This window comes from Streptomyces shaanxiensis (assembly GCF_039537145.1).
Lineage (GTDB): Bacteria > Actinomycetota > Actinomycetes > Streptomycetales > Streptomycetaceae > Streptomyces > Streptomyces shaanxiensis.
Genome location: NZ_BAAAZY010000005.1, coordinates 352,735 through 399,784, shown reverse-complemented (window position 1 = coordinate 399,784; position 47,050 = coordinate 352,735). Strand labels below are relative to the sequence as shown.

Below are 47,050 nucleotides of genomic sequence, written 5' to 3'. Positions count from 1 at the left end.
CAGCGCCGATGGTACTGCAGGGGGGACCCTGTGGGAGAGTAGGACGCCGCCGAACAAAATTTGAAAAAGGCCCACACCTTCCGGTGTGGGCCTTTTTGTTTTTCCGTTAGCTTGAGGCGTATGAACTACGTCATCCGATCCATCCGTGCGGACGAGTGGCCCGCGGCGAAAGAGCTGCGGCTCGCGGCGCTTCAGGACCCGGTCGCGCATCTCGCCTTTCTGGAGACGTACGAGGACGCTCTGGCCCAGCCTGACTCCTTCTGGGCGGGGCGGGCCGCTCGGGCCTGTGAAGGGGCCGACGGTGCTCAGCAGATCATCGTGGAGGCGCCGGACAGGCGGTGGGTCGGGACGTTGACCGTGCTGATCGAGGAGCCGGGGACGACCGACTGGGCCGGGTATTCGGTCGAGCGGCGGCAAGGGCATGTGGTCGGTGTGTTCGTGCGGCCCGAGGAGCGGGGCGGTGGGCTGACCGAGGTGCTGTTCGACGCCGGCCTGGAGTGGGCTTGGGGGCGGGGCGCCGAGCGGGTGCGGCTCATCGTGCACGAGGAGAACGGGCGGGCCCAGCGGTTCTACCGGAGGGTGGGGTTCGTGCCCAGTGGCCTTGTCGTGCCGTTGTCCGGGAAGCCGGAGGAGAAGGAACTGGAGTTCGTCCTCGAGCGGCCGTAGGAGTCCGTTGTCCGTCGGGAGTCCGATCGGAACAACCGGTGCTGCTACACCGGGAGTTCGTCGTGCGGCCAGCGGGAGCGGGCCTGTTCCCGAGACCGGAGCAGGGCCAGGGTCGGCATACCCCGGTCCGCTCCGGTGGCCAGCAGCTCCGGGAGCTGGGGAAGCGGAGCCACGGCGGCGACGTCGTCCAGGACGAGCGTCATTGGTGGGTCGAGGCGACCGGAGGATGACCGTTCGGCCATGCGCCGGCCGCGCTCGACCACGCTTGCGGCGAGGGCCGTCAGGAGTGGCATGGCGCCCGGGTTGGCTCGGGGGTCCTCGATGGATTCACCCACCAGATAAAGCGTGCCCCCTTCATGGACGAAGGAATCCAAGGTGAGGGCATCAGTTCGGTTTGGAGTGCAGGCTTCTCGGATGTTGACGGTGTGGAGGGCGGAGAGGGCCCGGGTCGTCAACTCCTGTGCCATGTCCCGGCGTTCGGGGTGGGCTGTGAGGGCGGCTTCGAGTTCGCCTGCCGCGCCGGGTGCTGCCTTCGGGTTCGTGCGGAGGGTTCGTACGGCGTCCTGGACCTGGGTGCCCTGGGACCAGCGGTGGACGTGGCGGATGGTGCGGCCGTCGATGGCCGCGGCGTGCAGGTAGCTGCGCAGGAGCGTTTCGGCCACCGCCGCGAGAGCCTGGTCCAGTTTGGCGGTGGGGCGGACCGGTGCGAGGAGGGCGGCGGCTCTCTCCGTTGCCGTTTGTCTGTCCTCGCAGCCCGTGGTGGGGGACCAGTGGAGGCGGGACGGGGTGTCGCAGAGGTGGGTGGGGTCGTAGAGGAGGACCGGGCCCAGTTTGGATCTGGCGTCCTTGGTTGCTTGCCAGAGGGTTGGGTTCGAGGTGACTACAAGGGCCGGGCCCTCCGCGTCGCGGACTGCCTGGGTTGCGGTTGCTTGGCGGCTCTCTCTCGGGGCCACGAGGATCTTTTCCCGACCGCTCATCCGTTCGCCCAGCAGAAGGCCGTGGGGTTCCGGCTCGGGCTCCGCCTGCGGCCGCATGGGCTCCGCCTCCGTGCGCGGCGCGGGCACCTCGGCCTGGACCGGCGTAGGAGCCGTCCCAGAGCCCGAGAACCCCTCTCCTGAGCCCGATACGCCCGCCCCCGCGCCCGCGCCCGAGAGAGCCTGCTCGCCCGCACTCCCTGTCTTCGCCGCGCGCCGGCCCGCCCTGACGGCCCGCCACCTGGCCACCGTTCCCAGCACGAACACGGTCAGTACGACGAGGACCATCAACTGGCCGATGAACAGGCCCCAGAACAGCCCGTACCCCGACAGCTGTTCCGCCGGTGTGGCCGGCCAGGCGCCGGGGATGTCGTGCGGTTCCTCGATCAGGTAGCGCATGGCCAGCGGGGTGCGGGTGAAGGTGACTCCGGACGGCCAGGCGCCGTGGGCGAACAGGGCCGCCAGACCCGTCGCCGTCCACACCAGCAGCGTCATGCCGAGGAGGAAGGCGAGTACGCCGATGAGCAGGCCGTCGGGGATGCCCCCTTGGCCGTCCCGGCTGCCGCGGCCGTCCCGGTGTTCCCGGCGGTCGTCCGGTCTCACGCTGCCCCCTACGCCACCGTCGATTCGGAGTCGCCCAGGTGTTGCTCCACGAAGGCCGCCGCCCGCTCCTCCGCTTCCAGCTCGGCGGCGCGCAGGGCGTCGTCGGTCAGGTCGGTGGACGACTCGGTCATGGCGCGGTCGGTGAAGACCAGGGGGCGTTCGGTCTCGGTGACCAGGTGTTTGACGACCTGGACGTTGCCGTTGACGTCCCACACCGCGATGCCGGGAGTGAGGGTGGGGATGATCTCCACGGCCCAGCGCGGGAGGCCCAGTACCCGGCCCGTCGCCCTGGCCTCGTCGGCCTTCTGGGCGTAGATCGTCCTGGTGGACGCCATCTTCAGGATCGCGGCCGCCTCCTTCGCCGCCGCGCCGTCGACGACGTCCGAGAGATGGTGGACGACGGCGACGAAGGACAGACCCAGGCGTCGGCCGAACTTCAGCAGGCGCTGGAAGAGTTGGGCCACGAACGGGCTGGCGATGATGTGCCAGGCCTCCTCGACCAGGAAGATGCGCTTCTTGCGGTCGGGGCGGATCCAGGTGTGCTCCAGCCAAACGCCGACGATCGCCATCAGGATCGGCATGGCGATGGAGTTGCGGTCGATGTGGGACAAATCGAACACAATGAGCGGCGCGTCCAGGTCGATGCCCACCGTGGTGGGGCCGTCGAACATGCCCCTCAGGTCACCGTCGACCAGACGGTCCAGCACCAGCGCCACGTCCAGGCCCCAGGCCCGTACGTCGTCTATGGCGACGTTCATCGCCTCGGCCGACTCCGGCTCGGGGTGCCGTAGCTGCTCGACGATGTCGGTCAGGACCGGCTGGCGTTCGATGATCGTTTCGTTGACGTAGGCGTGCGCGACCTTCAGGGCGAAGCCGGAGCGTTCGTCCAGGCCGTGACCCATCGCGACCTCGATGATCGTGCGCAGCAGGGCCAGCTGGCCCGTCGTCGTGATCGACGGGTCGAGGGGGTTGAGGCGGATGCCGTGGTCCAGGGCGGCCATCGGGTCCAGGCGGATGGGAGTTATCCCCAGCTCCTGCGCGATGAGGTTCCACTCACCGACCCCGTCCTCGCCCTGGGCGTCCAGGACGACGACCTGGCGGTCGCGGAAGCGGAGCTGGCGCAGGACGTAAGTCTTCTCCAGGGCCGACTTGCCGTTGCCGGACTCGCCGAGGACCAGCCAGTGGGGGGCGGGGAGCTGCTGGCCGTACAGCTGGAAGGGGTCGTAGATGTAGCCCTTTCCGGAGTACACCTCGCGGCCGATGATGACGCCCGAGTCGCCGAGGCCGGGGGCGGCGGTCGGGAGGTAGACCGCCTGGGCCTGGCCCGTCGACGTGCGCACCGGCAGCCGGGTCGTCTCGACCTTCCCGAAGAGGAAGGACGTGAAGGCGTCGGTGAGGACGGACAGCGGGTCCCGCATCAGGTCCTACCTCCGAATGCCGGTGGCGAAGGGGAGTGTGTTGACGAATGCCCGGTGGTGCTCCCGGTCGCACCATTCCAGCTTCAGATACGACTTTCCGGCTGACGCCCGGATGGTCCGCTTGTCGCGCGCGAGGGCCTCGGGGGTACGGGAGGAGACGGTGATGTAGCCGACCAGGTTGACGCCGGCGGCGCCGCTCGCGAGGTCCTCGCCGCGCTGGTCGAGGCGGGTGTGGGCGGCGACGTCGCGGGGGTCGACGGTGCGGTTCATCTTGGCGGCGCGGCTCGCCTCCGCCTCGTCGTTGGTCTTCTCGGTCAGCATGCGCTCGATGGCGACCTCGGTGGGTTCGAGGTCCATCGTGACGGCGACCGTGCGGATGACGTCGGGGGTGTGGACGAGGAGCGGCGCCAGGAAGTTGACGCCGACCGGGGTCATCGGCCACTCCTTCACCCAGGCCGTGGCGTGGCACCAGGGGGCGCGGGTGGAGGACTCCCGGGTCTTCGCCTGGAGGAACGTCGGCTCCATGGCGTCCAGCTCGGCCGGCCAGGCGTTGCGCTTCGTCATCGCCTGGATGTGGTCGATCGGGTGGTCCGGGTCGTACATGGAGTGGATGAGGGAGGCGAGCCGGCCCTGGCCGAGGGGCTGGCGGACGCGGATGTCCGCCTCCTGGAGGCGGGAGCAGATGTCGGTCAGCTCGCGTGCCATGACGACGGCCAGACCCGCGTCGCGGTCGACCTTGCCGCCGTGCGGGCGGGCCGCGCGGGCCATCGCCATCGCCTCGGCGGCCAGTTCGCGGGTGTAGTGCATGCAGGCGACGAGGTACGCGCGGTGCTGCTCGCTGCTCGTCGACACCATCGACTGGAGTTGGTCGTACGACTGCTGCAGCCATCCGGGGGCCCGCTCGTCGCCGCGTACGGCGACGTCCTTGGCGTGGGCGTCCGGGTCGGCGGGGAGGGTGCGGGCGAGCATCTGAAGGCGCGTCACGAAGCCGTCGCCGTTGGCCACGTGCTTGAGGAGGGTGCCGAAGCGGTCGACGAGGGCTTCCTGGTCCTCGGAGTCGCGCAGGCCGACGCCGGGTCCCTCGATCTCGATCACGGCCGTGACGGTGCGGCGGTCGGCGTGCAGCAGTACGGCGATCTCGTCGGGCCCGAACGGGGCGGCCAGCCAGGTGACGCGGCCGATGCCGGGGGGCGGGCCGACCTCGACCTCGCGTCCGTCGACATGGGTGCCGGCCTCCATGACGCCGGAGCGGTAGGTGGTGCCCTGGCGGAGGGTGCGCTTGTAGCTGCGGTTGATCTCGAACCACTTGTAGATGGTCCGGTGCTTGTACGGCACGTAGACCGCGGCCAGCGCGAGCATCGGGAAGCCCATGAGCAGCACGATGCGCAGGGACAGGACGGGGACGAGGAGCCCGCACATCATGCCGAGGAACGCGCCGCCGATGATCAACGCGATCTCGCCGGTCTCACGGTTCCGGCCGACGACGGCGTTCGGCCGGGCGCGGCCGATCAGATATGTACGGCGGGGCGTGACCGGATGGGACACGTGGGACTGCGTCGTCAACGCCCGTCACCTCCTGAACGATTGCTGTTGCGGGTGTTGCTGGCGTGGGGGGTGTTCACCGGGCTGCCCGAGCGGGGTGCGGGTGCGGCGGAGGGGACAGATCCGCCGCCTCCGTTCGAGGAGCGCGAACTGTGCGCGGCGACGCCGCCGGAGGCGGGGTTCGAGGGGCGGGCGCCGCCCGACTGGCCTCCGCCGCCCTGGTTGTCCGCGCGGGAGCTGTGCGTCTTGATGCCCTGGGCGACGAGGGTCGCGGGAGAGCTTATGACGGCGGCGGCCTTGCCTTCGGCGCCGCGCATGATGCGGTTGTTGCGGGAGCCGGCGAGCTCGTCGCCGAAGCCCGGGACGAAGCGGTAGATCATCGCGCTGGCGAAGATGGCGAGCAGGATGATGGCCAGGCCGGAGACGACGGCGGAGAAGGCGTTCGGGCCGTCGTCGGCGGACAGGGCGCCGGCCAGGCCGAGCACTATGACGATGACCGGCTTCACCAGGATGACGGCGATCATGATGCCCGCCCAGCGGCGGACGTGGCCCCACAGGTTCTTGTCGACCAGGCCCGCGTAGACGACGGTGCCGAGGAGGGCGCCGACGTAGAGCAGGGCGGCGCGGATGACGAGCTCCAGCCAGAGGATGCCGGCGGCGAGGATGCTGACCAGGGAGACGACGATCAGCATGATCGGGCCGCCGCCGATGTCCTCGCCCTTCTCCAGGGCGCCGGAGAAGGTGCCGAAGAAGGTGTCCGTCTGGTCGCCTGTCGTCTTCGCCAGGACGTCCGTGATGCCGTCGGTCGCCGATACGACCGTGTAGAGGATCAGCGGCGTGAACGCGGACGCGAGGACCGTGAGCCAGAGGAAGCCGATCGCCTCGGAGATGGCGGTGGTGAGGGGGACTCCGCGGACGGCTCGCTTGGCCACGGCCAGGAGCCAGAGGAGGAGCGTGAGGATCGTCGACGCCGCGAAGACGACCGCGTACTGCTGGAGGAACTTGGGGTTCGTGAAGTCGACGTTCGCCGTGTCCTTCACGGCCTCGCTGAGCTTGTCGACGGTCCAGGCGGCGGCTTCGGCGCAGCCCTTGGCGAGGGAGGAGAGGGGGTCGAGGGTGGAGGTGGGGTCGGTCAGGGAGCGGCCGCCGGTGCCGGTGCCGGAGCCGCCGTTGTCTTGTTCGCAGTAGTCCTTGGCGGGGCCGACGATGAGGTCGCAGTTGTCACCTGACGGGGTCGGTGAGGGCGTGGGCGCGGCGACGGCCCGCGTGGCCAGCAGCACGACCGTGGTCTGTACGGCGGTGAAGGCGGCGGCGACCTTGAGTACGCGGCGCGGGTTAGCGGGCATACGTGAAGCCTCCGTACTCCTCGACGGCCTTGGCCATCTCGTCGGCGCTGGACGCCCGGTTGTCCCCGGGGACGGGTGCGGGGCCGTTCTTCTGGGAGAAGCTGTCGACTTTCCAGTCACTGTTTGCCCAGCGGAGCTGGAGCGTCATGGTGAACCAGTCGCTGCTGGCCGGATTGGTCGAGCTCTCCCCCGCCATGCCGAACACGCCGGTGCACCACACCTCGACGGTGGCTGCGGAGGCCGAGTAGCTCGTGACCTTGGTCCCGACCGGCACGGTGCGCGAGACGTAGGTGTTGCCCTCCGTCGCGTCGCCGTTCTCGTCAAGGCCGATGCTGCTCAGGAACTCCTTGGAATACGCCTGGTCGAGCTTGGCCGCGAGCTCGACCTGCTTGTCGGAGACGAAGACCTGCTGGACGATCTCGGCCCTGCGGGCCGGCTTGAGGATGTCGGCGGACACCAGCGTCACCGCGTAGTTGGCCGCAGCACTCTGCACGCCTTGCGCATCCTGAGCGAACCCCGCCGGAATCCCCCCGGACGCCCCCTCCACCGGCCGCGCCCCACTCGCCGCCGTAGCCGAGGATTTCGGCTGGTTTTCGTCCCCGGCCGCGGAATCGGAGTCGTCGCCTCCACGGTTCGCGAAGGCGATCGCTGCGATGAGGAGGACCACCACGCCGACCACGGTGACCAGGCTTCGGGACGACGAGCGGCCGCCTCTCCGCGCGCCCCCGTACACGTCACCGCCGCTCTCGGGCAGTCGTGTGCGGGTCTGGCCCGTTCCTCCGTAACCGCCGGAGGACTCCCGCTCGTCTCCGAGACTCATGCCGCGTACGCCCCCTCGGCGTCGGACGAAAACACGTAGGAGTACGACGGTAGCCGTGCTGGTTCCCGCGTGGGCGCGGTGTGGTGACTCGACATCAGGGAAACGCAACCTCAGCCGGTGAGCACGACGGGTGGGTGGGGGACTCGGGGAGGGACCGGGCGTGCCCGGAGCGGACGGAGGGAGCGGAGGAGACCGCCGGGGCTAGACCGCCATGCCGTACACGATGGTGAACAGCGTGCCCAGTGAGCCGATGATGAAGACGCCCGTCAGACCGGCGATGATCAGCCCCTTGCCCTGCTCGGCGCTGAACGTGTCACGTAGGGCCGTGGCGCCGATGCGCTGTTTGGCCGCGCCCCAGATGGCGATGCCGAGGCAGATCAGGATGGCCACCGCCATCACGACCTCGATCATCACCTTCGCCTCGTTGCCCAGGCTGCCGAAGGGGCCCCAGTCCGGAGCGATTCCACCGATGATGGTGTTGATGTCGCCCTTATCGGCCGCAAAGAGCATGTAAGTCACCGCCCCTGTTGGGTAGTTCCGCAGTCCCCTGCGCCGCGCAGAGGTCAGGCCTCATTCTCGCCGACATTGTCGCCGTCGTATGTCGACTTGGCGTCATTGATGGGCGGGATTCGTACGAATGGCTCGTACGGTCACTCTGTGTATCACGGCAGGTCACGCCGGGCAATGAGGCCTGAGCGGAACCTGTCGTGTGGTTCCGTCGTTAGCCCTCTTCACGCCGGGTGCCGTTTCTGGCGGCCGGTCGGGTGAGTGATCGCGCCCGTGTTCTGCGGGTGAAGGCTATCCCGGCAGCGCGAACGGGCCACGGCGGGGTGCCGTGGCCCGTTGCCGTCAGGGATGGTGACGGAGTGTCAGCGGGGTGTCAGCCGGTGAAGGCGTCCAGGCCCTGCGGGGTGCCCCAGCCGGTGGGGCCGTCGTAGCCGGTGCGGGCGGTGCAGAAGTACGACGTGGAGCAGGTGCCGTTGCTGCCCGACGTGACGTCGTTGAGCGCGGACGTGCCCGCGGCGGCGTACGGGAACCGCGCCGGGTAGGAGCCGCTGGACGGCGTGCCCGCGAGCGCGTACACGCCCGCGATGATCGGTGCGGAGGCGCTTGTGCCGCCGAAGGTGTACCAGCCGGCGGTGACGCCGTAGGAGTCGTAGACCGAGACGCCGGTCGCCGGGTCCGCGACGGCCGAGACGTCCGCGATCATGCGCTTGGCGCAGCCGCTGTCGGTCTGCCAGCTCGGCTTCGCGTCGTACGAGGAGCAGCCCGAGCCGGTGCCTTCGGTGCTGCTCGTCTTCCACACGGTCTCCGTCCAGCCGCGGGAGGTGGAGGAGGTGGAGAGTTTCGTGCCGCCTACGGCGGTGACGTAGCGGGACGCGGCCGGGTATTCGGCGCCGTAGCCCGAGTCGCCGGCGCTGACGGTGATGGCGACGCCCGGGTGGTCGAAGTACGCCGAGTCGTAGGACGGGTCCGACGACTCCTCCGAGCCGCCGTAGCTGTTGGAGACGAACTTGGCGCCCAGCGCGACCGCCTCGTTGACCGCCGTGCCCAGGTCCTCCATGGATGCCGAGGACGCCTCGACCAAGAGGATGTCGCAGTTCGGGCAGGTCGCGCTCGCCATGTCGACGTCGAGGGAGATCTCCTGGGCCCAGCCGCTGTCGGCGGTGGGGAGGGACGTCGTGGAGCCGGTCTGGCCGACCTTCTTGAAGCAGCCGTTGGCCGTGGTGCAGGCGGGGAGGTCGTACTGCGAGCGGTACTTGGCGAGGTCGGCCTCGGCGTTCGGGTCGTCGTAGGCGTCGACGATGGCGATGGTCTCGCCGGTGCCGTTGGAGGCGGCGGCAGAGGTCAGGCCGTAGGCGTCCTGGAGGTCGGACGGGCCGTAGCCGGAGGGGGTGGTGGCGTCGGCGGCCTTGGGGGTGACGTCGTTCCGTGCCGCCTGCTGCTTCTCGAAGGCGGTGATGCCGCCCGTGACGCGGAGGGAGTTGCAGGCCAGGTCGCCCTTGTGTTTGGGCGTGGCGCAGGGGGTGGCCGCCCAGGTGACCTTGGCGGGGGAGGCGGTCTGGGTCTGGGGGGTGGCGCTCGCGGCGGTCGCGGTGCCTGCGGTGCCGAGTCCGGTGAGGACGAGCGCGGCGGCGGTTGCGGCCGCGGTGCCGGCGGCGGAGGTGATGCGGCGCCATCTGCCGCGGGTTGTGGGGGAGTCGGGGGTCGTCGTGCGCAACGTAGAGCCTCCTGTGAGTGGGTGAAGAGGCCTGCGGGTGGGGGGTCCGCCGGTGCGGTTCCCGGCGGGGGCGGCGGCCCGCCGACGACTGTCGCTTGTTGGGTACGCGACAACAAGGTGGGTTTCGGAATCCTGACTTCCCTATTGCTCAGGGGCGTTGAGGATTGCCGATCAATGGCGCGGGTATGGCCGGGGAATGGCCTCGGCTTGACCCGGGGATCAGCTCTCGGCGACGTTCGTCGTGATCAGGCGGAGCAACTGCTTGGCGAGCGCGTCCTGTTCGGGGGACAGGCCCATCGCGTCGCCGATGGCGAGCGGGACGGTGATCGCGCGGTCGCGGAGCCGGGCGCCGGTGTCGGTGAGACGGATGGCGACCGAGCGCTCGTCGTCGGGTCGGCGCTCACGGCGCAGTAGGCCAGCTGCTTCGAGGCGCTTGAGCAGCGGGGAAAGGGTGCTGGACTCCAGCTGGAGGGCCGCGCCCAGGTCGCGTACGGAAATGGAGTCCTGTTCCCAGAGGACGAGCATGACCAGGTACTGCGGGTAGGTCAGGCCGAGTTCGTCGAGGAGGGGGCGGTAGCGCGCGGTGACGGCGCGGGAGGCGGCGTACAGGGCGAAGCAGAGCTGGTCGTCCAGGAGGAGGGAGCCGTCCGGGGCTGGTCGTCGGCCGGGTTCGGTGGCTGGGTTCATGGGGGCTCCTCGTTGCTGGGCCCTGGGTCCTGGGTCCTGGGTTCTGGGTTCTGGGTTCTGGTGGTGTGCGTCTGGGGTGGTCGGCAGGCCGGCACAGCCTATCTTCGGGCCCCTCGATTCTATCGACAGCGAACCAATCGTGTGCGAATCAGTTGCGCACGACTTAATAGCGCGCTACTTTCGGGATGTGCCGCCGAACCCGGCGAATCCAGCCGGGCGGGGACTGCCCGTGTGTGTGGGGTGTGCGGCACCCGATCCGAGGAGATCGCCATGACCGAGTCCAACCGCCCCGTCCTGGAGCCCGCCGCCCAGGCCTTCGCCGACGCCACCGCGAACCCGCCGTACCTGTTCGATCTCGGGCCCGCGGAGGGTCGTAAGGCCGTCGACGAGGTGCAGTCCGGTGAGATCGCCAAGCCCGCCGTCGACGAGGAGTGGGTCACCGTGTCCGGTGGGCCGACCGGCGAGGTCAGGGCCCGTATAGTCCGTCCGGCCGGGGCCACCGGGGTGCTGCCGGTGATCATCTACATCCACGGTGCGGGCTGGGTCTTCGGCAACGCCCACACCCACGACCGCCTTGTGCGCGAGCTGGCCGTTGGCACCGGTGCCGCGGTCGTCTTCCCCGAGTACGACCTCTCGCCCGAGGCGCGTTATCCGGTCGCCATCGAGCAGAACTACGCCGTCGCGCGGTGGGTCGTCGGTGAGGGGGCGGGCAAGAGCCTGGACGCGAGCCGTATCGCCGTGGCCGGTGACTCCGTGGGCGGCAACATGAGCGCGGCGCTGACGCTGATGGCCAAGCAGCGGGGGGATGTTCCGCTGGTTCAGCAGGTGCTCTTCTATCCGGTCACCGACGCCGCGTTCGACACCGGGTCCTATCGGCAGTTCGCCGAGGGGTACTTCCTGCGCCGGGACGCGATGCAGTGGTTCTGGGACCAGTACACGACCGATGAGGCCGAGCGGGCGCAGATCACCGCGTCGCCGCTGCGCGCTGACCTCGACCAGCTTCAGGGGTTGCCGCCGGCGCTCGTCATCACTGCCGAGGCCGATGTCCTGCGGGATGAGGGGGAGGCGTATGCGAACAAGCTGCGGGAGGCTGGGGTGCCGGTCACTGCCGTGCGGTATCAGGGGGTCATTCACGACTTCGTGATGCTGAACGCGCTGCGGGAGACGCGGGCGGCGGAGGCTGCTGTCGGGCAGGCGGTCAGTGTCCTGCGGGGGGCGTTCGGCGTCGGCTGAGGGTGGTGCCGGAGCGCCATCGCCGTAGGGGTGCGGTTGTCGGGCTGGTGCGGGTTGGTGCGGGCTGGTGCGGGCTCGTTGTGGCTGGTCGCGCCCCCGCGGCGGAGCCGGCTATCGATGCAGCCCCGCGCCTCTTTCAGGGCGTTGCAGGCCCCAGTGTCAAGTCGAACCGTCAGCGGGGCTTCAAGCCGTGGAGCAGGTGGTGGACCAAGCCCTCTACGGAGGTCAGGGCCGCCTCCGGGGTCAGCCAGCCGGCGGCGATGAAGCCGGCCACGCCGTGGAGGGCCGCGCCTGTGACGAGGTTGAGCTCTTCGGGGTCGCCCGCGATGATCTCGCCGCGCTTCTGGGCGTCCGCGAGGACCCGTTCGAGGCTCCCGACCGTCTCCTGGACAGCGGTGGCCATCTGCTCGGAGGCGTCCGGGTCGTGCTTGCGGGCGTACATGAGCTCCAGGAGCTCGGCGTTGTCGATGGCGAAGGTGAGGTAGGCCCGGGCCAGGGCGGTGAGGCGGGGCTCAAGGGGGAGCGCGGGGTCGTCGGCCGTGTTCAGCGCCTGGGCGAGCCGCTCGTACCCGGCCAGGGCCAGGGCGTTCAGCAGGGCCTGCTTGTCCTTGAAGTGGCGGCCGGGAGCGGCGTGGCTGACGCCGACCTCGCGGGCCAGTTCGCGTAGCGAGAGGGAGGCGACGCCCTTCTCGCGCAGGGTGTTTTCCGCGGCGGCGAGCAGGGCGGCGCGCAGGTCTCCGTGGTGGTAGGGGCGGCTCTCGGGCATGCGCACCATCGTAGCTTGATGTTGGCGCTGCCATCTTTGTTGACGCCGTCAGCATTGTTGTCATTGACAGCATTGTTGGCGGCGCCTACATTCGAAGCATGGCTGAGAAGAAGACGACCAAGCAGACATGGGACGCGACGAGCCTCCCCGACCTCGCCGGCCGCACCGCCGTCGTCACCGGCGCCAACAGCGGGATCGGTCTCAGGGCGGCGGACGCGCTGGCGCGAGCGGGTGCGCACGTCGTGTTCGCCGTACGGGATCCGGAGCGGGGCCGGACGGCGGCCGCGACGGTGAACGGCAGCACGGAGGTGCGGCGCCTGGACCTGGCGGACCTGTCCTCCGTGCGGGAGTTCGCGGATGCGTGGCAGGGGCGCCCCCTGGACCTGCTGATCAACAACGCCGGCGTGATGATGCTGCCGCAGCAGCGGACAGCGGACGGCTTCGAGATGCAGTTCGGCACGAACCATCTGGGCCACTTCGCGCTGACGAACCTGCTCCTGCCGTACGTCACCGACCGGGTCGTGACGCTGTCGTCCGGCGCCCACCGCTGGTTCGGCGCGAGGATCCGCTTCGAGGACCTGAACTGGGCGTCCGGCTACGACCCGAACCGCGCGTACGCCCAGTCGAAGTTGGCGAACCTCCTGTTCACGCTGGAACTCCAGCGCCGTCTGACGGAGTCCGGCTCCCAGGTCCGTGCCCTGGCCGCCCACCCCGGCTATGCCGCCACCAACCTGCAGAGCCACGCGGGGAGTCCGGTGATGCGCGGGTTCATGAAGATCGGCAACAGGCTCTTCGCCCAGGACGACAGGGCCGGTGCGCTGCCGACCTTGTACGCCGCCACGCAGGACCTCCCCGGTGCGAGCTACGTCGGCCCCGACGGGCTGGGCGAGATGCGGGGTGCGCCGACGTTGGTGGGGCGGACGGCGGCGGCGAGTGACGCGGGGGTGGCGCGGCGGTTGTGGACGGTGTCGGAGGAGCTGACCGGGGTGAGCTGGCCGTCGGAGGAGTCGGGGCCGGCCGGGCTGACCGGGGTGGCTGGGGGGATTGGGGCTGGTGGGGCCGGGACAGCCGGGTGAGGTGGAGTAGCTGGATGGGGTGGCGGCCGGGTGTCGATCGTGCCTCGTTCCGGGGGCCGCGAGCGCTGGGGCGCCGTGCCAGGGGGCGGCCCGGCCCGCCCGGCGTCGGCGTGCCGTCCCGAGGACCGGCCCGTCTGCCCGCAGGCCACAGGCCACAGGCCGCCTGAGCCTGCGCGCCCAGGGGTAGGAAGGCACTCGGAGGTGATCGCTCGATGCCGTCGCCGAGCCTGCTCGGGGTCTTCGCCCACCCGGACGACGAGTCCCTGTTCTCGGGCGGAGTCCTCGCCCGGCACGCCGCCGAAGGCGCTCGCACCGCGGTCGTCACGGCGACCTGGACCCCGGACACGCCGCGCGGCGCCGAACCCGCCGAGGCGCTGGAGATCCTCGGCGCCGGAGAGCCGCGGATGCTCGGCTACGCCGACGCCGGGGTGCCGCACTCCGCCCCCGGCAGCCCGCGGCTGTGCGAGGCGCCGCTCGACGAGGCGGTGGGCCGACTGGTCGTTCACCTCAGGGAGTTCCGTCCGCGGATCGTGGTCACCCACGACGCGTACGGCGGCCTGACCGGCCATCCCGACCATGTGCACACCCACCGCGTCACCACGCTCGCCGTCCAGGCGGCCGGCCTCGAACGCCTCTACCCGGACGCCGGCGCCCCCTGGCAGCCGAGCGCCCTCTACCTGGCCACGCACCCCCACTCGGCCCTCGCCGCGCTCAGCGAACTGGCCCGTGCGGGCAAGGGCATGAACACGGTCCCGGACGAACGGGTCACCGCGACCGTCGACGTGAGCCCCTGGCTGCCGCAGAAGTGGGCGGCCGTACTGGCCCACCGCACGGAGGTGGAGCGGGGAGCCGCACCCGGGCTGCTGGCCGGCTTCCCCGAGGCAGTCCGGAACGGGATCCTCTCCACCGAGTGGTACATCCGGCAGGACGCGGTCTCCCGGGCGCCTGCGCAGGCGGAGCTGACCGCTTGAGGGTGGGCCTACGGTGGCTCCTTAAGCTGCGGCCATGCTGCTGATCCACGATGGGCCGACCGATGCCGATGGCGATACCGGCGCCGATACCGCTGCCGACGCCGCCGTACCGCGCATCGGCGGAGTCCCGCTCGTCCCGGAGGGCTTCGTCTGGCCCGACTGCCGCGCGTGCGACGGCGCCATGCAGTTCCTCGCGCATCTGCCCCTCGACGGTAGTGCGGTCGCGGTCGCGGTGTTCTTCTGCCAGAACGACCCCGGCATGTGCGACGACTGGGACGCGACCGGCGGCGGCAACCGGGCCTACCTGTTCACCGGGGAGCTGAAGCCCGCCGCCGTCCCGGCCGAAGGGGAGACCCTCCTGGGCGCGGTCACCGCCTTGCGACCCCACCCCGCCGACACGCCCACGCAGCAGCCGGTCCTCGGGCGGCTGGGCGGTGAGCCCGACTGGCTGCAGAACGACGAGACGCCCGACTGCCCCCGCTGCGCGACCCCCATGGCGTTCACGGCTGAGCTCGAAGAGGGGGACGAGGCCGCCGCCTGCGCGAACTTCGGTGGCGGGGGCCGCGGTTACGTCTTCACCTGTCGGCCCTGCGCCGAGGCCGCGTTCCTCTGGCAGTGCTGAGTGCTACTCGGCCGGCAGCGCGTCCCGCATGGCCTTGGCGGTGACGGTCGGGTCGTAGCCCTCCGGGACGCCCTCGACGAGGATGATGTCGCCCTCGATGTGCCGGGAGCGCAGGGGCGCGATCTCCTGGTAGGCGGGCGAGTCCCACCACGCCCGCGCCTCCTCGATCCCGGGGAAGCCGATCACCACCACGTGCCCCGGCCAACTGCCCTCCTTCGTCTCGTGCGGCGTGACGTGCACGAGGAAGCGGCCGCCGTACGGTTCGAAGGTGGCGGGGATGCGCTCGATGTACTCGGCGATCTCCGGGTGCGGGGCGGCGTCCCGGAGGTGGGCTATGGCGTAGGCGGGCATGGCGTCGTCCTTCCGGTCGGTCGGGCTGTCGGACCGAGTTGCTCCTTGCGCTCCCGATCGTGGCACGGGGGTTCGCCGGGATCGATGACCTGCCAGGTAATGCGTCTGACGCTTCTCTCACCTTTGTGGGCCACAGTGACCCCCGATGAAGCCCACCTCCCGTACGTCCCGCACCCACCGCCTCTCCCTGTACGCCGCCAGCCTCCTCCTCGCCCTCACCTCGGCCTCCGCCGCGGCTGACGACGCCGGCACGGGTCCCCTCGGCGTGACCGCCTTCGCCGCGGCTACGGCGCGGAGCGTGCGGGTGGGCGCGCTGTTCGCGGCGGACCGTCGTGACCGTCTGCGCGGCGGTCACTTCTGCACCGCGTCCGTCGTCCACAGTGCCCACCGGGATCTCATCGTCACCGCCGCCCACTGCCTGAACGGGCGGCCGGACGATCTCGTGTTCGTGCCGGGGTACCGGGACGGCGAGGCGCCGTACGGGGTGTGGAAGGTCGGGCGGAGGTTCCTGTCGGAGGGGTGGAAGGAGAGGCGGGACGAGGACAGTGACGTGGCGTTCGCGGTCGTGGAGGACCGGGGCGGGGAAGCCGTCGAGGACGTGGTGGGCGGCGAAAGGTTCGCCACGGACACGGACACGGCCACCGGGGCCGCGGCGGTCACCGTCACCGCGTACCTCAACTCCCGTGAATCGCCGGTAAGTTGCACCAACAAGCCGCACCCGCACAGCCGTACGCAGCAGCGCATCGCATGCCCCGGCCTCAGCGGAGGGAGCAGCGGGAGTCCTTGGGTCGACGGGGACGGGGCGGTCGTGGGAGTGCTGGGTGGGCACGACGGGGGTGGGTCGACGGCGGACGTGTCGTACAGCGTGGTGCTGGGGGCGGAGGCGGCGGAGCTGTACCACGAAGCGGAAAGGGACTCCGCGTCCAACTGATCTATGTGGCAAGGTCGGTTCGGTGGACGCACTGAAGGATCGGGATCCCGCGCACATAGGCGCGTACACACTGCTCGCACGGCTCGGGGCGGGCGGTATGGGACAGGTCTATCTGGCGCGGTCGCCGGGTGGACGGCTGGTCGCCATCAAGGTGATCCGGGACGAGATCACCGACCACCCGGAGGCGCTCGCCCGGTTCCGGCGCGAGGTGGAGACGGTGCGGGCCGTGCGGAGTGCGTACACGGCGAACCTGATCGACGCTTCGTTGGATGCGGCGCCGTACTGGCTGGCTACCGAGTATGTGTCGGGGCCGACGTTGAGCAAGGCGGTGGGGGAGCGGGGGGCGTTGCCGGCCGAGACGTGCCGCGGGGTGCTCGCGGCCCTCGCCGAAGGCCTCGCGGCGGTGCACGCGCACGGTGTCACGCACCGGGACCTCAAGCCGCAGAACGTCATCCTCGCCGCCCAAGGGCCTTCGCTCATCGACTTCGGCATCGCGCGCGGTGCCGGTCAGACGGCCCTCACCGAGGCCGGGTTCGCGCCGGGTACGCCAGGCTTCACGGCGCCCGAGGTGCTGATGCGCAACGAGGTCGGTCCGGCCGCGGACGTGTTCGCGCTGGGCGCGACGCTTGCGTACGCGGCGACCGGGCGGCCTCCGTTCGGCATGGGCGAGCCGGCCGGGGTCAGTTACCGGGCCGTGCACGAGCCCATCGATCTCGCGGGCGTGGAGCCGGAGTTGGCCGCCCTCGTCGAGGCATGCGTGGCCAAGGCCCCGGCGGAGCGGCCGGGGCTCGGCGAGGTGATCGCGCGGTGCGGGGTGCGGGCGGCGCTCGTCGAGGACCCGTTCTACGCGGGGCTCGCCCAACTGGCCGAGGCGGTGCCGCAGACACCGCCGACTGGGCAGGCGGGGGCTGCGGTGCCGGTGCCACCGGCTCATCCGCCGCTGGGGGCGCATGAACTGCCCACGGCCGGTGCGCCGAACGGGTACGGGTACACGCCGACACAGGTGAGCGGGCCCACGCAGACCGCCCGCCGTCGCCGTATCGCGCCCTGGACGGTCGCCGTGGCCATGGCGGTCGCGGTCGGCGTGGGCGTGGCCCTCGTGCTCATGGCGCCGGACGACGACAAGGGGGGCGGCTCCGCCGCAGGGCGCGACAAGTCGTCCGGCCCGTCGTCCTCGGCGGCGTCGAAGGGAGCACCCGCGTACGCGGGGGACAAGCTCGACCGCACGCTGTGGTACTCCGACACCGGCGAGTGCCAACTGCCGCCGGAGGAGCGGGCAGGCAACGGTTTCATGGGCTCCATCAGCGACGCCGACGACCCGGATACCGGCACGGAGACGCTCACCCTCGACGGCAAGGTGCGGATCGGATTCCGCGACAAGGACGCGACCGAGGGCACGGCGCCCTACTACGTCACCGTCAGCGTGAAGCCGCCGCACGACATCGACCCGTCCACCGGAAAACCGGTCGAGGGACTGCTGGCCGACAACGTGAACGTGGGCTACACGAGCAAGCCCGTCGACCTGTACAGCGGCAGCGCCCCCGGAGACTGGAAGTACGTCACGTACCCGGACGACTTCAACTCCTGGGTGCGGGGCAAGCCGTCCCCCGCCATCCCCTTGACCAATGACCCCGGCGACTGGACCGTGCAGTTCCATCACATCCGTACGCCCGACGACTACACGAGCGTCTTCTGCCGTGGCTTCACGGTGAAATAACGCCACTCTCACCGGATACGGTCTTGAACAGCGGCGATATGGGGGAGGGTTGAGCCGTGCGAAAAGTATGGGTGGCCGGTGGTGTCGCGGTCGCGCTCGGCCTGAGCTTCGTGATGCTGCTCGTCGTCGGGGTGTACATCGTCGCCGGGAACCTGGTCAACGGCGTCGGCAAGGGCAGCGTCGGACTGGCCAAGGGTTCGGTGCCCGGCGCGTACAAGGCGCTCGTGCAGAAGTGGGGCAACCTGTGCCCCGCCATCAACCCCGCCCTGCTCGCGGCCCAGCTCTACCAGGAGAGCGGCTGGGACCCGGACGTCGTCAGCCACGCCGACGCCCGCGGCATCGCCCAGTTCATCCCGAGCACCTGGGCCACGCACGGTGTCGACGGCGACGGAGACGGCGACCGCGACATCTGGGACCCGAATGACGCGATTCCGTCGGCCGCGTCGTACGACTGCGAACTCGCCAAGTACGTCAAGGACGTCCCCGGCGACACCACGAACAACATGCTCGCCGCCTACAACGCGGGCGCGTACCGCGTCATAAAGGCGGGCGGGGTGCCGGCCATCACCGAGACACAGAACTACGTCACCAGGATCCGCAGCCTGGAGAAGAGCTTCGCCGCGCCCGTCAGCCGCGTGGACCCCTCCAAGCAGGCCGCCGGCGCCATCTACTACGCCCAGAAGAAGCTCGGCACGCCCTACCTCTGGGGCGGCGAGGGGACCGCCGCGGACGGTGGGCGGTTCGACTGTTCCGGGTTGACTCAGGCCGCTTACGACAGTGTCGGGATCTCCTTGCCGCGGGTCGCCAACGATCAGTACAACGCGGGGCCGCATCCGGCCAGGGACGAGCTGCTGCCGGGCGATCTGGTGTTCTTCTCGAAGGACCTCAACAACTCTCGGGCCATCCACCATGTCGGGATTTATGTGGGCGGCGGATACATGATCGACGCGCCGAGAACAGGTGCTGTGATCCGGTTCGACCCGATCGACACCCCGGACTACTTCGGAGCCACCCGAGTCACCGAAGATGGCGCGAAAGCGCTGCCCACGGCGGTTTAGACGGAGCGTGAACCCACCCCCTGAGCTGCGGTGATGGGTCTCTCTTCGATAACGTCTGCGTGATCATTCAGTGGAGTGTGGAACGTATCAACAGGGGCCGTGCGTTCCTGGTGACGTAGCCGGATCACAACCACGGGGGTGGGCGGAGCGGCGTACGCAAGATGCGCCGGAGAGACGACGAAGGGGCCGCGGCATCATGGCTGGACTCGCAGAATCCGGGTCGAACCCCGACGTCGAGCTGCTCTACGACATCAATGGCCTGGCCAAGGGCGCGCCGCGCTGGTTCGACCGGGGCATGGAGTACGTCGGTGAGTACGGGCTCGTCCTCGCTCTGATCCTGCTCGTGGTGTGGTGCTGGTGGTCCGTGCGGCGCAGGGGCGCCGAGGACGCCGCCTCGTCCGTGGCCGCGCTCGTGTGGGCGCCGCTGGCCGCCGCGGTCGCGGTGCTGGTGAACGTGCCGATACGGGGGTTCGTGGAGCGTCCCCGGCCCTTCAACGACCACCAAGGGCTCGAGGTCCTGGTGACCGGCAAGACCGACTACTCGTTCGTGAGTGATCACGCGACGATCGCCATGGCCTTGGCGGTCGGGTTGTTCGTCGCGAACCGGAAGTTCGGGCTGGTCGGGATCGGGATCGCCCTTCTCGAGGGTTTCTGCCGGGTCTACATGGGCGTGCACTATCCGACCGATGTGGTGGGCGGATTCGCGCTCGGTACGGCCGTCGCGCTGCTGCTGTCGCCGCTCGCCATGGCTCTGCTGACGCCGGTGATGTCCGCCATCGAGCGGTCGCCCCGGGTGGGGTGGTTGGTCAGCGCGCGGGGACGGTCCCGGGTGGGTGGGCAGGACGCGTTGATTCCGGGGGCTCGGAAGGAGACGGCCGGGGCTGAGGAGCGGGATCTGGCGGCCTAGGGCTCCGATTCCGACTTCGATTCCGGCTTCGATTCCGACTCCAACCCGAACCCCCACGCCGACCTCGGTTCCGGCTCCGGTTTCGTTTCCGGTTTTGGCTCCGGACCTGGCTTGCAAAGGGCCTGCGCCTACAGCGCCTGCGGGTACGTGAAGAACCTCTCCGGGTCGTACTGCTTCTTCAGCTTCGTCAGGCGCGTCGCCGCATCCCCGTAGTACGCCTTGCGCCAGTCGCGCAGGGACGGGTCGGTGTAGTTCTGGTACGCGGCGCCCGAGGCGTACGGCCGCATCGCGTCGTGGGCCGATTTCAGCCACGCCTGGGCCGCGGAGCCCGTCGTGCCGGCGCGCCAGGAGGCGATGTACTGGGCGAGGAAGCGGGAGCGGCGGTGCACGAAGGCCGTGGCCGTGGGGGAGACGCGGTTGACGGCTCCGCCGAGGGCCGTGAGGGCGATGCTGCCGGAGCCGCCGCGGACCGACTGCATCTGCTTCATCAGGGTCTGGATGCCCGCTGACGAGAGGGAGCGGTCGAAGAAGTCCGACTTCGCGGTGTACGTCTCGCGGCTCAGCGCGCCCTGGGGGGAGCGGCCCGGGGTGGAGCCGGGGAGGTGGCACTGGGCGTCCGTGCTGAAGGACGAGCAGCCCGCGTAGAGCTCCATCGACTCCTCGTACGAGCGGCGCCTGAGGGCGACGCTGCTCGCGGGGCCGGGGCCGCCGGGGCCGTCGGCGAGGCGGTCGACCGCGTTCTGGAGTTCGCCGTAGGTGCCGAGCGAGAACGCCGCGACGGTGATGGTGGGGTTGCCGCCCGCGTGGTTCGAGATGCTCAGGGCCGACCAGATCTCGTCGGGCTGGGTCGGGCCCCACGCCTGCCACGCCTTGATCAGCGCGGCCGCCTTCGACCAGGGCCAGGTCATGTACGCCGTGACGGCCTGGGGGGCGGGGTGGGTCTTGAACTGGAGTTCCGTCACGACGCCGAAGTTGCCGTTGCCGGCGCCGCGCAGGGCCCAGAAGAGGTCCTTGTTGGTGGTGGCGTTGGCGGTGAGCTGCTTGCCGTCGGCGGTGATCACGGTGGCCTGGGTGAGGCTGTCGCAGGTCAGGCCGTATGCGCGGGAGGTGACGCCGTGGCCGCCGCCGAGGGTGAGGCCGGAGACGCCGACGGAGGGGCAGGAGCCGGCGGGGATGGTGACGCCCTTGGCGGCGAGGGCGCGGTAGACGTCGATGAGCTTGGAGCCGGCGCCGACCACCGCGGTGTTGCCCGAGGCTCGGATGCGGTTGAGCTTGGAGACGTCGATGATCAGGCGGTTGTTGCCGGAGGACCAGCCTGCGTAGGAGTGGCCGCCGTTGCGGATGGCTACCTGGAAGTGGTGGGCGCGGGCGTAGGCGAGGGTGGTGCGGATGTCGTCCTGGTGGGCGACGTAGGCGACGGCGGCGGGCTTCAGGGCGTCGAAGCGGGTGTTGTAGAGCTGGTGGGCGGACTTCCAGGCGGTGTCGCCGGGGCGGATGAGGGTGCCGTCCAGGTCTTGGGCGAGGGCGGTCCAGTTGGCGGGGGCGGTGGCTGGGGGGCGGGCGGAGGAGGCGGTGGATTGGGTGCGGGTGGCTGTGTCCGTGCCTGTTCCTGTCCCTGTGGCGGAGCCGGTGCTGCTGTTGCAGGCGGTTGCCGTCAGGGCGGTGAGGGCTGCTGCGCCGCCGCCGATGAAGGTACGCCGTTCCATGTCGCCTCCTGGGGGGTTACGTGGACGGAGACGGGGTGGTGGGGGTCGGGGTTCCATCGGTTGCGTGGCGTGAGGGTCCGTCGGGGCGGGCCTTGGCTTTTCTCGCCCCCGCCGCCCCTACCCGTCCCGTCCTCCAGGGCTCTGCCCCTTCGACCCCGGGGCCCTCTCTGGGGGCTGCGCCCCCAGACCCCCGCTTCGGCCCTTAAGGGGCCTCGTCCTCAAACGCCGGACGGGCTGAATGATGCGGGCCGGTGTCGAAGAGTGCGGCCCCTTGTAGGTGGGTGGGGTTCCCCGGCGCTCGCGTGGCCGTCAGCCCCCCACATGCCCCTCCGCATCCGCGCGCGCCAAGCTGCGTGCGCGTCTCGCCGGGCCCCGCCAGCCGCAGGTGCAGCGGGCTGTGCAGAAAGGGCCCTTTTCCACTGTCGTCGTGCGGTGTTCGTCGGGGCCGCGATGTTTTCGGGGGGACGTCGGTCCGTCCTGCTGCGCCACGTCAGCAACGTTACCCAAGGCAAGTAAGCGCAACGCCCCCGGGCGGCGTGACGGGGGCACCTACCCGTCGTTAACCGGAACGACAGGGGGCCCGTGACGGACGTACCGGCTGGGGGTAGGCAGGCGATGACGGAGCGGCAGCAGCACAGGCGGAGGCAAGGGGCCGGCGTTGCGGCCGGGGTCCTGTGTGTCTGTCTGGCGGGCAGCGGGTGCGCGGGGAGCGGGGCGGCCGCGGAGGATTCGCGTGGGCGGGACGCCGTGGAGGTCGTGCGGCGCGCTGCCGACGCGCTCGTCGGGGCCCGGAGCTCCAAGGCCCGTACGTCCATGGAGATGGCCACCGGCGGCACCCGCGTCACCATCCGCGGTGAGGGTGTGTACGACTTCCGCAAGCAGCTGGGGCAGTTGAAGGTGCTGTTGCCCCAGGATCCCGCCGGTGCGACCGCGCATCGGCCGATCATGGAACTCCTCGCTCCCGGGGCGCTGTTCATGAAGAACCGGGGTGCCGGTGTGCCCGCCGACAAGTGGGTGCGGGTCGATACGCGGTCGCTCTCGGACGGGAATCTGGTCACCGGCGGCGCCACCGATCCGTTCGCCGCCGCCGAGGTGCTGCGCGGGGCGCGGACGGCGACGTATGTGGGGGAGAAGGAGGTCGCGGGTACCGCCGTGCGGCATTACCGGGGGACCGCTGATCTCGGGGCTGCCGCCCAGGAGGCGTCCGACGGGAACAGGGAAGCCCTGGCGGCAGCGGCGAAAGGGTTCGCCACGGACGAGGTGCCGTTCGATGTGTATCTCGACGACGATGGCCGGATCCGGAAGGTCCGGCATCGGTTCAGCTTCGTCAACGGTCAGCCGAGCGGTGGTGCCGTTGCCGTGGCTTCCACCACCTTGCTCTATGACTTCGGGGCGCCTGTCGACGTACGCCTTCCGGACCGCGAGGACATCTACGCGGGGAAGATCGCCGAGGAGTGAGGTGGGCGTATGCGTGCGTGACGGGCGTCAAGAACTAGCCCGTCCGTGCCATGCGCGGTGTGTAGGCCGCTCCCTACTCTAGGAAGTCGGTAACGGCAGAGACGAGGTGATGCACGTGGCTCCGGTCGGCGGTACGGCAGTTCAGGACCACGTGGCCCTCGCCGAGATCGAGCTGTGCGGAGAGCTGATCATCGCTGCCTCGGCCGCCCGTGAGGACCGGCTGAGTCTGGAGAGCATCGACGAGGTGCTGCGCGTCGCGGAGGAACGGGGCGGGGAGCGGGGCGGGGAGCGATAGGGGGAGCGGGGCTGAGGCCGCGACCGCCCTTTCGGGCGGCCCGTCGTCCGCGGAATCAGGTTCGCAGCAGTCGTCCGATCGCCTTCGTCGCCTCCTCCACCTTCGCGTCGATCTCCGCACCGCCCTTGAGGGCCGCGTCGGCGACGCAGTGCCGGAGGTGTTCCTCCAGCAGTTGGAGGGCGAAGGACTGCAGGGCCTTGGTGGAGGCGGACACCTGCGTGAGTATGTCGATGCAGTAGACGTCCTCGTCGACCATCCGCTGCAGGCCACGGATCTGACCCTCGATGCGGCGCAGTCGCTTGAGGTGTTCGTCCTTCTGTTTGTGGTAGCCGTGGATGCCCCGGTCGTGGTCCGTCACGACCTCCGTGACGTTGGCGACATCCGCCGCGTCCGTGACGTTCGTTTCCGCGGTCCTGTCCGCCGCGGAGGGCGCACCCGCGCCGGCCTCGGTGGTCGTCATCGCGTCCTCCAGACGTAAACCGCTTCATATACCCCTACTGGGTATATCGTACCGAACTTTGCTGGGTATAGGGCCTGTGGCCGATGCCGCGAACGGCCGCTGGACTGGACCACTGGGCAGCCCCTGTGCCGACCACTGTGCCCGATGGGCGACACTGGAGGACGGCCCATTAGCCGTGGCCGGATGATGCGCCTAGCATCAGCCTGACCGAAACCGATGCTCTTTGAGGACCCCACGTGCGATTTCGTCTGACCCCCCGGGAGACGAGCTTCTACGACATGTTCGCCGCTTCCGCGGACAACATCGTCACGGGCTCGAAGCTCCTGATGGAACTGCTCGGGGCGGACAACGCCGGCCGGGCCGAGATCGCCGAACGTATGCGGGCCGCGGAACACGCGGGTGACGATGCCACACACGCGATCTTCCACCAGTTGAACTCCTCGTTCATCACGCCGTTCGACCGCGAGGACATCTACAACCTCGCGTCCTGCCTCGACGACATCATGGACTTCATGGAGGAGGCCGTCGACCTGGTCGTCCTCTACAACATCGAGGAACTGCCCAAGGGCGTCGAGCAGCAGATCGAGGTGCTGGCGCGGGCCGCGGAGCTCACGGCCGAGGCCATGCCGAACCTGCGCACGATGGACAACCTCACCGAGTACTGGATCGAGGTCAACCGCCTCGAGAACCAGGCCGACCAGATACACCGCAAGCTCCTCGCCCACCTCTTCAACGGCAAGTACGACGCCATCGAGGTGCTGAAGCTCAAGCAGATCGTCGATGTGCTGGAGGAAGCGGCCGACGCCTTCGAGCACGTGGCGAACACGGTGGAGACCATCGCCGTCAAGGAGTCCTGAGACCCGCCCATGGACACCTTCGCGCTGGTCGCGACCATCGGGGTCGCGCTCTTCTTCACGTACACCAACGGCTTCCACGACTCCGCGAACGCGATCGCCACGTCCGTGTCGACGCGGGCGCTGACGCCGCGCGCCGCGCTGGCGATGGCCGCGGTGATGAATCTGGGCGGTGCCTTTCTGGGGTCCGGCGTCGCCAAGACCGTCAGTGAGGGCCTGATTCAGACACCCGAGGGCTCGAAGGGGATGGGGATCCTGTTCGCGGCCCTGGTGGGCGCGATCACCTGGAATCTCGTCACCTGGTACTTCGGGCTGCCCTCCTCTTCCTCGCATGCGCTGTTCGGCGGCATGGTGGGGGCGGCGCTGGCCGGGGGGACGACGGTGTACTGGAGCGGGGTGCTGGAGAAGGTCGTCATCCCGATGTTCGTGTCGCCCCTCGTCGGGCTGTGCGCGGGCTATCTCGTGATGACGGCGATCATGTGGATCTTCCGGCGGGCCAATCCGCACAAGGCCAAGCGGGGGTTCCGGATCGCGCAGACCGTGTCGGCGGCCGGGATGGCGCTCGGGCATGGTCTGCAGGACGCGCAGAAGACCATGGGCATCGTGGTGATGGCGCTGGTCATCGCCGATGTCGAGGACTACGGCGATCCCATTCCGGTGTGGGTGAAGATCGTGTGTGCCGTGATGCTGTCGCTGGGGACGTATGCCGGTGGGTGGCGGATCATGCGGACGCTGGGGCGGAAGATCATTGAGCTGGATCCGCCGCAGGGGTTCGCCGCGGAGACGACCGGGGCGTCGATCATGTTCACCACGGCCTTCCTCTTCAAGGCGCCGATCTCTACGACGCATGTCATCACCTCGGCGATCATGGGTGTCGGGGCGACGAAGCGGGTGAATGCCGTGCGGTGGGGCGTGGCCAAGAACATCGTTCTCGGGTGGTTCATCACGATGCCGGCGGCGGCGCTGGTGGCGGCGGGGGCGTTCGGGGTCGTGAACCTGGCGTTTCTGTAGGCGACGGTTCGCTGCGGCGGCTCACCACGGGTTTTCTCGCCCCCGCCGCCCCTACCCGTCCCGTCCTCCAGGGGCTCTGCCCCTTCGACCCCGGGGCCCTTCTGGGGGCTGCCGCCCCCAGACCCCCGCTTCGGCCCTTAAGGGGCCTCGTCCTCAAACGCCGGACGGGCTGAAATTGCCTGGGTCGGCGTTGAGAAGTCGTCCTCGCTCGGTGTGGCTCTGGCCTCGGACGCCGGGCGGGCTGGATTGCCTGGGCCGGCGTCCGGAGGTGACGGGGACGGGTGGGCCCACGAGCTCGCAGTCTGCGTACCCCCACCGAACCCGCACCGGCCGCCGCAGGCATCCCGCACCGCCGCAAGACACGGGCCCGCCCCCCGGGAGCCAGGGGGCGGGCCCTTTATCTGCCTCGCGGTGGCACCGCCATGCAGCACCGCGAGGGGTTCATGTCGCCGGGTGGGTCACCCGAAGCGGCCGGAGATGTAGTCCTCCGTGGCCTGGACCGACGGGTTGGAGAAGATGCGCTCCGTGTCGTCGATCTCGATCAGCTTGCCGGGCTGGCCGACGGCCGCCAGGTTGAAGAAGGCGGTGCGGTCGGAGACGCGGGCCGCCTGCTGCATGTTGTGCGTCACGATGACGATCGTGAAGCGCTCCTTCAGCTCGCCGATCAGGTCCTCGATGGCGAGGGTGGAGATCGGGTCCAGGGCCGAGCAGGGCTCGTCCATCAGCAGGACCTTCGGTTCCACCGCGATCGCGCGGGCGATGCACAGGCGCTGCTGCTGGCCACCCGAGAGGCCCGAGCCGGGCTTGTTCAGGCGGTCCTTGACCTCGTTCCAGAGGTTCGCGCCCTTGAGGGACTTCTCGACGACGTCCTGCAGCTCGCTCTTCTTGTAGCTGGCGTTCAGGCGCAGCCCCGCCGCCACGTTGTCGAAGATCGACATCGTGGGGAACGGGTTCGGGCGCTGGAACACCATGCCGACCTCGCGGCGGACCGACACCGGGTCGATGCCGGGGCCGTAGAGGTCCTCGTCGTCCAGGAGGACCTTGCCCTCCACGCGGCCGCCCGACGTCACCTCGTGCATACGGTTCAGCGTGCGCAGGAACGTCGACTTGCCGCAGCCGGAGGGGCCGATGAAGGCCGTCACCGAGCGGGGCTCGACCGTCATCGAGATGTCTTCTATCGCCTTGTGGGAGCCGTAGTAGGCGGTGAGCCCGCTTACGTCGATTCGCTTGGCCATGACTACTTCACTTCCAGATCTTCGTCGGTCGCTGTATGGCCGCGTCAGCGACCGGTCTTCGGGGCCTTCCAGCGGGCGATGCCGCGGGCCACCAGGTTCAGGATCATCACGAAGGCGATCAGCGTGAGCGATGCCGCCCAGGCGCGGTCGTACGCCGCCGGCGACCCGGCGCTGTTCGCCCACTGCTGGTAGATGTACAGCGGCAGCGACGCCTGCGCACCCTCGAACGGGTTGGCGTTGATGAAGCTGTTGCCGAACACCAGCAGCAGGACCGGCGCGGTCTCACCGGTGATACGGGCGACCGCCAGCATGATGCCGGTCGTGATGCCGCCGATGGAGGTCGGTACGACCACCTTCAGGATGGTGCGCCACTTCGGGATGCCGAGCGCCAGGGAGGCCTCGCGCAGCTCGTTCGGGACGAGCTTGAGCATCTCCTCCGTGGAGCGGACCACCACCGGCATCATCAGGATCGCGAGGGCGAGCGAGCCGGCGAAGCCGAAGGGCTGCATGTCCATCATCAGCATGAGGCTGAGGATGAACAGACCCGCGACGATCGACGGGATACCGGTCATGACGTCGACGAAGAAGGTGATGGCCCGGGCGAGGCTGCCCCGCCCGTACTCCACCAGGTAGATCGCGGTGAGCACGCCGACCGGCGCGGCGATCAGGGTGGCGAGGCCGACCTGCTCCAGGGTGCCGAGGATGGCGTGGTAGATGCCACCGCCCGGCTCGGAGTCGGCGACCACACCCATGGAGTGGGTCAGGAAGTAGACGTCGAGGACCTTGATGCCGCGCTGCACGGTCTCCCAGATCAGGGAGACCAGCGGGACGACGGCGAGCAGGAAGGCCACCCACACCAGCGAGGTCGCGATGCGGTCCTTGGCCTGGCGGCTGCCCTCGACGCGGGCGGCGATGACGTATGTACCCAAGACGAAGAGGAGGCCTGCGATCAGGCCCCACTGGACGCGACTGTCGAGGCCCGCGCCCAGGCCGATACCGATCGCGACGGCGGCGGAGCCGGCCGCGATGGCGTACGGGGCCCACTTGGGCAGGCGGGCGCCTTGCAGGGTGCTGGGGCGCTTGTCGGCGATGGCGGTGCTCATGCGTTGGCCCCCGAGTACTCCTTGCGGCGGGCGATGATCGCGCGGGCCGCGCCGTTGACCAGCAGGGTGATGACGAACAGGACCAGACCGGAGGCGATCAGCGCGTCACGGCCGAACGGGGACGCCTCACCGAACTTGCTGGCGATGTTCTGGGCGAAGGTGCCGCCGCCCGGGTTGAGCAGGCTGAGGTGGATGTCGAAGTCGGGGGAGAGCACGGTGGCCACGGCCATCGTCTCGCCGAGGGCGCGGCCGAGGCCGAGCATCGAGGCGGAGATGACGCCGGAGCGGCCGAAGGGGAGGACCGCCATGCGGATGACCTCCCAGCGGGTGGCGCCGAGCGCCAGGGCCGCCTCCTCGTGCATCTGCGGGACCTGGCGGAAGACCTCGCGGCTCACGTTGGTGATGATCGGCAGGATCATGATCGCGAGCAGGATGCCGACCGTCAGCATCGAGCGGGCGGGGCCGTCGTCCCAGGAGAAGATGCCGGTCCAGCCGAAGTAATTGTCCAGCCAGCCGAAGAGGCCCTCCATCTGCGGTACGAGGATCAGGGCGCCCCACAGGCCGTACACGATGGACGGCACGGCGGCGAGCAGGTCGATCACGTACGCGATGGGGCCGCCGAGCTTGCGCGGGGCGTAGTGCGTGATGAACAGCGCGATGGCGACGGCGATCGGGACCGCGATGACCATGGCGATGATCGAGGAGACGATCGTGCCGTAGGCGAGGACCGCGATGCCGAACTTCGGCGGGATCGTGCCCGTGTTCCACTCGAAGGCGGTGAGGAAGTTGGCCTCGTCCTTGCTGATCGCGAGGGTGGCGCGGTAGGTGAGGAAGACCGCGATGGCGGCCATGATCACCAGCAGGAAAATGCCCGAGCCGCGGGAGAGACCGAGGAAGATCCGGTCACCGGGTCGGGTGGCGCCACGGGCCGCGCGCTTCTGCTCGGCGGTCGGGGGCGGTGGGGTGGGGGGAGAAGTCTGAGTGCTTTGTGTGGATATGTCCATCGGGTTCTCCGGTCTGCGGAGTCGCACGCGGTCTGCGGCGGCTCGGTGGAGCCGTATGTGACGTACGGCTCCGGGCGGCGGTGCACCGGACGGTGCGGTCCGGTCCGGGTTTTTCAGCCCGGACCGGACCGCACTCAGGTCAGCTCAGGCCCTCGATGGTCTTGCGGACCTCGGAGATGATCTCCTCGGGCATCGGGGCGTAGTCGTTCTCGGTCAGGATCTTCTGGCCGTCCTCGGAGGCCACGTAGCGCAGGAACGCCTTGGTGCCGGCGAGGGTGTCGGCCTTGTTGCCCTTGTCGCAGACGATCTCGTACGTCACCAGGGTGATCGGGTAGGCGCCGTCGGCCTTGGTGGCGTAGTCCAGCTCCAGCGCCATGTCCTTGCCCTCGCCGACGCGCTTGGCGGCGGCGATCATCTTGGTGGCGTTGGCGACGTTGGCCTCGACCGGGGCGGCCGCACCCGTGTCGATCTGGACCGCGTTGATGCCGTCCTTGGCGTACGACAGCTCCATGTAGCTGATGGCGCCGGAGGTCTGCTTGACCTGCTGGGCGACACCGGAGGAGCCGGAGGCGGACTGGCCGCCCTTGGCCTGCCAGGCCTTGCCGCCCTCGTAGGGCCACTCGGACTTGGCGGTGGCGATCAGGTACTTGGTGAAGTTGTCCGTGGTGCCGGACTCGTCCGAGCGGTGGAAGGCCTGGATCTTCAGGTCGGGAAGCTTCGCGTCGGGGTTCAGCTTCGCGATCGCCGGGTCGTTCCAGTTCTTGATCTTGTCGTTGAAGATCTTGGCGAGGGTCGGCGCGTCCAGGACCAGGTTCTCGACACCCGGGACGTTGTAACCGACCGCGATCGGGCCGCCGACCATCGGCAGGTCGATGCCCTGGCCGCCGGTGCAGACCTTCTTGGAGGCGGTGACCTCCTCCTCGTCCAGCGCGGAGTCGGAGCCGGCGAAGGCGACCTGGCCCTGCGTGAACGCGGTGACGCCGGCGCCGGAGCCGCCGCCCTTGTAGTTGATCTGGACGCCGTTGCAGGCGGCGGTGAACTGCTTGACCCAGGCGTCGATCGCGTTCTTCTGCGCGGAGGAGCCGTCGGCGAGCAGCTGGCCCGAGGCGTCGTCACACTTGATGTTGCTGGCGTCGGCGGTGTTGGTGGTGCCGCCGCCGTTGTTGCCGGTGTCGTCGGAGCCGCACGCCGTCAGGGCCAGGGCGCCGGAGACGGCGAGAGCGCCGAGAGCGAGGGCCCGCCGGTTCTTGCGCTGAAGCTTCACTTGAGGGAGTTCCTTCCAGGAGCCGCCGTCCTGAATTCCGGCGGCGTGCGAAGAATGGGTGATGCGCGGACACGTCCCCCGGGGCGCGGTCCGTCATCGTGCAGGGCCGAAATTAGGCAGATCAGGTGAAGGCGCCGAAGGCCGTAAATGAACGGGGGGTGAACCCCTGGGGACGGTGCGGTGAGGTAACGGAACGCTCACGTTGGGGACACGGCGGGATACCGACCGCCATGGTCGGTGGGCACTTTGTGTAGTGGCGTGGTTCCGCCCAGGAAGTGGAGGGGCCGCTTTCGGACACGGGGAGGTCCGTCTGCCGTTCGGGGGGGCCGTTCCGGCTAGGTCGTGTGCAGCGAGTCGAGGAGGGCGTCGACCAGGTCGCGGTCGCGGGGCTGGGTCAGCCTGACCCGGGCCGCCGTGGGGGAGAGCCACAGCAGGCGGTCCACCTCGGTGCTCGGGGTGAAGGTGCCGGGGCCCGCCTCGGCGGCCCAGTAGCGGACCTCCTTGGGGCGGCCGTTGGCCAGGTACCGCAGCGTCGGCAGCTCGGCGCCCGGCAGTGCCGAGCGTCCCGTCTCCTCCGCCACCTCGCGCAGGGCACCGGCGAGGGGGTCCTCACCGCGTTTCAGCTTGCCCTTCGGGTGGGACCAGTCGTCGTACTTCGGTCGGTGGACCAGGCATATCTCCAGCTCACCGGCTATCGGCGAGCGGCGCCACAGGACGCAGCCGGCGGCCTGGACGGTGGGCTCCTTCGCGTCAGTCACCGGGGGTATGCCTCTTTCATGGGTCCCCAGGAGGTCCCTAGGGGGTGCCTACCGTCTGCATCTGCCAGGACTGCTGGAACGCGAAACGGGCCGCCTCCACCTCGTGCCGCTGGTCGGCGTGCAGCACACCGAGGGCGTACGCCGTCGCCGGGGCGATCCGCGGGGTGCGGGCCGCCTGGGCCGCGGCGGCCGCCGCCTCGGAGGCGTCGCGGTGCCGGTTCAGGGCCTGCCCCGCCGCCAGCAGCCGTACGTCCACCGGGGGGTTGTCGCCGTGGAGGACCTCGCGGGCGTAGCGGTGCAGGCGCAGCAGCAGGCGGACCTGGTGCCAGGGGGCGTCCTGCGGATGCGGGGCCGGGTCCGGGGAGAGGCCGTGGATCAGGGCCTCGGCGTTGTAGGGGTGGCCGGCGGTCACCAGGGGGAGCGCGGCGACCGCGTCGGTGAGCCGCTCCTCGGCGGCGGCCGCGAGGGGGCGCAGGTCGGCGGTGGTCGCGGCGGGGGTCAGGGGGACCTCGCTGGCCAGTACGGCGATGTTGTCGGCCACGGCGTGAAAGCGGGAGGAGCCGAGGGCCTGGAGGGCGGTGCTGTGCGCTCGGGTCCGGGCGAGGGTGAGCTGGCGGTCGAGGAGGGCGCCTGCTTTGGCGGCGCCCACTGTGAGGTTGCCGCGCTCGGGGGTGGGCGCCGGGGAAAGGGGGCCCGCGTGGGACGGTGCCGCTTTCTGTGGGGCGGGCGCCGCCCCGGCGGCACGACTGCCCGCGGCCGACTCGGCGCGGTTGCCCGCGGCGGCGTCCGTACGGCTGCCCGACGCTACCTCGGCACGGCCCGCCGCAGCGTCGGCGCGGTCGGCCGCCGTCACGTCGGTGCGGCCGGCCGCGGCTGCCTTGGTACGGCTGCCCGCCACCGCCCCGGCCGATCCCCCCGCACCCGCCCCGCCCACGTCGGTCGTGCCCGCCTGGGTCGGCAGGACCGTTGCTCCCGACAAGCGGTGCAGGGCCAGCAGCAGGCGTTCCAGGCGGGCCGCGTAGGCGTGTTCCATGGCCAGGGTTCCCGAGAGCCAGGCCAGTTCCGGGCGGATGGACTCCGACCAGTCGGTGTCCAGCAGCGGGCGGAACGTGTGCAGGCTGGCGCTGATGCGGCGGGCCGAGCGGCGCAGGGCCCGGGCCGCGTCGACGGACTCCTCCGAGCCGCTCGAACCGTTGGCCGTGCCGCCCCCGGTCTCCCGGTGCAGGCGCAGGGCTCGGAGGAACTCCGTGGCCTGGGCGCGCAGGTAGCCCGCGAGGGCGTCCCCGGCCACTGCCCCGGCCGTGGGGTCCGTCGGATCAAGGTGTTGCTGTGCCACGCCGGCGCCTCCGGGCGTCTATGAGCATCTCCTGGACGTTGCGCAGTGGCTGGCCGTCCGCGTCCGTCGCGTGTCGCGTCCACTCGCCCTCCGGGCCGAGGTGCCAGGACGCGGTGGAGTCGGACATACCGGTCTCCAGGAGCCGGTTGAGCGCGGCGCGGTGGGCCGGGTCGGTGACCCTGACCAGGGCTTCGATACGTCGGTCGAGGTTGCGGTGCATCATGTCGGCGCTGCCGATCCACACCTCGGGCTCGCCGCCGTTGCCGAAGCCGAAGACCCGGGAGTGTTCGAGGAAGCGGCCGAGGACGGAGCGGACGCGGATGTTCTCCGACAGCCCTGCCACACCCGGGCGGACCGCGCAGATGCCGCGGACCCAGATGTCGACCGGCACGCCCGCCTGGGACGCGCGGTAGCAGGCGTCGATGAGCGCCTCGTCGACGATCGAGTTGACCTTGATGCGGACGTGGGCGGGACGCCCGGCACGGTGGTGCTGGACCTCCTTGTTGATCCGCGAGACCAGGCCGTCGCGCAGGGACTTGGGGGCGACCAGCAGCCGCCGGTACGTCTCCCGGCGCGAGTAGCCGGAGAGACGGTTGAACAGGTCGGACAGGTCGGCGCCGACCTGGGGGTCGGCCGTCAGCAGGCCCAGGTCCTCGTAGAGCCGGGCCGTCTTCGGGTGGTAGTTGCCGGTGCCGACGTGGCTGTAGCGCCGTAGCGTCTCGCCCTCCTGGCGGACCACCAGCGACAGCTTGCAGTGGGTCTTCAGGCCGACGAGGCCGTAGACCACATGGCAGCCGGCCTCCTCCAGCTTGCGCGCCCACTTGATGTTGGCGTGCTCGTCGAAGCGGGCCTTGATCTCGACCAGCACGAGGACCTGCTTGCCGGCCTCGGCGGCGTCGATGAGCGCGTTGACTATGGGGGAGTCGCCGGACGTGCGGTACAGGGTCTGCTTGATCGCGAGGACGTCCGGGTCGTCGGCCGCCTGCTCCAGGAAGGCCTGCACGGAGGTGGAGAAGGAGTCGTACGGGTGGTGGAGGAGGACGTCCCGGTTGCGCAGGGCCGCGAAGATGTCCGGCGCGGACGCCGACTCGACCTCGGCGAGATCGCGATGGGTGCCCGCGACGAACTTCGGGTACTTCAGCTCGGGCCGGTCGATGGAGGCGATGCGGAAGAGGCCGGTGAGGTCCAGCGGGCCGGTCAGCGGGTAGACCTCGGCCTCGCTGATCTTCAGCTCGCGCACCAGCAGGTCCAGGACCTCCTGGTTGATGTTCTCCTCGACCTCCAGGCGCACCGGCGGCCCGAAGCGGCGCCGCATGAGCTCCTTCTCCAGGGCCTGGAGCAGGTTCTCGGCGTCGTCCTCCTCGACCTCCAGGTCCTCGTTGCGGGTGACCCGGAAGGCGTGGTGCTCCATCACCTCCATGCCCGGGAACAGCTCCTCCAGGTGCGCGCCGATGACGTCCTCCAGCGGGACGTACCGGCCGGGGGAGGCCTCCAGGAAGCGGGAGAGCAGCGGGGGCACCTTCACGCGGGCGAAGTGCGGCGTGCCGGTGACGGGGTTGCGGACCCGTACGGCCAGGTTCAGGGACAGGCCGGAGATGTACGGGAACGGGTGCGCGGGGTCGACCGCCAGCGGGGTCAGGACCGGGAAGATCTGGTGCCGGAAGAGGGTGAAGAGGCGGGCCTGCTCCTTCTCCTGCAGCTCGTTCCAGCGGACCAGGTGGATGCCCTCCTCCGCGAGGGAGGGGGCGACGTCCTCGTGGTAGCAGGCGGCGTGCCGGGCCATCAGCTCGCGGGAGCGGGCCCAGATCATCTCCAGGACCTCGCGGGGCTGCAGGCCGGACGCGGAACGGGTGGCGACACCGGTCGCGATACGGCGCTTCAGTCCGGCCACCCGGACCATGAAGAACTCGTCCAGGTTGCTGGCGAAGATCGCCAGGAAGTTCGCCCGCTCCAGGAGCGGGGTGTTCGGGTCCTCGGCGAGTTCGAGGACGCGCTCGTTGAACGCGAGCCAGCTGCGCTCCCGGTCCAGGAAGCGGCCCTGGGGCAGCTGAACTCCGTCGACGAGTGACTCCTCGTAGGCGTCGAGGTCGGCGTCGAGGTCGGGTTCCAGGTCGGAGACGACCGCGGAGACCGTGTGCGGGCGGTGCGCCGCGATGGAGCCCACGGAGGGCTGCGCGTGCTGGACGTTGGCCTGGGAGTTTGTGGACTGGCTCATATGCCCATTGTTCCGCGCATCGACGCCGATGGGCGCGTCGGAAAGCGCGGGCGGGAGCGTCGCGGGGAGATGTCGGGCGTCCCCGTTCCTCGCGTTCCCCTCCGGCGGCGGCGAAGGCGCTGGCACGGCGGCGGTCATTGGCTGAGCGTCGCAAGTCCGTCTGAACCAATGGTTACGGAGACATGGCGTGCGGGATAGCGCAGGGCGGCTCGCGGGCGTCTACATGACGGAACGTCTGTCCGGACGACGCCTGAGCCGCACGTCCCTCCCCCCGTGGAGGGACGTGCGGCTGGTCCTTGGAGCCTGTTCACAGGCTCTTATGGGGTGCGGCGGCGCAGTAGTGCGAAGGCGGCGAGGGTCGCGGCCGCGGCCACGGTGAGGAGGATGCCGGTCTCTACGTACTGGAGCGGCCAGAAGTGGGACTGGGGGTGGTAGATCGCCCGGGTCGCCCGGGTGGGGCCGTCCCAGCTCAGCTGCCAGGCCGAGCGCGGCAGCTCGAAGCCGCCCGCTTCGGCACGGGTCACCGTGGGCCAGAGGTCCGCGCGGTAGCGCTCCAGCACCTTGTAGAGGACGAGCGCGGCCGCGAAGCCGACGCCGGCGGCGGGCAGGGCCCGGCGGAGCAGCAGGCCGGTGAGTGCGCCGAGGGCGAGTCCCGCCAGGGGGTAGGCGACGACGGTCGGCCCGGTGACGATGAAGACGTCCGAGTAGTACCAGTTCCCGCCCGGGCCGGGGCCGCCATCCTGGCGGGCCCACAGGTTCAGCAGGGCGACCCCGCAGGTGCCGGCGGCGAGCAGGACGGCCGGCACGGCGAGCTTGGCGGCCAGCCAGCGGGCCGGGGTGACCGACTGGGTCCAGGCCAGCCGCGCGGTGCCGCTCTCCAGCTCGTGCCCGACGAGCGCGCCGCCCGCCCAGGCGGCCACGGGGAAGATCACGAACGACAGGCTTGTGGCGAGCAGCCCGATGAAGAAGCTGTACGTGTCGGTGGCGGCTACATCGATGGACGAGCAGGAGGGAAGGCCGCCGGCGGCGACCGGTTCGACGCACCCGCCCATACCTCTGCGCGCCTCGTCGCCGATGGCGTACATCCAGATGAGGCAGGCCGTCATGGCGGCCAGGACCAGTCCCCAGAAGACCAGCGCCGTGCGGTGCACCCGCAGCACGGCCCAGACCAGTCCGCTCGGCCCGCGCGTGGTGCGGCCGGCCGGGGTGGTCGCGGCGGTGAGGGCGGTGGTCATACGGCGACTCCGGTACGGCGCTTCAGCAGCCGGAAGGCGATCACGACCGCCAGCGCCGCGAGGGCGAGGACGATGCCGGTCTCCACCAGTTGCAGGGGCCAGAAGTGGGAGGACGGGTGGTAGTCGCGGTAGAAGCCGACGATGTCGTGCTCGGCGAGGCACTTGGTGTCGTCGACGCAGGTGGGGTCCGGAAGGCGGGCGCCCGTGGAGGTGAGGGCGCCCTCGTCGACGACCATGCCGATGTACGGCGGGTACTCGTGCTTGTGGGTGAGCGTTTCCAGCGGCCACAGGTACGGGCGCAGGGTGCCGAGCACGGTCGTGATGAGGGCCAGGCCGACGACCGCCGTGCCGAGCGCGGGCAGGGCGCGGCGCTGGAGCAGGCCCGCCAGGACGCCGACGGCGAGGCCGAGGAGCGTGTAGGAGGTGGCGACGGTGCCGTTGGCTTCGAAGGTGGTGCCCCCGTACCAGCTCCGTGAGCCCATCGCCGCCCGCAGCTGACCGTCCGCCGACCACAGCGTGCGGTGCAGCAGCGTGAGCACGAGCATGCCGGAGCAGACCAGGGCGGCCGGGACGGCGAGCTTGGCGGCGAGCCAGCGGGCCGGGGAGACGGACTGCGTCCACGCCAACTGGGCCGTGCCGTTCTCCAGTTCGCGCCCGATGAGCGCGGCGCCCGCCCACGCGGCGGTGAGGAACGGCGCGAGGCCGAGGATTCCGGTGCCGATGCCGACGGCCGTGTCGTACATGGTGTAGGCGGGGCCCTGGGAGTCGCAGCCCAGGCCGGGATCGCAGTGCAGGGTGCGGTACTCGGACCAGGCGGCGTCCAGGCCCGGACCGTACGCCCACAGCAGTGCTCCCGCGCCGACGGCCACCAGCAGCGCCCAGAACCACAGCGCCCAGCGGTGCAGCCGCAGCATCGCCCAGAGCAGGCCGCGCGGGCCCCGGGAGGGTGCGACGGCGGTGGGCGCCTCGATGGTCGTCATGGCCGTCATACGGCGGCCTCCCGCGCGTCGTCGAGGTGGAGGGCCGGGGCCTCGGGGCTGCGCAGGTGCGCCAGGACCAGCTCCTCCAGGGTCGGGGCGGTGCTCTGCCAGCCGTCACCGAGGGCGCCCTCGGGTCGTATCAGAGCGGTGATCTGACGTCCTGTCGTACGGGACTCGACGACGGTGTGCGGGTCCAGGGGTGCGTCGGCCCGGCCGGTGACGATCCGGTGCGCGGCGAGGACGTCGTCCAGCGGGCCGGCGAGGCGGACCCGGCCGGCGCCGAGCAGCAGGAGGTGGTCGCAGGCGCCGTCCAGCTCGACCACGACATGCGAGGACATGACAACCGTGGTGCCGTGTTCGGCGGCGTCGGCCATGAGCGTGGCCATCAGCTGGTGCCGGGCGAGCGGGTCGAGGTCGGCCATCGGCTCGTCCAGGAGCAGCAGTTCGGGGCGCTTGCCGAGGGCGAGCGCGAGGGCGACGCGGGTGCGCTGGCCGCCGGAGAGTGTGCGGATCTTCGCGTCCGGGGCGAGGTCGCCCTCGGCGACGATCCGCGCGGCGACCCGGTCGTCCCAGCGGCGCGGGTTCAGCTCGCGGCCCAGCCGCAGGGTGTCGGCGACGGTGAGCTGGGGGTGCAGGGGCTTGTCCTGGGCGACGTACGCGAGCCGCTCGCGGACGGCCGCCGGGGCCTGGCCGAGGACGGTGATCGTGCCCTCGGTGGGCCGCGCCAGTCCGGCGGCGAGGGAAAGCAGGGTCGACTTGCCCGCGCCGTTCGGCCCGACGACGGCGCACACGCTGCCCGCGGGGAGCCGGAAAGCGCAGCCGTCCAGCGCGGCTGTGCGGCGTCGCCCGAACCTCCTGGTCAGCGCGGCCGCCTCGATGGCGGTCTCGGTCATGAATCGTCCCCTTTGAAGTGCGTGTCCAGTACGGAGGTGAAGAGAGCGTCCACGTCGTCGCGGTCCAGCCCGGCCTCGCGGGCCCGTGCGGCCCAGGCGTCCAGTTCGATGCGCAGCGGCGAGTCGGCCGGCGCGGTGTTCAGTCCGCGTCGCACGAACGTGCCGAGCCCCCGTCGTGCCTCGACCAGACCCTCGCGTTCGAGTTCGCGGTAGGCCTTGAGGACGGTGTTCGGATTGATGGCGGTCGCCTCGACGACCTCACGGGCCGTCGGCAGCTTGTCGCCGGGCTCCAACAGGCCCAGGCGCAGGGCCTGTTTGGTCTGCTGGACGATCTGCACGTAGGTGGCGACGCCGGAGCGTCGGTCGATGCGGTACTCGACCATCCGTTCCACCACCCTTTCACTAATTGAGTAGTGAAAGGGTGGTGGAAGGAGGGATCAAAAGTCAAGTGGGGCCTCCGGCGGCCAGCAGGGCCACTGGGCCCAGAGCATCGCCGACGAACTACGCTTGGAACTTCGCCGCATCGGCGGCGCAGTCCAGTCGGAAGGCCACCGGAGCGCCAGGACCCTCAGCCATATGGACGGCCCCGTGACCGAAGTGCCCACCACGCCACTCGCCGTCTACCGGATCATGCCGCCCTTCCGGGACGACCTTCGCCTCGTCCTCGTCCTCAGCGAGCAGCTGATGCGCTGGCAGTTCAAGGGCGACCCGGCGGACTTCCCCCGGCGCGCCGCCGCGGACTGGCAGGGCCCACCGGAGTGGCAGGAGATGGACTATCCGTCCATCTCCGCAGCGGCCCCCGTCTTCAGCCGGCGTATCGCCGACCGCGTGAGGGAGCGCTTCGCCGACGGCGGCACGTTCGTGCCTGTCGACCTCCCGAGCAAGCCCGAGGGGGCCTACGAGCTGTTCGTGGCCGAGCACGTGGTGGACTGCCTCGACCACGAGCGGTCGTCCGAACCGCGCATGCCCCGTCGCGAGGTCGAACGAGCCGTCTTCCGCCCCGACGCCCTGCCTCTGCACGTGCCTGCCTTCCGCGTCCCCGAAAGCTTCTGGGCGGTGTACTGGAACGGCTGGGCGGCAGATCTGCTGTGCGACCTCATCGGCGAGGACGACCTCGAATTGCGCCTCGTCTGGTCCACCGACCCGGAGGCCGAGCCGCACCCGGCCCCGATGGGCTTCTGACAGACGGGGCCAGTCGCGAAGGCCCCGAGCGGGGCACGGCTTACTCAGGAACCGATCATGGACCCCGAGGGGGAGCAGATGGCCGAGCGGGCTCCGCGAGACCTACGGGTGGTCGCCGTCGACATCGGCTCCGTACGGACCGGCTCCTTCGCCTGGGCGGCCGTCGACGTGCCGGAGGACGGCCCGCTGCCGGAGGCGCTCGCCGGGTACGGGAGCGACCCGGCGACGGCGGTCGAGACGGTCGCCGAGGTGCTGGTGAGTGGAGGGCGGGCGGTGCTCGCTCTGGAGGCGCCGATGTCCGTGCCCGTGCCGGACGACTGGGCGCTGCTGGGCAAGGGGCGCGCCGGGGAGGGGAACCGGCCCTGGTCCGCGAGCGCGGGGGCCGGGGCGCTGGGGACGGGGCTCGTGCAGGGCGCGTGGATGCTGGCCGAGCTCGGCCGGGTGGTGACCGGGCTGTCGGTCACGACTCAGGTGCGGCGGTGGAGTGACGGCATGCCGGACGCAGCGCGGCTGCTGCTCGTGGAGGCCTTCGTGTCGGGGGCCGGAAAGCCGGTGGCCACCGTCCTCGGCCAGCACGCCGCCGACGCCGAGGCGGCCGCCCGGGTGGTGGCCGAGCGGCTGGCCGGCGGCGGACGTGAGAGCGATGTGGTGTGCGCCCCGCACCGGGTCTTCAACCTGCTGGCCGCGCAGGCCCTGTGGGCGGGGCTGGACATCGGGGACGACGAGCTGGGGTTGGACGTACTGGTGGTACGCGCCCGGCCGGCCGTGCAATGACGGCTCTCACGTCTCAGTGCCGTACATCAGGTCTCCGTGCGGTACATCAGGTCTCCGTGCGGTACATCAGATCCGTCTCGTACGTCACGAACCCCAACCGCTCGTACACCGACACCGCCGCCTTGTTGTCGGCGTCGACATAGAGCATCGCCGTCGGCAGACCCTGGGCCGCCAGGTGCCGCAGCCCGATCGTCGTCAGGGCCTTGCCCAGGCCGCCGCCCTGGGCGCCCGGCCGTACGCCGAGGACGTACACCTCGCCGAGCCCCTCCTCCGCGTGGACCTTCGTCCAGTGGAAGCCGATGAGCTCGCCGCCGCGTTCCGCCAGGAAGAACCCCGCCGGGTCGAACCACGGCTGGGCCTTGCGGTCGTCGAGGTCGCGCTGGGTGAGGGAGCCCTGCTCGGGGTGGTGGGCGAAGGCGGCGGCGTTCACGGCGAGCCAGGCCGTGTCGTCCTGGCCGGGCACGAAGGCGCGGACCGTGACGCCCTCGGGGAGTACCGGGTCCGGCAGGTTCAGGTCCGCCAGTGAGCGGCGCATCTGGCGCAGCTCGCGGAAGAGGGTGAGGCCGAGCACCTGGGAGAGATGGCGGGCGGCGGCGTGGCCGCCGTGGGCCCACACCCGCAGCCGCTTGCCGGACGCGGCGAGGAGGGCCGAGCCGAGCGCGCGGCCGTGGCCGTGGCCGCGGTGCGCGGGGTGGACGACCAGTTCGGCGGCCGGGGCCTCGACCGGGTCGGTGTCCTCCAGCTGGGCGTAGCCGACGAGTTCGCCGGCCACGGTCAGCAGCAGATGCGACACGCCCTCGCGCTCCCCGCCGCGCAGCTGCAGCCGGCCCTGCTCGGACACCGCCTGCTGCCCGTCGTTCCGGGCGGCCTCCGCCAGCAGCTCCAGTACGGCCTCGGTCTGCTCCGGGGAGAGCGCGAAGTGGGTCTCGATGGCGCGGGTGGGGAGGGGGCGTGCGGTGTCGTCGCTGGTCATGCGTACGAGGGTAAAGGGAGCGCCCGACAATGTGGCGGCAAAGGGGCGGGCAAAGGGAAACCAGAAAGTAACCATGAACCCTCTGTCGCGCTACGCGCGTTGACTCTAGGCTGCGCCCGACGGGGCCATGTCACTTTCGACCCACAGGGGGGCGTATGCCAGCCGAGTCACGGGCGCACCAGCGCCGCAGACGCCGTACTCACCTTCTCCTCGCCGGTGCCGCCGGTCTCGCCACCGCGGGCGCGCTGGCGGCAGCGCTCCCCGCGACGGCGACGGCGGAGGAGAGCTCCCAGAAGCACGGCGGCGGCTACCAGTTCAGCCGCTACCAGGACGTCCAGCTGCTGTCCTTCAACGACCTGCACGGCAACCTGGAGCCGCCGGCCGGTTCCTCCGGCCGGGTCACCGAGCTGCAGCACGACGGCACGACGAAGACCATCGACGCGGGCGGCGTGGAGTACCTCGCCACGCACCTGCGCCAGGCCCGCGAGGGCAACAAGTACTCCATCACCGCGGCCGGCGGCGACATGGTCGGCGCCTCCCCTCTGATCTCGGGCCTCTTCCACGACGAGCCCACCATCGAGGCGCTGAACAAGCTCGACCTGGACGTCACCTCCGTCGGCAACCACGAGTTCGACGAGGGCGCCAAGGAACTGGCCCGTCTGCAGAACGGCGGCTGCCACCCGACGGCCGGCTGCTACACGGACGAGGAGTTCGAGGGCGCCGACTTCCCGTACCTCGCCGCGAACGTCCTGGACGAGAAGACCGGCAAGCCGATCCTCAAGCCCTACTGGGTGTGGAAGAAGAAGGACGTCAAGGTCGGCTTCATCGGCGTGACCCTGGAGGACACCCCCGGTGTCGTCTCCGCGGACGGCGTGAAGGGCCTGAAGTTCAAGGACGAGGTCGAGACGATCAACAAGTACGCCAAGGTGCTCCAGCGCCAGGGCGTGAAGTCGATCGTCGCCCTCATCCACGAGGGCGGGCTGCCGGCTTCGGGGTCGTACAACTACAACTGCGACTCCCCGGGCGCCGGTGACGGCATCTCCGGCCCGATCGTCGACATCGCGAAGAACATCACGCCGCAGGTGGACGCGCTGGTCACCGGCCACACCCACGCCGCCTACGTCTGCACGATCCCCGACCCGGCGGGCAAGCCGCGCATGGTGACGTCGGCCGCGTCCTTCGGCCGCATCTACACCGACACGACGCTGACGTACGACCGCTTCACCGGCGACATCGCCCGTACGTCCGTGAAGTCGGCGAACCACGTGGTCACCCGGACCGTCGCCAAGGCGCCCGACATGACCGAGCTGATCAGCAGGTGGAACACCCTCGCGGCGCCCATCGGCAACCGCGCGATCGGCTACATCTCCGCCGACATCCCCAACACCGGCACGGAGTCCCCGATCGGCGACCTGATAGCCGACGCCCAGCTGGCGCACGGCAAGGAGCTGGACCCGGAGACGGACCTGGCGCTGATGAACCCGGGCGGCGTCCGGGCACCGCTGACCTACGCGGCCAAGGGCAGCGAGGGCGACGGTGTGGTGACGTACGCCGAGGGCTTCACCGTGCAGCCGTTCTCCAACACCGTGAACCTGCAGGACTTCACCGGGGCGCAGCTGATCCAGGTGCTCAAGGAGCAGGTCAGCGGCACGAACGCGGCGTCGCCGAAGGTTCTCCAGGTCTCGTCCGGTCTGACGTACACGCTGGACCTGACGAAGACGGGCGCCGACCGGGTCGTGACCGACTCGATCAAGCTGAACGGTGAGGCGATCAACCCGACCGCCACCTACCGTGTCGCCACCAACAGCTTCCTCGCGGGCGGCGGCGACGGCTTCCCGACGCTGGGCCAGGGCACGAACGACCTGGTCGGCTCGGACGACCTGACGGCGCTGGAGAAGTACCTGACGGCCAACTCCTCGGCCACGAACCCGATCGCGCCGCCGGCGGCGAACCGGATCACCGTCGTGAGTCAGTGAGCGCGCTCGCACTGGTCGTTGAATGATTGACCGAGAGTCAATGACCGTGAGGTAGATCGCATACCTTCGATTGCGGTTGCGGGTGGGGGGCGTACGCATGGTCGGATGGACCGATGCGTTCCCCCCACCACATAACGGCGCATCCCTATACGAACCCGTACGAGGAGCTCGGCAGGCTGGACGACGGTCCGCTGGACGCCGGTCCACAGGACCTCGGTCCGCTGGACGAGTTCTTCCACGAGGACGTACCGGACGAGCGTGACGAGGCGGAGGCCCAGGACGATCCCTGGGCCCCGCCCAACCACCGCCGCAACGGCCGCCGCCGTCGACGCGGCCGCTTCGCGGGGCTTCCCCTCGCACTGAAGGCGGTGGTCGGCCTCGTCGTCCTCGCCTCCTTCCTCGCCCTCGGAGACCGCTGGGCCCTGCTGTACGCCGAGCGCAGAGCGGCGGACACCCTCAAGGACCGCCTCGACCTGGCCGCGGCCCCAGAGGTCGAGATCGGCGGCTTCCCCTTCCTCACCCAACTCGCCGACGAGCGACTGGACTCGGTGAAGGTGACCGTCCCCGACGTGGCCGCCGACCGGGTCTCGCTCGCCCAGGTGACGGCCACGGCGCGAGGCGTACGGCTGGACACCGACGGTCCGACGTCGGTGCGCGGCGCCGACGTCCCCCGGCTGGAGGGCGACGTCCTGCTCTCCTTCGCCGACCTGAACCGTGAACTCGGCGCGTCCCAGGTGACGTTCACCGGAGAGGGCCACGACCGGGTCCGGGCGCGCGGCACGCTGCCCGTCGCCGGCCACGACCTCCGGCTCCGTGCCGAGGCGCGCATCGTGCGCGAGGGCGACCGCGGCATCGCGACGCACATCGGCGGCATGCGCCTGGACATCGGGAAGCTGGCCACGTACCGCCCCGGCGCCCGCGCCTCGGAGGGCCTGCACCTGAGCCGGCAGTCGGTCGCCCGCTTCGCCCAAGAGACCCGCAAGGCGAAGGCGCTGCTGTCGGTCCCGTCGATCGTGCGGCGGCTCGGGGTCCCCGACTCCGTCGTCCGCGAGGCCCTGCGCAACGAGTCCAGGCTCACCGAGCTGACCGGCACCCCGCGCTTCGCGCACCGCGCCATGCAGCTCAACCTCATCGACCTGGCCCTCGACCACCCCGAGCTGCTCAAGCTCCTGGGCTTCGACCCCGCCCTCCTCGACGCCCTGCCCCGCCTCACCCGCCCGGTCCTCGCCGACCGGCTGTCCCTGGGCTTCCGGCTGCCCGAGCCGCCGAGCGGGCAGCTGCGGCTGCGGGACGTGCGGGTGGAGAAGGACGGGATCAGGGTGCGGCTGGAGGGGGAGGGGCTGACGGTCGGCCGCTCCCGCTGATGCCCGTAATAAATCCTGTGTGAATTGTGGTTCAGTTCCCGGGATTCTCTGAAAATCGATCTCAGGCTCAATTCATCGAGGTCTCAGCGGAATTGGCTTTTTCCGGCTCCGGCGTCCCGTAATGTTTTCCATGTCGAAAGCGAACGACGCGAAAGCAAAGAAGGAGAGTCGCATGAGCTTCCATAAGGTCGCCCCGGTGAAGAAGACCCGCAAGCCCACCGCCCCGGCGCCCAAGAAGAAGGCCGCCAAGAAGGCCACTCCGAAGCGTCGACCCGTGGGTCACCGCGACTGACGATCGGCGACCGGAAGCCGACAAAGAATTCACCCAAGTAAATCCAAGCATTTCACAGGAACGAGATACCGCCATGAGCTTCCACAAGATCGCCCCCGTCAAGAAGAACTGCAAGTCCGCCGCCCCGGCCAAGAAGGCCACCAAGCCGGCCCCGAAGAAGGCCGCCGCCCCGAAGCGCCGCCCGGTCGCGCACAAGGGCTGAGGCCGACCGACGAGGCGGGGTCACCGGAGCACTCGGGCTCCGGGGCCCCGCCTCGGCCATGTCCGGAGGTCTTCTCCGGCGCTGGGAAAGGGACTTGAGCATGAGGGAAGTGCGTACGGCCTTCCGACGGTTCTGGCCGCTGACGCGGGGCGACCGGAAGTGGCTGCTGGCGATCGTCGCCTGCGTCGTGGTGGCCGCGCTGACCGAGACCGCCTCGATCCTGCTGTTCGCGGAGCTCACCGACACCGCGCTGAAGGCCGGTTCACTGGCCGCGTTCTGGGGTCCGGCCGCGGCCTGGCTGGGCGTCGCCGCGCTGGGCGCGCTCGTCGGGTATCTCGGCAACTCGCTGGCCACCTGGACCGCCGAGAGATTCGTGCTGCGGCTGCGCGCGAAGGTCTTCCGGCACGTCCAGGACATGCCCCCGCACTTCTTCCAGAAGCACCGGCAGGGGGATCTGGTCGAGCGGCTCACCGGTGACGTCGAGGCCATCGAGCAGATGGTCGTGTCGGGTGTCGTCGGCACGGTCGCGGCGGCCTTCTCGGCGGTCTTCTACTCGGCGGCGGCGCTGTGGCTGCGCTGGGACCTGGCCCTCGTGACCTTCGTCCTCGCGCCCCTGTTCCTGCTGGCCGCCCGCCGCTTCGGCGGCCGTATCCGCTCCGCGTCGCAGGACGAGCGGGTCGCCGACGGCGCGATCACGTCGGTAGTCGAGGAGTCCCTCGGCAATGTCGTCCTCACCCAGGCGTACAACCGCCGCGGCGACGAGGAGAAGCGGCTCGACCGCGAGGCGCGGGCCTGGATGAGGGCGTCCGTGCGCGGGGCGCGGCTGAGCGAGATGTACGAGCAGCTCGTCGAGGTCGTCGAGACGGTGTGCGTGCTCGCGGTGATCGGCCTCGGCGTGTGGGAGATCTCCGCGGGCCGTATGACCCTCGGCCAACTCCTCGCCTTCGCCGCCTTCATCGGCTACCTCTACCCGCCGGTCCGCAACCTCGGCCAGCTCGGCCTCACCCTCACCGCCGCCACGGCCGGCGCCCAACGCCTCGGCGAGATCCTGGACGCCGAGCCGGCCGTCACGGACCCCGCCGAGCCGGTCGCCGAGTGGCCGGTGCGGGGCTGGGTCGGCTTCCACGGGGTGTCCTTCCGCTACCCGGGCGCCGCCAGGGAGTCGCTGACCGACGTGACCTTCACGGCCGGCCCCGGCGAGCTGGTGATCGTCACGGGCGCGAGCGGCGCGGGCAAGTCGACGACGTCCAAGCTGCTCACCCGCTTCTACGACCCGTCGGCGGGCGTGATCACCCTGGACGGCGTGCCGCTCACGAACGTGGGGCTGGAGTTCCTGCGCGAGAACGTCGCCCTCCTGCCCCAGGAGACGCTGATCCTCAACGGCACCATCCGCGAGAACATCGCGTGCGGCCGCCCCGGCGCGAGCGACGAGGACATCGAACGGGCGGCGCGTGCGGCGGCGGCGCACGACTTCATCGCCGCGCTCCCCGAGGGATACGACACGCACATCGCCCCCGGCACGGCGGCCCTGTCCGGCGGCCAGCTCAAGCGGATCACGATCGCCCGCGCGATGCTGCGCTCCGCCCCCGTCCTGCTCCTGGACGAACCGACGGCGGGCCTCGACTCGGTGGCCGCGCGCCAGGTCGTACAGCCCCTGCGACGGCTGATGTCCGGCCGTACGACGATCCTGATCACCCACGATCTGAGCCTGGCACCGGATGCCGACCGGGTGCTGGTCGTGGACGAAGGCCGACTGGTGGAGGCGGGCACGCACGCGGAGTTGGTGGCGCGGGGCGGGGCGTATGCGCGGTTGGCGGGGCCGGTGCCCTGGGCGTGGACGGAGGAGACGCTGGTTCTGAGGCGGTGAGGGCCGGGGGCCGACCGTCGACGGCGACGCCCCGGCATGCTCGGCTTCCACTGAGGTCGCCGGGCATGCCGGGGGCTGTCGCGCGTGGTCGTCAGCCGACCCGGTGGACGCCCTGCGTGTCCAGCTCGTAGCGGGCGCCGACGATGGCCAGTTCGCCGGAGGCCACCTTCGCGGCGAGGTCCGGTTCCGCGGCGAGGCGGGCGCGGACGGCGCGTACGTTGGCGTCGATGGTGGAGTCGACGCGGGCGTCGCCCTCCTGGGTGCGGTCTATGTTCGGCTTTATCTGGTCGGCGATGTACTGGATGTGCGCCGGCAGCCGCTCACCCGACTCGTCCGCCGCGACGGCCGCCTTCACGGCGCCGCACGACTGGTGCCCGAGCACCAGGACCAGCGGGATGTCCAGTTCGAGCACGCCGTAGGCGACGCTGCCGAGTACGGCCTCGTCCAGGACCTCACCGGCGGAGCGTACGGTCATCAGGTCGCCGAGGCCCTGGTCGAAGACCAGCTCCGGCGGCACCCGGGAGTCGATGCAGCCCAGGACGAGGGCGAAGGGGTGCTGACTGGAGGTCAGGGCCTGCCGCACGGCGGGCGACTCGTCGGGGTGCCGCTCACGGTAGGTGCGCCAGCGCTGGTTGCCCGCGGCGAGTTCACGCAGGGCTTCCGCGGGGGTGCCGGGGCGGCGACGGGGGGTGGGGGTGGCGGGC

At 70.5% G+C, this 47,050-nt stretch carries 45 protein-coding genes; 19 read left to right on the top strand and 26 right to left on the bottom strand.

Translation table 11 applies throughout. The features are described from left to right. Nucleotides 1-120: 120 nt before the first annotated feature. Nucleotides 121-666, top strand: coding sequence for a GNAT family N-acetyltransferase (locus ABD932_RS06780; protein WP_345009613.1), 546 nt, complete (start codon nucleotides 121-123; stop codon nucleotides 664-666). Nucleotides 667-710: 44 nt separating this feature from the next. On the opposite strand, the gene ABD932_RS06775 is transcribed toward ABD932_RS06780, so the two are convergent. The 8 genes from ABD932_RS06775 to ABD932_RS06740 form a co-directional block, all read right to left on the bottom strand. After that, a complete protein-coding gene (locus tag ABD932_RS06775) occupies nucleotides 711-2,243 on the bottom strand; it encodes a type IV secretory system conjugative DNA transfer family protein (protein WP_345009611.1) in 1,533 nt (510 codons plus the stop codon). 8 nt (nucleotides 2,244-2,251) lie between these two features. Then, the gene (locus ABD932_RS06770; RefSeq protein WP_345009609.1) at nucleotides 2,252-3,661 is read right to left on the bottom strand and encodes an ATP-binding protein; all 1,410 of its coding nucleotides are present in this window, start codon (nucleotides 3,659-3,661) and stop codon (nucleotides 2,252-2,254) included. 6 nt (nucleotides 3,662-3,667) lie between these two features. After that, nucleotides 3,668-5,224: an SCO6880 family protein gene (locus tag ABD932_RS06765; RefSeq protein WP_345009607.1), complete on the bottom strand. Its 1,557-nt coding sequence runs from the start codon at nucleotides 5,222-5,224 to the stop codon at nucleotides 3,668-3,670. After that, nucleotides 5,221-6,549 carry a hypothetical protein gene (locus tag ABD932_RS06760; protein WP_345009606.1) on the bottom strand — a complete coding sequence of 443 codons (1,329 nt, stop codon included), beginning with the start codon at nucleotides 6,547-6,549 and terminating at the stop codon, nucleotides 5,221-5,223. The genes ABD932_RS06765 and ABD932_RS06760 overlap by 4 nt, the downstream gene beginning before the upstream one ends. Continuing rightward, nucleotides 6,539-7,369 carry a DUF8175 domain-containg protein gene (locus ABD932_RS06755; protein WP_345009604.1) on the bottom strand — a complete coding sequence of 277 codons (831 nt, stop codon included), beginning with the start codon at nucleotides 7,367-7,369 and terminating at the stop codon, nucleotides 6,539-6,541. Before ABD932_RS06755 ends, ABD932_RS06760 begins: the two co-directional genes overlap by 11 nt. A 201-nt stretch (nucleotides 7,370-7,570) precedes the next feature. Continuing rightward, entirely contained in the window at nucleotides 7,571-7,879 is a 309-nt protein-coding gene (locus ABD932_RS06750) for a hypothetical protein (RefSeq protein WP_004000049.1), read from the bottom strand. Nucleotides 7,880-8,249: 370 nt separating this feature from the next. Then, nucleotides 8,250-9,590 (bottom strand): S53 family peptidase, encoded by a 1,341-nt coding sequence (locus tag ABD932_RS06745; RefSeq protein WP_345009602.1) that lies wholly within the window; start codon nucleotides 9,588-9,590, stop codon nucleotides 8,250-8,252. Nucleotides 9,591-9,809: 219 nt separating this feature from the next. Then, entirely contained in the window at nucleotides 9,810-10,277 is a 468-nt protein-coding gene (locus ABD932_RS06740; protein WP_345009600.1) for a MarR family winged helix-turn-helix transcriptional regulator, read from the bottom strand. A 270-nt stretch (nucleotides 10,278-10,547) separates the two neighbouring features. Here ABD932_RS06740 and ABD932_RS06735 point away from each other — a divergent pair, with 270 nt between their 5' ends. Beyond that, on the top strand, nucleotides 10,548-11,510 hold the full coding sequence (locus tag ABD932_RS06735) for an alpha/beta hydrolase (protein ID WP_345009598.1): 963 nt from the start codon (nucleotides 10,548-10,550) through the stop codon (nucleotides 11,508-11,510). A gap of 172 nt (nucleotides 11,511-11,682) precedes the next feature. On the opposite strand, the gene ABD932_RS06730 is transcribed toward ABD932_RS06735, so the two are convergent. Continuing rightward, nucleotides 11,683-12,285, bottom strand: a complete 603-nt coding sequence (locus ABD932_RS06730) for a TetR/AcrR family transcriptional regulator (RefSeq protein ID WP_345009596.1) — start codon at nucleotides 12,283-12,285, stop codon at nucleotides 11,683-11,685. Between the two features lie 89 nt (nucleotides 12,286-12,374). Here ABD932_RS06730 and ABD932_RS06725 point away from each other — a divergent pair, with 89 nt between their 5' ends. From ABD932_RS06725 to ABD932_RS06715, 3 genes are all read left to right on the top strand, one after another. Continuing rightward, the gene (locus ABD932_RS06725) at nucleotides 12,375-13,352 is read left to right on the top strand and encodes an oxidoreductase (RefSeq protein ID WP_345009594.1); all 978 of its coding nucleotides are present in this window, start codon (nucleotides 12,375-12,377) and stop codon (nucleotides 13,350-13,352) included. A gap of 212 nt (nucleotides 13,353-13,564) precedes the next feature. Further along, a complete protein-coding gene (locus tag ABD932_RS06720; protein WP_345009592.1) occupies nucleotides 13,565-14,323 on the top strand; it encodes a PIG-L family deacetylase in 759 nt (252 codons plus the stop codon). Between the two features lie 34 nt (nucleotides 14,324-14,357). Beyond that, the gene (locus ABD932_RS06715; protein ID WP_345009590.1) at nucleotides 14,358-14,945 is read left to right on the top strand and encodes a hypothetical protein; all 588 of its coding nucleotides are present in this window, start codon (nucleotides 14,358-14,360) and stop codon (nucleotides 14,943-14,945) included. A gap of 3 nt (nucleotides 14,946-14,948) precedes the next feature. Here ABD932_RS06715 and ABD932_RS06710 read toward each other — a convergent pair whose 3' ends face one another. Beyond that, a complete protein-coding gene (locus ABD932_RS06710) occupies nucleotides 14,949-15,296 on the bottom strand; it encodes a DUF1330 domain-containing protein (protein WP_345009589.1) in 348 nt (115 codons plus the stop codon). A gap of 145 nt (nucleotides 15,297-15,441) precedes the next feature. Between ABD932_RS06710 and ABD932_RS06705 the strand changes: the two genes are divergently transcribed. The 4 genes from ABD932_RS06705 to ABD932_RS06690 all read left to right on the top strand — a co-directional run bounded on the left by ABD932_RS06705 (nucleotide 15,442) and on the right by ABD932_RS06690 (nucleotide 19,909). Further along, nucleotides 15,442-16,227, top strand: coding sequence for a trypsin-like serine peptidase (locus tag ABD932_RS06705; RefSeq protein ID WP_345009587.1), 786 nt, complete (start codon nucleotides 15,442-15,444; stop codon nucleotides 16,225-16,227). A 22-nt stretch (nucleotides 16,228-16,249) separates the two neighbouring features. Beyond that, complete coding sequence (locus ABD932_RS06700; RefSeq protein ID WP_345009585.1) at nucleotides 16,250-17,944, top strand: serine/threonine-protein kinase; 1,695 nt, start codon at nucleotides 16,250-16,252, stop codon at nucleotides 17,942-17,944. Nucleotides 17,945-18,057: 113 nt separating this feature from the next. Continuing rightward, the gene (locus ABD932_RS06695) at nucleotides 18,058-19,002 is read left to right on the top strand and encodes a C40 family peptidase (protein WP_345009638.1); all 945 of its coding nucleotides are present in this window, start codon (nucleotides 18,058-18,060) and stop codon (nucleotides 19,000-19,002) included. Between the two features lie 196 nt (nucleotides 19,003-19,198). Further along, complete coding sequence (locus ABD932_RS06690) at nucleotides 19,199-19,909, top strand: phosphatase PAP2 family protein (RefSeq protein WP_345009583.1); 711 nt, start codon at nucleotides 19,199-19,201, stop codon at nucleotides 19,907-19,909. 128 nt (nucleotides 19,910-20,037) lie between these two features. Here ABD932_RS06690 and ABD932_RS06685 read toward each other — a convergent pair whose 3' ends face one another. Further along, nucleotides 20,038-21,615, bottom strand: a complete 1,578-nt coding sequence (locus ABD932_RS06685; RefSeq protein ID WP_345009581.1) for an FAD-binding oxidoreductase — start codon at nucleotides 21,613-21,615, stop codon at nucleotides 20,038-20,040. A gap of 309 nt (nucleotides 21,616-21,924) precedes the next feature. Continuing rightward, nucleotides 21,925-22,104, bottom strand: coding sequence for a hypothetical protein (locus ABD932_RS06680; protein WP_345009579.1), 180 nt, complete (start codon nucleotides 22,102-22,104; stop codon nucleotides 21,925-21,927). A 126-nt stretch (nucleotides 22,105-22,230) separates the two neighbouring features. On the opposite strand from ABD932_RS06680, the gene ABD932_RS06675 reads away from it, so the two are divergent. Together ABD932_RS06675 and ABD932_RS06670 are read left to right on the top strand one after the other, a co-directional pair. Next, nucleotides 22,231-23,073: an SCO4651 family lipoprotein gene (locus tag ABD932_RS06675; protein ID WP_345009577.1), complete on the top strand. Its 843-nt coding sequence runs from the start codon at nucleotides 22,231-22,233 to the stop codon at nucleotides 23,071-23,073. Between the two features lie 109 nt (nucleotides 23,074-23,182). Then, entirely contained in the window at nucleotides 23,183-23,368 is a 186-nt protein-coding gene (locus ABD932_RS06670) for a hypothetical protein (RefSeq protein ID WP_345009575.1), read from the top strand. A gap of 55 nt (nucleotides 23,369-23,423) precedes the next feature. Here the strand turns inward: ABD932_RS06670 and ABD932_RS06665 are convergent, their stop codons facing one another. After that, nucleotides 23,424-23,828, bottom strand: a complete 405-nt coding sequence (locus tag ABD932_RS06665; protein ID WP_126393219.1) for a metal-sensitive transcriptional regulator — start codon at nucleotides 23,826-23,828, stop codon at nucleotides 23,424-23,426. Nucleotides 23,829-24,064: 236 nt separating this feature from the next. Here ABD932_RS06665 and ABD932_RS06660 point away from each other — a divergent pair, with 236 nt between their 5' ends. Further along, nucleotides 24,065-24,685, top strand: coding sequence for a DUF47 domain-containing protein (locus ABD932_RS06660; protein WP_345009572.1), 621 nt, complete (start codon nucleotides 24,065-24,067; stop codon nucleotides 24,683-24,685). A 9-nt stretch (nucleotides 24,686-24,694) separates the two neighbouring features. After that, nucleotides 24,695-25,693, top strand: coding sequence for an inorganic phosphate transporter (locus tag ABD932_RS06655; RefSeq protein WP_345009570.1), 999 nt, complete (start codon nucleotides 24,695-24,697; stop codon nucleotides 25,691-25,693). Between the two features lie 458 nt (nucleotides 25,694-26,151). On the opposite strand, the gene pstB is transcribed toward ABD932_RS06655, so the two are convergent. From pstB to ABD932_RS06600, 11 genes are all read right to left on the bottom strand, one after another. After that, a complete protein-coding gene (gene pstB / locus ABD932_RS06650) occupies nucleotides 26,152-26,928 on the bottom strand; it encodes a phosphate ABC transporter ATP-binding protein PstB (protein ID WP_345009568.1) in 777 nt (258 codons plus the stop codon). A 44-nt stretch (nucleotides 26,929-26,972) separates the two neighbouring features. Then, nucleotides 26,973-28,031 (bottom strand): phosphate ABC transporter permease PstA, encoded by a 1,059-nt coding sequence (gene pstA, locus ABD932_RS06645; protein WP_345009566.1) that lies wholly within the window; start codon nucleotides 28,029-28,031, stop codon nucleotides 26,973-26,975. Then, nucleotides 28,028-29,035 (bottom strand): phosphate ABC transporter permease subunit PstC, encoded by a 1,008-nt coding sequence (gene pstC, locus ABD932_RS06640; RefSeq protein ID WP_345009564.1) that lies wholly within the window; start codon nucleotides 29,033-29,035, stop codon nucleotides 28,028-28,030. Before pstC ends, pstA begins: the two co-directional genes overlap by 4 nt. Before the next feature lie 139 nt (nucleotides 29,036-29,174). Beyond that, nucleotides 29,175-30,299, bottom strand: a complete 1,125-nt coding sequence (gene pstS / locus ABD932_RS06635; protein WP_345009562.1) for a phosphate ABC transporter substrate-binding protein PstS — start codon at nucleotides 30,297-30,299, stop codon at nucleotides 29,175-29,177. Nucleotides 30,300-30,634: 335 nt separating this feature from the next. Then, complete coding sequence (locus ABD932_RS06630; RefSeq protein ID WP_345009560.1) at nucleotides 30,635-31,057, bottom strand: NUDIX hydrolase; 423 nt, start codon at nucleotides 31,055-31,057, stop codon at nucleotides 30,635-30,637. Between the two features lie 37 nt (nucleotides 31,058-31,094). After that, entirely contained in the window at nucleotides 31,095-32,393 is a 1,299-nt protein-coding gene (locus ABD932_RS06625; protein WP_345009558.1) for a CHAD domain-containing protein, read from the bottom strand. Then, nucleotides 32,374-34,746 carry an RNA degradosome polyphosphate kinase gene (locus ABD932_RS06620; RefSeq protein WP_425587412.1) on the bottom strand — a complete coding sequence of 791 codons (2,373 nt, stop codon included), beginning with the start codon at nucleotides 34,744-34,746 and terminating at the stop codon, nucleotides 32,374-32,376. The genes ABD932_RS06625 and ABD932_RS06620 overlap by 20 nt, the downstream gene beginning before the upstream one ends. A gap of 179 nt (nucleotides 34,747-34,925) precedes the next feature. Continuing rightward, entirely contained in the window at nucleotides 34,926-35,843 is a 918-nt protein-coding gene (locus tag ABD932_RS06615; protein ID WP_345009555.1) for a hypothetical protein, read from the bottom strand. Continuing rightward, entirely contained in the window at nucleotides 35,840-36,832 is a 993-nt protein-coding gene (locus tag ABD932_RS06610; RefSeq protein ID WP_345009553.1) for an ABC transporter permease, read from the bottom strand. Before ABD932_RS06610 ends, ABD932_RS06615 begins: the two co-directional genes overlap by 4 nt. Next, nucleotides 36,829-37,716 (bottom strand): ABC transporter ATP-binding protein, encoded by an 888-nt coding sequence (locus ABD932_RS06605; RefSeq protein ID WP_345009551.1) that lies wholly within the window; start codon nucleotides 37,714-37,716, stop codon nucleotides 36,829-36,831. The genes ABD932_RS06610 and ABD932_RS06605 overlap by 4 nt, the downstream gene beginning before the upstream one ends. Beyond that, on the bottom strand, nucleotides 37,713-38,099 hold the full coding sequence (locus tag ABD932_RS06600; protein WP_048585584.1) for a GntR family transcriptional regulator: 387 nt from the start codon (nucleotides 38,097-38,099) through the stop codon (nucleotides 37,713-37,715). The genes ABD932_RS06605 and ABD932_RS06600 overlap by 4 nt, the downstream gene beginning before the upstream one ends. A gap of 205 nt (nucleotides 38,100-38,304) precedes the next feature. Here ABD932_RS06600 and ABD932_RS06595 point away from each other — a divergent pair, with 205 nt between their 5' ends. Both ABD932_RS06595 and ABD932_RS06590 read left to right on the top strand, forming a co-directional pair. Continuing rightward, entirely contained in the window at nucleotides 38,305-38,898 is a 594-nt protein-coding gene (locus ABD932_RS06595) for a hypothetical protein (protein ID WP_345009547.1), read from the top strand. A gap of 57 nt (nucleotides 38,899-38,955) precedes the next feature. Next, nucleotides 38,956-39,672, top strand: a complete 717-nt coding sequence (locus ABD932_RS06590) for a hypothetical protein (protein ID WP_345009545.1) — start codon at nucleotides 38,956-38,958, stop codon at nucleotides 39,670-39,672. A 46-nt stretch (nucleotides 39,673-39,718) separates the two neighbouring features. Here the strand turns inward: ABD932_RS06590 and mshD are convergent, their stop codons facing one another. Continuing rightward, nucleotides 39,719-40,645 carry a mycothiol synthase gene (mshD, locus tag ABD932_RS06585; RefSeq protein ID WP_345009543.1) on the bottom strand — a complete coding sequence of 309 codons (927 nt, stop codon included), beginning with the start codon at nucleotides 40,643-40,645 and terminating at the stop codon, nucleotides 39,719-39,721. Between the two features lie 155 nt (nucleotides 40,646-40,800). On the opposite strand from mshD, the gene ABD932_RS06580 reads away from it, so the two are divergent. From ABD932_RS06580 to ABD932_RS06565, 4 genes are all read left to right on the top strand, one after another. Continuing rightward, nucleotides 40,801-42,621, top strand: a complete 1,821-nt coding sequence (locus ABD932_RS06580) for a bifunctional metallophosphatase/5'-nucleotidase (RefSeq protein WP_345009542.1) — start codon at nucleotides 40,801-40,803, stop codon at nucleotides 42,619-42,621. Nucleotides 42,622-42,734: 113 nt separating this feature from the next. Further along, nucleotides 42,735-43,985: an LmeA family phospholipid-binding protein gene (locus ABD932_RS06575; RefSeq protein ID WP_345009540.1), complete on the top strand. Its 1,251-nt coding sequence runs from the start codon at nucleotides 42,735-42,737 to the stop codon at nucleotides 43,983-43,985. Between the two features lie 365 nt (nucleotides 43,986-44,350). Then, a complete protein-coding gene (locus ABD932_RS06570; RefSeq protein WP_345009538.1) occupies nucleotides 44,351-44,479 on the top strand; it encodes a hypothetical protein in 129 nt (42 codons plus the stop codon). 100 nt (nucleotides 44,480-44,579) lie between these two features. Continuing rightward, nucleotides 44,580-46,346 carry an ABC transporter ATP-binding protein gene (locus tag ABD932_RS06565; RefSeq protein ID WP_345009536.1) on the top strand — a complete coding sequence of 589 codons (1,767 nt, stop codon included), beginning with the start codon at nucleotides 44,580-44,582 and terminating at the stop codon, nucleotides 46,344-46,346. 91 nt (nucleotides 46,347-46,437) lie between these two features. On the opposite strand, the gene ABD932_RS06560 is transcribed toward ABD932_RS06565, so the two are convergent. Next, nucleotides 46,438-47,050: carbonic anhydrase (locus tag ABD932_RS06560; RefSeq protein WP_345009534.1), on the bottom strand; the 613-nt coding region annotated here is incomplete at its 5' end.

Excerpts from the sequence above, each read along its gene's own strand:
- ABD932_RS06780 (WP_345009613.1), top strand. The coding sequence starts at position 121 with ATGAACTACGTCATCCGATCCATCCGTGCGGACGAGTGGCCCGCGGCG.
- ABD932_RS06770 (WP_345009609.1), bottom strand. The coding sequence starts at position 3,661 with ATGCGGGACCCGCTGTCCGTCCTCACCGACGCCTTCACGTCCTTCCTC.
- ABD932_RS06760 (WP_345009606.1), bottom strand. The coding sequence starts at position 6,549 with ATGCCCGCTAACCCGCGCCGCGTACTCAAGGTCGCCGCCGCCTTCACC.
- ABD932_RS06755 (WP_345009604.1), bottom strand. The coding sequence starts at position 7,369 with ATGAGTCTCGGAGACGAGCGGGAGTCCTCCGGCGGTTACGGAGGAACG.
- ABD932_RS06750 (WP_004000049.1), bottom strand. The coding sequence starts at position 7,879 with ATGCTCTTTGCGGCCGATAAGGGCGACATCAACACCATCATCGGTGGA.
- ABD932_RS06740 (WP_345009600.1), bottom strand. The coding sequence starts at position 10,277 with ATGAACCCAGCCACCGAACCCGGCCGACGACCAGCCCCGGACGGCTCC.
- ABD932_RS06735 (WP_345009598.1), top strand. The coding sequence starts at position 10,548 with ATGACCGAGTCCAACCGCCCCGTCCTGGAGCCCGCCGCCCAGGCCTTC.
- ABD932_RS06730 (WP_345009596.1), bottom strand. The coding sequence starts at position 12,285 with ATGGTGCGCATGCCCGAGAGCCGCCCCTACCACCACGGAGACCTGCGC.
- ABD932_RS06725 (WP_345009594.1), top strand. The coding sequence starts at position 12,375 with ATGGCTGAGAAGAAGACGACCAAGCAGACATGGGACGCGACGAGCCTC.
- ABD932_RS06720 (WP_345009592.1), top strand. The coding sequence starts at position 13,565 with ATGCCGTCGCCGAGCCTGCTCGGGGTCTTCGCCCACCCGGACGACGAG.
- ABD932_RS06715 (WP_345009590.1), top strand. The coding sequence starts at position 14,358 with ATGCTGCTGATCCACGATGGGCCGACCGATGCCGATGGCGATACCGGC.
- ABD932_RS06710 (WP_345009589.1), bottom strand. The coding sequence starts at position 15,296 with ATGCCCGCCTACGCCATAGCCCACCTCCGGGACGCCGCCCCGCACCCG.
- ABD932_RS06705 (WP_345009587.1), top strand. The coding sequence starts at position 15,442 with ATGAAGCCCACCTCCCGTACGTCCCGCACCCACCGCCTCTCCCTGTAC.
- ABD932_RS06695 (WP_345009638.1), top strand. The coding sequence starts at position 18,058 with ATGCTGCTCGTCGTCGGGGTGTACATCGTCGCCGGGAACCTGGTCAAC.
- ABD932_RS06690 (WP_345009583.1), top strand. The coding sequence starts at position 19,199 with ATGGCTGGACTCGCAGAATCCGGGTCGAACCCCGACGTCGAGCTGCTC.
- ABD932_RS06685 (WP_345009581.1), bottom strand. The coding sequence starts at position 21,615 with ATGGAACGGCGTACCTTCATCGGCGGCGGCGCAGCAGCCCTCACCGCC.
- ABD932_RS06675 (WP_345009577.1), top strand. The coding sequence starts at position 22,231 with ATGACGGAGCGGCAGCAGCACAGGCGGAGGCAAGGGGCCGGCGTTGCG.
- ABD932_RS06670 (WP_345009575.1), top strand. The coding sequence starts at position 23,183 with ATGCACGTGGCTCCGGTCGGCGGTACGGCAGTTCAGGACCACGTGGCC.
- ABD932_RS06665 (WP_126393219.1), bottom strand. The coding sequence starts at position 23,828 with ATGACGACCACCGAGGCCGGCGCGGGTGCGCCCTCCGCGGCGGACAGG.
- ABD932_RS06655 (WP_345009570.1), top strand. The coding sequence starts at position 24,695 with ATGGACACCTTCGCGCTGGTCGCGACCATCGGGGTCGCGCTCTTCTTC.
- pstB (WP_345009568.1), bottom strand. The coding sequence starts at position 26,928 with ATGGCCAAGCGAATCGACGTAAGCGGGCTCACCGCCTACTACGGCTCC.
- pstA (WP_345009566.1), bottom strand. The coding sequence starts at position 28,031 with ATGAGCACCGCCATCGCCGACAAGCGCCCCAGCACCCTGCAAGGCGCC.
- pstC (WP_345009564.1), bottom strand. The coding sequence starts at position 29,035 with ATGGACATATCCACACAAAGCACTCAGACTTCTCCCCCCACCCCACCG.
- ABD932_RS06620 (WP_425587412.1), bottom strand. The coding sequence starts at position 34,746 with ATGACCGCCGCCGTGCCAGCGCCTTCGCCGCCGCCGGAGGGGAACGCG.
- ABD932_RS06615 (WP_345009555.1), bottom strand. The coding sequence starts at position 35,843 with ATGACCACCGCCCTCACCGCCGCGACCACCCCGGCCGGCCGCACCACG.
- ABD932_RS06610 (WP_345009553.1), bottom strand. The coding sequence starts at position 36,832 with ATGACGGCCATGACGACCATCGAGGCGCCCACCGCCGTCGCACCCTCC.
- ABD932_RS06605 (WP_345009551.1), bottom strand. The coding sequence starts at position 37,716 with ATGACCGAGACCGCCATCGAGGCGGCCGCGCTGACCAGGAGGTTCGGG.
- ABD932_RS06600 (WP_048585584.1), bottom strand. The coding sequence starts at position 38,099 with ATGGTCGAGTACCGCATCGACCGACGCTCCGGCGTCGCCACCTACGTG.
- ABD932_RS06590 (WP_345009545.1), top strand. The coding sequence starts at position 38,956 with ATGGACCCCGAGGGGGAGCAGATGGCCGAGCGGGCTCCGCGAGACCTA.
- mshD (WP_345009543.1), bottom strand. The coding sequence starts at position 40,645 with ATGACCAGCGACGACACCGCACGCCCCCTCCCCACCCGCGCCATCGAG.
- ABD932_RS06580 (WP_345009542.1), top strand. The coding sequence starts at position 40,801 with ATGCCAGCCGAGTCACGGGCGCACCAGCGCCGCAGACGCCGTACTCAC.
- ABD932_RS06575 (WP_345009540.1), top strand. The coding sequence starts at position 42,735 with ATGCGTTCCCCCCACCACATAACGGCGCATCCCTATACGAACCCGTAC.
- ABD932_RS06570 (WP_345009538.1), top strand. The coding sequence starts at position 44,351 with ATGAGCTTCCACAAGATCGCCCCCGTCAAGAAGAACTGCAAGTCCGCC.
- ABD932_RS06565 (WP_345009536.1), top strand. The coding sequence starts at position 44,580 with ATGAGGGAAGTGCGTACGGCCTTCCGACGGTTCTGGCCGCTGACGCGG.